General features: G+C 61.6%; 52 protein-coding genes (2 of these 52 running past the window's edge). 35 read left to right on the forward strand and 17 right to left on the reverse strand.

Translation table 11 applies throughout. The annotated features are described in order from the left end of the window. Positions 1 to 177, forward strand: the final stretch of a protein-coding gene (locus BUE21_RS03045; protein ID WP_073354560.1) for an ABC transporter permease. It extends 2,373 nt beyond the left edge of the window; the window shows 177 of its 2,550 coding nt (coding positions 2,374-2,550); the start codon falls outside the window, past its left edge; the stop codon is at positions 175 to 177. 44 nt (positions 178 to 221) lie between these two features. Here the strand turns inward: BUE21_RS03045 and BUE21_RS03050 are convergent, their stop codons facing one another. Together BUE21_RS03050 and BUE21_RS03055 are read right to left on the reverse strand one after the other, a co-directional pair. Further along, complete coding sequence (locus BUE21_RS03050) at positions 222 to 1,523, reverse strand: replication-associated recombination protein A (RefSeq protein WP_073354562.1); 1,302 nt, start codon at positions 1,521 to 1,523, stop codon at positions 222 to 224. A 2-nt stretch (positions 1,524 to 1,525) separates the two neighbouring features. Continuing rightward, a complete protein-coding gene (locus tag BUE21_RS03055; RefSeq protein WP_073354564.1) occupies positions 1,526 to 1,975 on the reverse strand; it encodes an OsmC family protein in 450 nt (149 codons plus the stop codon). Positions 1,976 to 2,314: 339 nt separating this feature from the next. Here BUE21_RS03055 and ilvA point away from each other — a divergent pair, with 339 nt between their 5' ends. Further along, positions 2,315 to 3,910: a threonine ammonia-lyase, biosynthetic gene (gene ilvA, locus BUE21_RS03060; protein WP_073354566.1), complete on the forward strand. Its 1,596-nt coding sequence runs from the start codon at positions 2,315 to 2,317 to the stop codon at positions 3,908 to 3,910. Between the two features lie 56 nt (positions 3,911 to 3,966). Here ilvA and greA read toward each other — a convergent pair whose 3' ends face one another. Continuing rightward, complete coding sequence (gene greA, locus BUE21_RS03065; protein WP_073354567.1) at positions 3,967 to 4,443, reverse strand: transcription elongation factor GreA; 477 nt, start codon at positions 4,441 to 4,443, stop codon at positions 3,967 to 3,969. A 359-nt stretch (positions 4,444 to 4,802) separates the two neighbouring features. Between greA and bktB the strand changes: the two genes are divergently transcribed. Continuing rightward, on the forward strand, positions 4,803 to 5,987 hold the full coding sequence (gene bktB, locus BUE21_RS03070; RefSeq protein ID WP_073354569.1) for a beta-ketothiolase BktB: 1,185 nt from the start codon (positions 4,803 to 4,805) through the stop codon (positions 5,985 to 5,987). An 89-nt stretch (positions 5,988 to 6,076) separates the two neighbouring features. On the opposite strand, the gene cls is transcribed toward bktB, so the two are convergent. Both cls and BUE21_RS03080 read right to left on the reverse strand, forming a co-directional pair. After that, complete coding sequence (cls, locus tag BUE21_RS03075) at positions 6,077 to 7,531, reverse strand: cardiolipin synthase (RefSeq protein WP_073354571.1); 1,455 nt, start codon at positions 7,529 to 7,531, stop codon at positions 6,077 to 6,079. 47 nt (positions 7,532 to 7,578) lie between these two features. Then, positions 7,579 to 8,562 (reverse strand): NAD-dependent epimerase/dehydratase family protein, encoded by a 984-nt coding sequence (locus tag BUE21_RS03080; protein WP_084522756.1) that lies wholly within the window; start codon positions 8,560 to 8,562, stop codon positions 7,579 to 7,581. Between the two features lie 105 nt (positions 8,563 to 8,667). Between BUE21_RS03080 and BUE21_RS03085 the strand changes: the two genes are divergently transcribed. Continuing rightward, the gene (locus BUE21_RS03085) at positions 8,668 to 9,726 is read left to right on the forward strand and encodes a CDP-6-deoxy-delta-3,4-glucoseen reductase (protein ID WP_073354572.1); all 1,059 of its coding nucleotides are present in this window, start codon (positions 8,668 to 8,670) and stop codon (positions 9,724 to 9,726) included. A gap of 81 nt (positions 9,727 to 9,807) precedes the next feature. Here the strand turns inward: BUE21_RS03085 and BUE21_RS14360 are convergent, their stop codons facing one another. After that, entirely contained in the window at positions 9,808 to 9,996 is a 189-nt protein-coding gene (locus BUE21_RS14360) for a hypothetical protein (RefSeq protein WP_143164392.1), read from the reverse strand. 2 nt (positions 9,997 to 9,998) lie between these two features. Here BUE21_RS14360 and BUE21_RS03090 point away from each other — a divergent pair, with 2 nt between their 5' ends. The 5 genes from BUE21_RS03090 (at position 9,999) to trpA (ending at position 16,794) form a co-directional block, all read left to right on the forward strand. Further along, positions 9,999 to 13,046 (forward strand): FimV/HubP family polar landmark protein, encoded by a 3,048-nt coding sequence (locus BUE21_RS03090; RefSeq protein WP_073354574.1) that lies wholly within the window; start codon positions 9,999 to 10,001, stop codon positions 13,044 to 13,046. Positions 13,047 to 13,148: 102 nt separating this feature from the next. Beyond that, positions 13,149 to 13,994 (forward strand): tRNA pseudouridine(38-40) synthase TruA, encoded by an 846-nt coding sequence (truA, locus tag BUE21_RS03095; RefSeq protein WP_073354576.1) that lies wholly within the window; start codon positions 13,149 to 13,151, stop codon positions 13,992 to 13,994. Beyond that, complete coding sequence (locus BUE21_RS03100; protein ID WP_073354578.1) at positions 13,991 to 14,701, forward strand: phosphoribosylanthranilate isomerase; 711 nt, start codon at positions 13,991 to 13,993, stop codon at positions 14,699 to 14,701. The genes truA and BUE21_RS03100 overlap by 4 nt, the downstream gene beginning before the upstream one ends. Then, positions 14,702 to 15,979: a tryptophan synthase subunit beta gene (gene trpB, locus BUE21_RS03105; protein WP_073354580.1), complete on the forward strand. Its 1,278-nt coding sequence runs from the start codon at positions 14,702 to 14,704 to the stop codon at positions 15,977 to 15,979. Continuing rightward, a complete protein-coding gene (gene trpA / locus BUE21_RS03110) occupies positions 15,976 to 16,794 on the forward strand; it encodes a tryptophan synthase subunit alpha (protein ID WP_073354581.1) in 819 nt (272 codons plus the stop codon). Before trpB ends, trpA begins: the two co-directional genes overlap by 4 nt. Before the next feature lie 105 nt (positions 16,795 to 16,899). On the opposite strand, the gene bamC is transcribed toward trpA, so the two are convergent. The 3 genes from bamC to ygiD form a co-directional block, all read right to left on the reverse strand. Then, the gene (gene bamC, locus BUE21_RS03115) at positions 16,900 to 18,039 is read right to left on the reverse strand and encodes an outer membrane protein assembly factor BamC (RefSeq protein WP_073354582.1); all 1,140 of its coding nucleotides are present in this window, start codon (positions 18,037 to 18,039) and stop codon (positions 16,900 to 16,902) included. Between the two features lie 65 nt (positions 18,040 to 18,104). Next, a complete protein-coding gene (gene dapA, locus BUE21_RS03120; RefSeq protein WP_073354584.1) occupies positions 18,105 to 19,001 on the reverse strand; it encodes a 4-hydroxy-tetrahydrodipicolinate synthase in 897 nt (298 codons plus the stop codon). 149 nt (positions 19,002 to 19,150) lie between these two features. Next, a complete protein-coding gene (gene ygiD, locus BUE21_RS03125) occupies positions 19,151 to 20,092 on the reverse strand; it encodes a 4,5-DOPA-extradiol-dioxygenase (protein ID WP_456152026.1) in 942 nt (313 codons plus the stop codon). Positions 20,093 to 20,274: 182 nt separating this feature from the next. Here ygiD and BUE21_RS03130 point away from each other — a divergent pair, with 182 nt between their 5' ends. Continuing rightward, a complete protein-coding gene (locus BUE21_RS03130; RefSeq protein ID WP_073354686.1) occupies positions 20,275 to 21,165 on the forward strand; it encodes a CoA transferase in 891 nt (296 codons plus the stop codon). 18 nt (positions 21,166 to 21,183) lie between these two features. Here the strand turns inward: BUE21_RS03130 and BUE21_RS03135 are convergent, their stop codons facing one another. After that, positions 21,184 to 21,465, reverse strand: coding sequence for a hypothetical protein (locus BUE21_RS03135; RefSeq protein WP_073354688.1), 282 nt, complete (start codon positions 21,463 to 21,465; stop codon positions 21,184 to 21,186). A gap of 456 nt (positions 21,466 to 21,921) precedes the next feature. Between BUE21_RS03135 and hemA the strand changes: the two genes are divergently transcribed. From hemA to BUE21_RS03165, 6 genes are all read left to right on the forward strand, one after another. Continuing rightward, positions 21,922 to 23,217, forward strand: coding sequence for a glutamyl-tRNA reductase (gene hemA, locus BUE21_RS03140; RefSeq protein ID WP_073354587.1), 1,296 nt, complete (start codon positions 21,922 to 21,924; stop codon positions 23,215 to 23,217). 122 nt (positions 23,218 to 23,339) lie between these two features. Next, positions 23,340 to 24,440, forward strand: coding sequence for a peptide chain release factor 1 (gene prfA, locus BUE21_RS03145; RefSeq protein WP_073354589.1), 1,101 nt, complete (start codon positions 23,340 to 23,342; stop codon positions 24,438 to 24,440). Then, a complete protein-coding gene (gene prmC, locus BUE21_RS03150; protein WP_073354591.1) occupies positions 24,437 to 25,297 on the forward strand; it encodes a peptide chain release factor N(5)-glutamine methyltransferase in 861 nt (286 codons plus the stop codon). Before prfA ends, prmC begins: the two co-directional genes overlap by 4 nt. Before the next feature lie 91 nt (positions 25,298 to 25,388). Next, the gene (locus BUE21_RS03155; RefSeq protein WP_073354593.1) at positions 25,389 to 25,985 is read left to right on the forward strand and encodes a peptidylprolyl isomerase; all 597 of its coding nucleotides are present in this window, start codon (positions 25,389 to 25,391) and stop codon (positions 25,983 to 25,985) included. Positions 25,986 to 26,021: 36 nt separating this feature from the next. After that, positions 26,022 to 26,531 (forward strand): peptidylprolyl isomerase, encoded by a 510-nt coding sequence (locus tag BUE21_RS03160; protein ID WP_073354595.1) that lies wholly within the window; start codon positions 26,022 to 26,024, stop codon positions 26,529 to 26,531. Between the two features lie 11 nt (positions 26,532 to 26,542). After that, positions 26,543 to 27,349, forward strand: a complete 807-nt coding sequence (locus BUE21_RS03165) for a UDP-2,3-diacylglucosamine diphosphatase (protein WP_073354597.1) — start codon at positions 26,543 to 26,545, stop codon at positions 27,347 to 27,349. A 43-nt stretch (positions 27,350 to 27,392) separates the two neighbouring features. Here BUE21_RS03165 and infC read toward each other — a convergent pair whose 3' ends face one another. Together infC and thrS are read right to left on the reverse strand one after the other, a co-directional pair. Next, a complete protein-coding gene (gene infC, locus BUE21_RS03170) occupies positions 27,393 to 28,031 on the reverse strand; it encodes a translation initiation factor IF-3 (RefSeq protein WP_073354690.1) in 639 nt (212 codons plus the stop codon). Between the two features lie 89 nt (positions 28,032 to 28,120). Further along, a complete protein-coding gene (gene thrS, locus BUE21_RS03175) occupies positions 28,121 to 30,040 on the reverse strand; it encodes a threonine--tRNA ligase (protein WP_073354599.1) in 1,920 nt (639 codons plus the stop codon). A 338-nt stretch (positions 30,041 to 30,378) separates the two neighbouring features. On the opposite strand from thrS, the gene coaBC reads away from it, so the two are divergent. The 12 genes from coaBC to BUE21_RS03235 all read left to right on the forward strand — a co-directional run bounded on the left by coaBC (position 30,379) and on the right by BUE21_RS03235 (position 44,867). Further along, positions 30,379 to 31,698, forward strand: a complete 1,320-nt coding sequence (gene coaBC / locus BUE21_RS03180) for a bifunctional phosphopantothenoylcysteine decarboxylase/phosphopantothenate--cysteine ligase CoaBC (RefSeq protein ID WP_084522768.1) — start codon at positions 30,379 to 30,381, stop codon at positions 31,696 to 31,698. Positions 31,699 to 32,169: 471 nt separating this feature from the next. Next, positions 32,170 to 33,267 carry a Flp pilus assembly protein CpaB gene (cpaB, locus tag BUE21_RS03185; RefSeq protein ID WP_073354601.1) on the forward strand — a complete coding sequence of 366 codons (1,098 nt, stop codon included), beginning with the start codon at positions 32,170 to 32,172 and terminating at the stop codon, positions 33,265 to 33,267. A 92-nt stretch (positions 33,268 to 33,359) separates the two neighbouring features. Continuing rightward, complete coding sequence (locus BUE21_RS03190) at positions 33,360 to 34,748, forward strand: type II and III secretion system protein family protein (RefSeq protein ID WP_073354603.1); 1,389 nt, start codon at positions 33,360 to 33,362, stop codon at positions 34,746 to 34,748. A 22-nt stretch (positions 34,749 to 34,770) separates the two neighbouring features. Further along, positions 34,771 to 36,489 (forward strand): CpaE/TadZ family protein, encoded by a 1,719-nt coding sequence (locus BUE21_RS03195; RefSeq protein WP_073354605.1) that lies wholly within the window; start codon positions 34,771 to 34,773, stop codon positions 36,487 to 36,489. A 6-nt stretch (positions 36,490 to 36,495) separates the two neighbouring features. Continuing rightward, on the forward strand, positions 36,496 to 37,830 hold the full coding sequence (locus BUE21_RS03200; RefSeq protein WP_073354607.1) for a TadA family conjugal transfer-associated ATPase: 1,335 nt from the start codon (positions 36,496 to 36,498) through the stop codon (positions 37,828 to 37,830). 168 nt (positions 37,831 to 37,998) lie between these two features. Next, positions 37,999 to 38,976: a type II secretion system F family protein gene (locus BUE21_RS03205; RefSeq protein ID WP_073354609.1), complete on the forward strand. Its 978-nt coding sequence runs from the start codon at positions 37,999 to 38,001 to the stop codon at positions 38,974 to 38,976. Between the two features lie 91 nt (positions 38,977 to 39,067). Then, the gene (locus BUE21_RS03210) at positions 39,068 to 40,084 is read left to right on the forward strand and encodes a type II secretion system F family protein (protein WP_073354611.1); all 1,017 of its coding nucleotides are present in this window, start codon (positions 39,068 to 39,070) and stop codon (positions 40,082 to 40,084) included. Positions 40,085 to 40,133: 49 nt separating this feature from the next. After that, the gene (locus tag BUE21_RS03215; RefSeq protein WP_234971032.1) at positions 40,134 to 41,198 is read left to right on the forward strand and encodes a tetratricopeptide repeat protein; all 1,065 of its coding nucleotides are present in this window, start codon (positions 40,134 to 40,136) and stop codon (positions 41,196 to 41,198) included. Positions 41,199 to 41,209: 11 nt separating this feature from the next. After that, positions 41,210 to 41,647 carry a DUF3613 domain-containing protein gene (locus BUE21_RS03220; protein WP_073354616.1) on the forward strand — a complete coding sequence of 146 codons (438 nt, stop codon included), beginning with the start codon at positions 41,210 to 41,212 and terminating at the stop codon, positions 41,645 to 41,647. A gap of 276 nt (positions 41,648 to 41,923) precedes the next feature. Continuing rightward, positions 41,924 to 42,472, forward strand: coding sequence for a TadE/TadG family type IV pilus assembly protein (locus BUE21_RS03225; RefSeq protein ID WP_073354618.1), 549 nt, complete (start codon positions 41,924 to 41,926; stop codon positions 42,470 to 42,472). A gap of 50 nt (positions 42,473 to 42,522) precedes the next feature. Further along, entirely contained in the window at positions 42,523 to 42,972 is a 450-nt protein-coding gene (locus BUE21_RS03230; RefSeq protein WP_073354620.1) for a TadE/TadG family type IV pilus assembly protein, read from the forward strand. 26 nt (positions 42,973 to 42,998) lie between these two features. Next, positions 42,999 to 44,867 (forward strand): pilus assembly protein TadG-related protein, encoded by a 1,869-nt coding sequence (locus BUE21_RS03235; RefSeq protein WP_073354622.1) that lies wholly within the window; start codon positions 42,999 to 43,001, stop codon positions 44,865 to 44,867. Positions 44,868 to 44,949: 82 nt separating this feature from the next. Here BUE21_RS03235 and BUE21_RS03240 read toward each other — a convergent pair whose 3' ends face one another. Next, positions 44,950 to 46,605 carry a M48 family metalloprotease gene (locus BUE21_RS03240; RefSeq protein ID WP_073354624.1) on the reverse strand — a complete coding sequence of 552 codons (1,656 nt, stop codon included), beginning with the start codon at positions 46,603 to 46,605 and terminating at the stop codon, positions 44,950 to 44,952. Between the two features lie 219 nt (positions 46,606 to 46,824). On the opposite strand from BUE21_RS03240, the gene BUE21_RS03245 reads away from it, so the two are divergent. Together BUE21_RS03245 and thiC are read left to right on the forward strand one after the other, a co-directional pair. Further along, complete coding sequence (locus BUE21_RS03245) at positions 46,825 to 47,610, forward strand: MetQ/NlpA family ABC transporter substrate-binding protein (RefSeq protein WP_073354626.1); 786 nt, start codon at positions 46,825 to 46,827, stop codon at positions 47,608 to 47,610. Positions 47,611 to 47,886: 276 nt separating this feature from the next. Further along, positions 47,887 to 49,821 carry a phosphomethylpyrimidine synthase ThiC gene (gene thiC / locus BUE21_RS03250; protein WP_073354628.1) on the forward strand — a complete coding sequence of 645 codons (1,935 nt, stop codon included), beginning with the start codon at positions 47,887 to 47,889 and terminating at the stop codon, positions 49,819 to 49,821. Between the two features lie 26 nt (positions 49,822 to 49,847). On the opposite strand, the gene BUE21_RS03255 is transcribed toward thiC, so the two are convergent. From BUE21_RS03255 to lspA, 3 genes are all read right to left on the reverse strand, one after another. Then, entirely contained in the window at positions 49,848 to 51,131 is a 1,284-nt protein-coding gene (locus BUE21_RS03255) for a solute carrier family 23 protein (protein ID WP_073354630.1), read from the reverse strand. A gap of 34 nt (positions 51,132 to 51,165) precedes the next feature. Next, on the reverse strand, positions 51,166 to 52,380 hold the full coding sequence (locus tag BUE21_RS03260; protein WP_073354632.1) for a M20 aminoacylase family protein: 1,215 nt from the start codon (positions 52,378 to 52,380) through the stop codon (positions 51,166 to 51,168). 80 nt (positions 52,381 to 52,460) lie between these two features. Further along, complete coding sequence (lspA, locus tag BUE21_RS03265; protein ID WP_073354634.1) at positions 52,461 to 52,979, reverse strand: signal peptidase II; 519 nt, start codon at positions 52,977 to 52,979, stop codon at positions 52,461 to 52,463. Between the two features lie 136 nt (positions 52,980 to 53,115). On the opposite strand from lspA, the gene msrA reads away from it, so the two are divergent. From msrA to BUE21_RS03290, 5 genes are all read left to right on the forward strand, one after another. Beyond that, positions 53,116 to 53,652, forward strand: coding sequence for a peptide-methionine (S)-S-oxide reductase MsrA (gene msrA, locus BUE21_RS03270; RefSeq protein ID WP_073354636.1), 537 nt, complete (start codon positions 53,116 to 53,118; stop codon positions 53,650 to 53,652). 181 nt (positions 53,653 to 53,833) lie between these two features. Next, entirely contained in the window at positions 53,834 to 55,090 is a 1,257-nt protein-coding gene (gene icd, locus BUE21_RS03275) for an NADP-dependent isocitrate dehydrogenase (RefSeq protein ID WP_073354638.1), read from the forward strand. Between the two features lie 144 nt (positions 55,091 to 55,234). Next, entirely contained in the window at positions 55,235 to 56,767 is a 1,533-nt protein-coding gene (locus BUE21_RS03280) for an MFS transporter (RefSeq protein ID WP_073354641.1), read from the forward strand. Positions 56,768 to 56,826: 59 nt separating this feature from the next. Then, positions 56,827 to 57,198 carry an arsenate reductase (glutaredoxin) gene (gene arsC / locus BUE21_RS03285; RefSeq protein ID WP_073354692.1) on the forward strand — a complete coding sequence of 124 codons (372 nt, stop codon included), beginning with the start codon at positions 56,827 to 56,829 and terminating at the stop codon, positions 57,196 to 57,198. Positions 57,199 to 57,286: 88 nt separating this feature from the next. Beyond that, positions 57,287 to 57,535 (forward strand): hypothetical protein, encoded by a 249-nt coding sequence (locus BUE21_RS03290; protein ID WP_073354642.1) that lies wholly within the window; start codon positions 57,287 to 57,289, stop codon positions 57,533 to 57,535. Between the two features lie 128 nt (positions 57,536 to 57,663). Here the strand turns inward: BUE21_RS03290 and BUE21_RS14110 are convergent, their stop codons facing one another. Then, a protein-coding gene (locus tag BUE21_RS14110) for a hypothetical protein (protein WP_143164396.1) crosses the window boundary here: on the reverse strand, positions 57,664 to 57,671 show its 3' end. It continues 661 nt past the right edge of the window; the window shows 8 of its 669 coding nt (coding positions 662-669); its start codon lies beyond the right edge, outside the window — the gene reads right to left on this strand; it ends in the stop codon at positions 57,664 to 57,666.

Below are 57,671 nucleotides of genomic sequence, written 5' to 3' on the forward strand. Positions count from 1 at the left end.
CTGATCGGCTGGGCACTGGCCCACTATGTCTTCGACTTCCCCTGGACTGCCGCCTGGTGGACACCCATGGCCGGAGCCAGCGCAGGCGCGCTGCTGGCCCTGGCCGCAGGCTGGTGGGGACTGCGCGAAGTGCTGCACCGCCCGGTGAACGAAACACTGCGCCGCGCGGCGGCGTAAAGCATGTCCTCGCTTGGGTTTTTCGCCTGGATTTGCCCTGCGACCTATTTTTTCCGCGCCTCGGCATTGCGCACCTGCAACTGGGCGAGTTTTTCACCTATGCGTATTTCCAGACCGCGCGGCACGGGCTGGTAGAAGCCGGGGGGCGACATGCCATCGGGCAGGTAATTCTCGCCTGCCGCAAAGGCATCCGGCTCATCGTGGGCATAGCGGTAATCGCGCCCGTAATCCAGCGATTTCATCAAAGCCGTAGGGGCGTTGCGCAGATGCAGTGGCACCGGACGGCTGCGGTCTTTCTTCACCCAGGCACGGGCCGCCTTGTAGGCCTGATACACCGCATTCGATTTGGGTGCGACGGCCAGATACAGCACGCACTCTGCCAGAGCCAGTTCGCCTTCGGGCGACCCCAGCCGCTCATAAACCTCCACGGCATCCAGGGCCAGTCGCAGGGCGCGCGGGTCGGCCAGGCCAATGTCTTCGTTGGCCATGCGCACCAGTCTGCGCCCCAGATACAACGGGTCAGCCCCGCCATCGAGCATGCGCACCAGCCAGTACAGCGCGGCATCGGGGTCAGAGCCACGCACCGATTTGTGCAGGGCACTGATGGTGTCGTAGAACTGTTCGCCGCCCTTGTCGTAACGGCGCAACTGTTCGCCCAGCACCCGCAACAGCCACGCGGCATCCACCTCGGTGCGCTGCTCCTGGGTGGCAGCCATGGACAGGGTTTCGAGGGTATTGAGCAACCGGCGGGCATCGCCATCGGCATAGGCCAGCAATTGCTGCGCGGCATCGCCTGCCAGTGCCGGCACCGCCCCCAATGCCTGCGCCCGGGCCAGCAACTGCGCCAGATCGGCATCGGCCAGCGGGTGCAGCACATACACGGTGGCACGCGAGAGCAACGCCGCATTCACCTCGAAGGAAGGGTTCTCGGTGGTCGCGCCCACGAAGGTGAACAGCCCACTTTCAACGTGCGGCAGGAACGCATCCTGCTGGCTTTTGTTGAAGCGGTGCACTTCATCAACAAACACGATGGTCGCACGCGGCAGCAAGCCACTGCGTGCCTGCTCGGCACGCTCCACCGCCTCGCGGATCTCCTTCACGCCGCCCAGCACGGCACTGATGCTGAGAAACTGCGCATCGAAGGCTCCGGCCATCAGTCGCGCAATCGTGGTTTTGCCCACACCCGGCGGCCCCCAGAAGATGCAGCTGTGGGGCCGTCCCGATTCAAAGGCCAGCCGCAGAGGCATGCCCTCGCCCAGCAGGTGTTGCTGCCCCACCACATCGGCAAGGCTGTGCGGGCGCAGACGCTCGGCCAGCGGCTGGTGCAGGGATGCGGCAGCGGCCACCTTTACACCTCGTTCAGTTCAAAGCTGGTGGTGATTTCGGCAGTTTTGCCCAGCATGATGCTGGCAGAGCAGTATTTGTTGTGGCTCAAGGCCACGGCACGCTCCACGGCACTGGCGGGCACGCCTTTGCCCTGCACGACGAAGTGCATGTGGATGCGGGTGAAGACCTTCGGGTCCTGTTCAGCGCGCTCGGAGCTGATCTTGACACTGCATCCGCGCACATCGTGGCGGCCACGCTTGAGAATCAGCACCACGTCATAGGCGGTGCATCCGCCGGTGCCTGCCAGCAGCAGCTCCATCGGGCGCGGGGCCAGGTTCTGGCCCCCATTCTCTGGCTTGGCTGCATCGGGTGCGCCATCCATCACCACCACATGCCCGCTGCCAGTTTCTGCCACAAACCCCATGGCAGAACGTCCGCCACTGGCTCCCGTCCAACTGACCGTACATTCCATACAACCTCCTGAATACCCAAAAAACTTTTTTTGTTGCAATGCAACACAAAAAACCAAAAATTCAGTACAATGACCTCACACCAGTTCAATGCAACTGTGACCAGTTTGTGAAAAGTTGAAAATATCTTGCAATGGATTGATCCCGTTTGTCTCCTCCACCTTCTCTGACTGGTGGATTCGCCCCGAAGCAGTCACTGCTTCGGGGCTTTTTTCTGGTCACTCGCGATAGCGGGTCTGCGCATTATGCGACCAGAACCCGGAATTTGCTGCCAGTGGCGGGTGTGCAGGCATATCATGGTGGGTTTTCCAGGGTGCGCTGCTTTGCGCCATCGACAGACCATGAACGACCCCAAGCCCCATTTCCTCAGCCCTTCCGATTATCTGAAGAAAATCCTGACCGCGCGCGTGTACGACGTGGCCATCGAATCCGCGCTGGAGCCTGCCAAGCTGCTGGGCAAACGCCTGAACAACACGGTGCTGCTCAAGCGCGAAGACCAGCAACCGGTGTTCAGCTTCAAGCTGCGCGGCGCGTACAACAAGATGGCACAGCTCAGCCCGGCAGAACTGCACCGGGGCGTGATCTGTGCCTCGGCAGGCAACCACGCACAGGGCGTGGCCCTCAGTGCAGGCAAGCTGGGCGTGCGGGCCGTGATTGTCATGCCCACGTCCACGCCCCAGCTCAAGGTCGATGCCGTGCGCAACCTGGGCGGCGAGGTGGTGCTGTCGGGCGACAGCTTCAGCGACTCTTATCAGTACGCACTGCAACTGCAACGCGAACGCGGGCTGACCTTCGTGCATCCGTTCGATGATCCGGATGTGATTGCAGGTCAGGGCACGATTGCGATGGAAATACTCTGGCAGTTGCAGCGGCTGGGCAGCAGTCGGCTGGATGCGGTGTTCGTGGCCATTGGCGGCGGTGGTCTGATTGCGGGCGTGGCCAACTACATCAAGGCCGTGCGCCCCGAGATCAAGGTGATTGGCGTGGTGATGAACGACTCGGATGCCATGCTGCAATCGGTAGAGGCCGGACACCGCGTGGAACTGGCCGACGTGGGGCTGTTCTCGGATGGCACAGCCGTGAAGCTGGTGGGCGAGGAAACCTTCCGCATCAGCCAAGAGCTGGTGGATGGCTTTGTCACGGTATCGACCGATGAGGTCTGCGCCGCCATCAAGGATATTTTTGTCGATACCCGCAGCGTGGTGGAACCGGCCGGTGCGCTGGCGGTGGCCGCCATCAAACAGTATGTGGCCCAGCACCAGACGCAGGGCGAGACCTACGCGGCCATTCTGTGCGGGGCGAACATGAATTTCGACCGCCTGCGCTTCGTGGCCGAACGTGCGCTGGTGGGCGAGCAGCGCGAAGCCCTGTTTGCCGTGACCATGCGCGAGGAGCGTGGCAGCTTCCGCCAGTTCTGCGAGATGATCGAGCAATTGCCGGGCACTGTGCGCAGTGTCACGGAGTTCAACTACCGCATCAGCAGCACCACGCAGGCACATGTGTTCGTGGGGCTATCCACCAACGGGCCGGGGGAATCGGCGCAGATCGCGGCGCATTTCAACGCCCACGGCTTCACCACGCTGGACCTGACCCACGACGAACTCGGCAAGGAACACCTGCGCCATCTGGTCGGCGGTGCATCGGCACTGGCAGGCAACGAACGGCTGCTGCGCTTTGTCTTCCCGGAAAAACCCGGTGCCTTGCTGAAGTTCCTCAGCCTGATGCAGCCGAGCTGGAACATCAGCCTGTTCCACTACCGCAACCAGGGCGCGGACTATGGCCGCATTCTGGTGGGCATTCAGGTGCCCGATTGCGACAGTGCGGCGTTTGGCGAATTCCTGCAAACGCTGGGCTACCCGTTCGTGGACGAAACCGATAATCCGGCCTACCAGTTGTTCCTGAAAGACCACAGCGCGTCGGCCACCGCTGGCTCCTGAAGGCGAGATATTTCAGCAGTGCGCACCTTGCGCCTGCCGAAATATCCGCTGACGGCTCATTCGTAGCGAACTTCGATGATCTCGTAACTCTTCACGCCACCGGGGGTCTGCACATTGACCACGTCGCCTTCCGTCTTGCCAATGAGGGCACGGGCAATCGGGGTGGAGACGTTCAGCAGCCCCTGCTTGATATCGGCCTCGTCCTCGCCCACGATCTGGTAGGTCACCTGGTTGCCGGTGTCTTCGTCTTCCAGCACGACCGTGGAGCCGAACACCACCTTGCCGTCAAGGTGCAGGGTGCTGGGGTCGATGATCTGCGCTGCCGAGAGCTTGCCCTCGATGTCCTTGATTCGCCCTTCGATGAAGCCCTGGCGATCCTTGGCGGCATCGTATTCGGCGTTTTCGCTCAGGTCGCCCTGGGCGCGCGCTTCGGCAATGGCGTTGATGACGGCCGGACGATCGACGGTTTTGAGGCGGTGCAGTTCTTCTTTGAGTTTCTCTGCGCCGCGTTTGGTGATGGGAAGTACCGACATTTTTCGTGTCTCCAAAAAAACGGAACCGCCGGATGTTGCCATCCAGCGGCAGGGTGTTTCTGATAATGATTGCGCACCCGTGTTGGGGTGCGCTGCTGGTTGCCATTCTAGCCAGTTTCAGAGGGAATGGATGCAAGAGCCGCACTGCGTGGCTGCGCCTTTGCAGAAAACAGACCTGGGTTTTCCCCGGCACGATTGTGGAAAAACGCAGGCGATCTTGGTTTTGTGCCCAGAGTCTGCGTTGTATATTCCCATATGCGCCCATGCACGCCATGGATTGCGGCTGCGGCCTAGTGCGCCGCCTGTGATCGGCACTGCATTCTGCGTTTTTTGTCATTTTTTCATCAAGGAGTCATTCCATGAGTCGTGAAGTCGTTGTCGTCAGTGCCGTCCGTACCGCCATTGGCACTTTCGGAGGCAGCCTGAAGGACGTGCCCCCCACCGAACTGGGCGCATTGGTCGTGCGTGAGTCGCTGGCGCGTGCCAATGTCGAAGGCAAGGATGTCGGCCATGTGGTATTCGGCCATGTGGTGAACACCGAACCGCGCGACATGTACCTCTCGCGCGTGGCCACCATCGATGGCGGCCTTCCCATTGAAACACCTGCCTACAACGTGAACCGCCTGTGCGGCTCTGGCTTGCAGGCCATTGTGTCGGCCAGCCAGGCCGTGCTGCTGGGTGATGCCGACATCGCCATCGGCGGTGGCGCAGAAAACATGAGCCGCGCTCCCTATGCCAGCCTGAACACCCGCTGGGGTGCACGCATGGGCGACACCAAGATGGTCGATATGGTGGTCGGTGCCCTGCACGATCCCTTCAAGACCGTGCACATGGGCGTAACGGCCGAGAACATTGCCGCCAAATGGGGCATCAGCCGCGAAGACCAGGACGCACTGGCCCTAGAAAGCCACCGCCGTGCCGAAAAAGCCACCCAGGAAGGCTACTTCAAGGATCAGATCGTGCCGGTGGTCATCAAGTCGCGCAAGGGCGACATCACCTTCGACACCGATGAGCATTTCCGCAAGGCCGCCAAGATCGAGGACTTCAGCAAACTGAAGCCCGTTTTCGTGAAGGAAAACGGCACCGTCACAGCCGGCAACGCATCGGGCATCAACGATGCCGCCGCCGCCGTGGTGCTGGCCGAGCGCAAGGCCGCCGAGGCCCGTGGCCTCAAGCCCCTGGCACGCCTGGTGGCCTACGCCCACGCCGGCGTGGATCCACAGTACATGGGCATCGGCCCTGTGCCCGCTTCCAAGCTGGCCCTGCAAAAAGCCGGTCTGAGCATCAACGACATCGACGTGATCGAAGCCAACGAAGCCTTTGCCGCCCAGGCCTGCGCCGTCAGCCGCGATCTGGGCCTCGACCCGGCCAAGCTGAATCCGAACGGTTCCGGCATTTCGCTGGGCCACCCCATTGGTGCCACCGGCGCACTGATTACCGTCAAGGCCATTCACGAGCTGCACCGCATCCAGGGTCGTTACGCACTGGTGACCATGTGTATCGGCGGCGGCCAGGGCATTGCCGCCATCTTTGAACGCCTGTAAGCCTGTAATGGCTTGAACGCCTGAGAAGGTGCAAAGGCCAAGGGCTGCATTCCCGACAGGGAATGCAGCCCTTTTCAATTCCACACCACTCACAGCATGGGCGATGCCAGTCGGGCAGCGGCTTCCAGCAACCGTTGCCCGAATGGGAGCAGACGCTGCTGGGGCACGGGGCGGCACAATTGCTTCTCGCGTTCAAACTGCTGCGCCAGCACCTCGGCAAAGCCGGTGTCATACACCCCCACGGCCACTTCATAATTCAGACGGAAACTGCGAATGTCGAAATTGGCCGTACCGATGTAGCCAAAACGCTCATCCACCACCATCGTTTTGGCATGCAGCATCCGCGCCTCGAACTCCCAGATCTGCACGCCGGCTCCGCGCAGTTCATCGAAATAGGAGCGCGCCGCCAGCGTGACCAGCCGGGAGTCGGACTGCCGGGGCACCATGATCTGCACATCCACGCCACGCAGGGCGGCATTCGTCAGAGCCATCATGGCAGCTTCGGTGGGCACGAAATACGGCGTGGTGAGCAGCACCCGCTTGCGGGCGGCGTGAATGGCCTCGACCAGAATGCGGTGAATCGGCTCATCCGGGTTGTTGGGGCCGGAAGCGAACAGTTGCACATCGTAGCGACCCACATCCGCCACCTTCAGGTATTGCCGCCACTCGGGCAGGCAGTCGCCGATCTTCATGTCGCGGGCATAGCACCAGTCTTCCAGAAACACGAACTGCAACCAGAACACCAGGTTGCCCTGCACGCGCAGATGCAGGTCGTGATAGGCATCGGAGCGCACGCGCCGATCCTGCTTGTCGGAAATATTCACCCCACCGGTGAAGGCCGTGGTGCCGTCACAGACCACGATTTTGCGGTGGGTGCGGTAGTTGATGACGGGCCGCCAGCGGCGGCCCAGCCGGGAGTCGTGGAACAGGGCCACCTCCCCCCCCGCATCCAGCAACGGTTGCAGGAACTTGCGGCGAACCTTCTTCGACCCCAGCGCGTCCAGCAGCAGGCGCACCTGTACGCCTTCGCGGGCCTTCTGCACCAACAGATCGCGCAGGCGGGTGCCGGTGCGGTCGGGATGGTAGATGTAATACTCCAGATGGACATGGTGCTGTGCAGCGGCAATCGCCGCCATGATGGCATCGAAGGTTTCGGCACCCCCTACCAGCAGATCCACATGGTGCGCCGTGCTGGGGAAAATGCCGGTGGTGCCCAGCCCGAGACGGGCAATCTGCAACAGGTCGGCCGGGGCATGGCTGGTACGGTTTTTCAGGGTCTGAAGCTCGTCGCTGACATAGGGCATCACGCCGTTGCGCAAACGCCGGAACACCTGCTTGCGCAGACGCTGCGGCCCCAGGAAATAAAAGATCAGAAATCCCACATAGGGCAGCAGCCCCAGCACCAGAATCCAGCTGATGGTCGCCACCGGTGCGCGTTTTTGCAGAATCACCCAGCCGATCAGGGCAACCACATACATGAACCAGGCCGTCAGCAAAATGCCCCACAGCAGTGGCGAAGGTTGCAGGTTCGCGAAGATTTCCATGCGGATTTTTGTGTCAGGAGTGAACGGCAGTTTTTCCAGGCCGATTCTCAGGCCACAGCATCACCGCCACAAGACAGCAGCCCATCTGCCACCGTCGGGTAGCGAAAACGCAACTTCAGCTCCTGCTGCACACGCCGGTTCACCAAGCGGCGCGATTCCGTCCAGAAACCCAGCATGGCAGGTGACAGCACCTTTTTGGCCTGCTCCAGGCTCAGGCTCGGCGGTGGCGGCAGGCCGTACAGCGCGGCCGCCCAGGTGAAGTACGCGCCCATTTTCAGCTGGGTATCGTCGTTCAGATTGAAGACCCGTCCCGGTCTGGCACGCCACAGGGCCAGCCAGCAGGCACGCGCCAGATCATCGGCATGGATGTGGTTGGTGTACACATCGTCTGCCTCGCACAGAATCGGTGTGCCGCGCAGCAGGCGTTCCTTGGGCGTGCCCTGTGGGCGGTCGGCGGCATAAATGCCGGGCGCGCGCAGAACCGACACACGCACCCCCTGATGGCGCAGTCCCCGCACCACCCGCTCGGCCGCCACGCGCCGCCGGGCACGCAGGGTCTGGGGCCGGGGCATGCGCCGCTCATCCACCCACTGCCCCTGGCAGTCGCCATACACGCCACTGGTCGATACATAGGCCAGCGCACGCGGCAAACGCCCTCGCCGCAAGGCACGCACCAAGGCCAGCGTGCGCGCATCCCCCCCATCGGCGGCCGTGGCCAGAGGAGGAGCCAGATGCACACAATGCGTCGCCAGCCCAACCAGCCGCCGCAGCGATGCGGGCCGATCCAGATCACCCCGCAAGGGCACGACACCAACCTCGCGCAAGGACTGGGCCTGGGCCTCGTTGCGAATCAGTGCATAGAACTGCACGGCAGGGCGTGTGCGCCGTGCCGTATCGCCCACCTTGCCCGGCGCAGCGGCCACGCGCTGGCGCAGCAGCCGCGTGCCGACATCCCCACAGCCGATGACCAGCACCCGTTGCCGACGAAAACGCGCGGGTAATGCCACAAAACGGGCGGTGAAAGGGGGCACAATGAAACCCTTGTTCGTTTGATTGGAATACTTCGCCCACGCTTCAGGAACACCGCCGGATGGCAGGCACTGCCCCTGCGGGAAGCCCCGGCACAATAACACACCATGCCCACGACCGTTTCCTCCCACTCTGTCAGCGTCTTACCCAGCCACCGCACTTTCACCACCCACGCCAACGAAACCATTCTGGCAGCGGCCATCCGCCAGAACATCACCCTGCCCTACGGCTGCAAGGATGGAGCCTGTGGTTCGTGCAAATGCAAAATGCTGCAAGGCACGGTGTCCATGCAGTCGCATTCATCCCACGCGCTCAGTGATGCGGAAAAAGCCCAGAACTACATCCTCACCTGCCGAGCCACCCCGCAGTCGGACATCGCCATCGAATCGCGCCAGGTCACGCACCAGGATGCCTTTCCAATCCGCAAGATGCCTGTGCGCGTCACCACACTGGAGCCACTCTCGCACGATGTCATGCGTGTGCAACTGCAACTGCCCGCACAGCAGAGCAACTTCCGCTACCACGCCGGGCAGTACCTCGAATTCGTGCTCAAGGACGGCTCACGCCGCGCCTACTCGATGGCCACCGCGCCCCATGCCGTCCAGGAAATGCCCACGCCCGGACTGGAACTGCACATCCGCCACCTGCCCGGCGGACTGTTCACCGACCATGTATTCCAGGACATGAAGCCGCGCGACATCCTGCGCATCGAAGGCCCGTTCGGCAGCTTCTACCTGCGCGAGGATTCGGAACGCCCCATCGTGCTGCTGGCATCGGGAACCGGCTTCGCCCCCATCAAGGCCATGCTGGAACACATGCAGCATCGCTGCATCCAGCGGCCCGTCTCGCTGTACTGGGGTAGCCGCCGCCCTGCCGACCTGTACCTGCACGACTGGGTGCTGGAGCAAGCCGAGGCCATGCCGCAGTTGCGCTATATTCCCGTCATCTCCGATGCCCAGCCCGAAGATGCCTGGCAAGGGCGCACCGGTTACGTCCACCAGGCCGTGCTGCAAGACACCCCCAGCCTTGCCGGACACGAAGTCTATGCCTGCGGCGCACCCACCATGGTAGAGGCAGCCCGGCAAGGCTACTGCCAGCATGGGCAACTCTGCCCGGATGACTTTCACGCCGACGCATTCACCAGCGCGGCCGACAAGGCGGCATAATCCCCTTGCTGCCTCGCCACGGCAGCCGCACGTTGCCTCTGGACAACAGAGCAGAAACTGTTTTCAATCGTAACCATACCGTCATCCTGTTTCCAGGCCTTGACACTTGTCAGCATTTTTCTTTGCTGCTATCGTGCCGTCACGCAATAATGCGCAAGGAAAGGTCTGCCGGGTCGGGTGAATCGCCTCTTGTGAGGAGAAGTGATTGCCGCACACACGACCCGTCCCCTGCCCTCGCCACACAATAAATTCAATTGCAAACAATGTCATACATGCACCGTTGGAAACACTCAGCCCTGGCGGCTGCCATTCTGGTATCGACCGCCCTGCCTCTGACCGGAGCGTCGGCCCTGACCCTTGGACAGCTTCGCGTTCAGTCCGCCTTGGGTGAGCCACTGCGTGCCCAGATTGCCATCACCAGCCTGTCAGCCAACGAAGCCGAGTCGCTGCGGGCCAATGCCGCATCGCCAGACGCATTCAACCGGCACGGTGTCGGCTATTCACCCCTCATGGCGCAGTTGCAAATCAATCTGCAACGGCGTGCGGATGGCACGGCCTTTCTGCAACTGAGCACCCGTGCTCCCGTCAATGAGCCGTTCCTGGACCTTGTGCTCAATGCAGCCTGGAACGGTGGGGAGATCGTGCGCAGCTATACCGTGCTGCTGGACCCGGCTCCCACCGCTGCGGCCGATACCCCCCGCACCATCGATCGCCCAGTCATCCCAAGCCCGAATGTGCCCGCCGTGGCCGCAGACACTGGTGTCCCTGCTCCTGCGGCCACCACCGAGACCACGGCCTCCAGCCCATCACCGGCTCCTGTACCCGCTGAAGCCGCACCGGTTGAGGCAACACCTGCCACTGCCAGCGCGCCCCACAGCAACGACACTTACGCGCGTGCCTACGCCTGGCTGCAATCGCAAAGTGCCGAAGAAAACCCCCGATCTGCTGCCCCTGCCGTGACCGGCATCACCCGCGCCAGCGACGCCAGTGGTGCAACCCCAGCGGCTTCTGCCACCACCGGCACCCCTGCGACCGCCCCATCTCCCACTGCCTCCAGCACCCGTGCCAGCAGCCAGGCAGCAGGCTACACGGCCGGGGCCACCATCACGACCCGCCGAGGCGACAATGCCAGCCGCATTGCCCGCCGCCATCTGCCTGCCAACGTCTCGCTGGACCAAATGCTGGTGGCACTGCAACGCACCAACCCCGAGGCATTCATCCAGGGCAACATCAACCTGTTGCGGGCCGGCGTGGCCCTGGCGATGCCAGAACTGGCAACCATCCAGTCCGTCTCTGCCCAGGAAGCCCGCAGCATCGTGGCCGCCCAAACCCAGGACTTCCGCCGCTACCAGGCCAAGGTCGCACAGGCAGCTCCACGCATCAGTGCAGACAGCAGCGGCCAGCGCACCCTCAGTGGCGTGGTCACGCGCGTCACCGATGGCGCAGTCAGTGGCAGGCCCGAGCTGGTGGTGGGTTCGCCCTCCTCCGATGATGTGCGCCGTGCAGAAGAAGAACGCCTGGCACAGCAGCGACAGCAGCAGGAAAACACCGAGCGCGAACAGGCGTTGCAGGCCAATATTCGCCGCCTGGAAGAGTTGCAGAAACAGGCCGCGGACATCTCCCAGAAACCCGCCAGCGACCCAGCGGATGCCAGCGACAGTGGTGGGGCCGCCGCTGCCACAGGATCGCCCTCGAGCAGCGACAGCACGGGTGCGGGCATTGAGGTAACACCGCCTGTACCATTGCCTTCCACCGCAAGTGAGCCCCAGCCGGACACTGCCACCACACCAGATGCACCAGCACCCGATGGCAGTGCAAGCGAAGGCACGACTGCCCCTGCTGCTGCCACGCAAACCCCCGGTACCCCCACGCCAGACACGCCCAGCAGCAATACCGAGCCTGCCCCAGCTCCAGTGCCGCCTGCGGCGCAGCCCGTGGCCAGTGCCGCAGGTGTTCAGGACAATCCCTCTCTGCTCTGGGGAGCCGCGGCCATTGTCCTGCTGCTGGCAGGATATGGTGCCTATCGCTGGCGCAAAAACCGGGTGCAATCTGAAGAAGACCAAGACCCAGACGAAGATGCACCCGCTCCCAACAACAACCTGCGCCGCACCTTCTTCGGGGACGACACCACCGAGCAAGACGACCAGGAAAAAGCTGGCGAGAACACAGCACCTGGAGAGGCCTCCTCCGCCGGCTATTCGACTGGCGTGTCGTCCATGTCCTACTCCCCCAGCCAGATCGATGCCAGCGGTGAGGGCGACCCCGTCCTCGAAGCCGATGTGCTGCTGGCCTACGGGCGCGACCAGCAGGCCGAGGAAGTGCTCAAGGAGGCTCTCCAGAACAACCCGGAGCGCACCGCCATCCATGTGCGCCTGGCCGAAATCCACGCCACCCGCCAGGATCGTCAGGCATTTGCTGCCACCGCCAGAACCCTGCAAACACTCACGCAGGCACAGGGCAGCGACTGGCTGAAAGTGGCAGAGCTGGGACGCAACCTCGACCCGAGCAACCCGCTCTATCAGGCTGGAGCACCGCTCCAGAGCCCGGATCACAGCAGCCAGGCCCCATCCCCGATACCCCCGGTTCTCACTGCAACGGCCTCGGTGGAGGCGGCTGCAGGCACGGAATCCGGGCTGGACTTCGACCTTCAGGCATCCTCGCCTGCCAGCCCACAGGCCCATGCCCGCCAGGAAATGGCCGACCTGGATGCCGGACTGGACTTCCAGACCGATGCCGAGGTGGAGAAGGCCGCGCTGGCACCCACAGTCGGCACCGCATCGGCGGCTGCGGGGAGCCAGAGCGATAGCCGTTTCCATGGTCTGGATCTCGACCTGGATTTGAGCCTTGGTGATGTGGCCACGCCCACCACGAAGCCTGCCGAAGACCCCCTGCCCAAGGCTGCCACGGAAAAAACCCTGGATCTGCCGGAACTGTCCTTCTCGGATTCCACTGCTCCAGACCTGCAACCCGGTAAAGAGCGCGACGACGATCCATTGACCAGCACACTGGAATTCGACCTGGCGGCCTTGTCCCTTGACCTTGACACCCCGAGCAGTGACAAGCCACAGAGTCCTACCCCAGCCCAGGAAAACGCTCCATCCACCCCATCGGAATTCGACCTGGATATGGGACTGGAGTTGGACGAGGCCAGCAGCAGCCCAGCCACCGACGACCCGCTCAGCACCAAGCTGGCCTTGGCGCGGGAATTCCACGCACTGGGTGATGACGAAGGTGCGCGCGCTCTGGCCCAGGAAGTGCTGGACGATGCCAGTGGCAGCCTGAAGCAACAGGCGCAAGCACTGCTGAAAGAATTGGGCTGACCTGGGGACGGTACATCCATCCCATACGCCCTCACTTCCCCCCGCCAACGCCGAACACTGCTTCGGCGTTGGCGTTTGGAGCCACCACACCTTAGCCACCACATGCGCATTGCCCTGGGAATCAGCTACAACGGCCAGTCCTACCACGGCTGGCAAAGTCAGCCGAACGGCCACACCGTGCAGGATCATCTGCAAAAAGCCCTGACGCAGATTGCCGGGCATCCCGTCACCGTGCTGTGCGCAGGCCGCACCGATGCGGGGGTTCACGCGCTGCAACAGGTGGTGCATTTCGACACGCCCGTGGTACGCCCGCACATGTCCTGGGTGCGTGGTGTGAATGCACTGCTGCCCGGTGATATTGCCGTGCAGTGGGCACGCGAAGTCCCCACCCGCTTCCATGCCCGCAACTGCGCCACCAGCCGACGCTACGCCTATGTGCTGCTGCAATCGCCCGTGCGCCCCAGCCTGGAACAGGGGCGTGTGGGCTGGACTTTCCTGCCACTGGAGCAGCAGGCCATGCAGCAGGCTACCGCGTATCTGCTGGGCGAGCACGACTTCAGCTCCTTTCGCGCATCGGGCTGCCAGTCCATCACGCCTGTCAAGACCATTGCCGACATCCGCATCCAGCGCACCCTGCTGCAACACGGCCACCCGCCTTCCATACAGGAACACCGGGGCGTGCCCAGTTGCTACTGGCGGTTCGAGTTTCAGGCCAACGCCTTTCTGCACCACATGATCCGCAACATTATGGGCTGCCTGCTCGCCGTGGGACAGGGCCGCCAGCCTCCGCAATGGATGCAGCAGGTGCTGCTGGCACGCTCGCGCACCGTGGCCGCGCCCACCTTCGCCCCCGATGGCCTGTATTTTCTCGGCCCCCAGTACGATGCCATCTGGAACCTGCCCGATGCCAACGCCCTGTTCGACTACCTGCCCGGCAACCCCTTATGACTTCCATCTCTGCGCCCTTTCGCACCCGCGTCAAGTTCTGCGGCCTCACCCGCGAACAGGACGTGCAGACGGCCATCCATGCCGGAGCCGATGCCATCGGCTTCGTGCTCTATCCGCCCAGTCCGCGCCACGTCAGCCTGGCGCGGGCCGCCGAACTGGCACGGCTGCTGCCCGCCTTCATCACCCCGGTGCTGCTGTTCGTCAATGCCAGCGAAACGCAAGTGGCACAAGCCATGCAGGCCATTCCTCAGGCACTGCTGCAATTCCACGGCGACGAAAGCCCGCAGCAATGCCATGCCCTGAGCCAGCAGGGCCGCTACCGCTATCTGCGCGCGGCACGCATTCCACTGGATGGCCCCGCACCGGGGTTTGATCTCGTAGAATATGCCCATTCGTTTTCAGAGGCTCAGGCCATCCTGCTCGATGCCCACGTCACGGGCTACGGCGGTGGCGGACACACATTCAATTGGTCACTCCTTCCAACAAGCGTCACCTCTCACCTCGTCTTGAGTGGTGGACTCACACCTGCAAACGTGGGCGATGGCATCGTCCAGGTGCGTTCGCGCGGCCTCTCGCTGGCCGTTGATGTGAGTTCCGGCATCGAACTGGACGGCCCGGACGGCAAGCCCGTCAAAGGCGTCAAGAGTGCCGAAAAAATGATGCAATTCATGGCTGCCGTGCGTGCAGCCGATGTTTCTGGAAGTTAAATGACAAACCCATCCCAACCCTACCAGCAGCCCGATGCCACAGGGCATTTCGGCATTTATGGCGGCAGTTTCATCAGCGAAACCCTGACCTATGCCATCGACGAACTGCGCCAAGCCTACGCGAAATACCAGAACGACCCAGAATTCATCGCAGAATTCCAGTATGAACTGGCGCATTATGTAGGCCGCCCTTCCCCGATTTACCATGCCAAGCGCATCAGTGACGAAGCCGGTGGTGCGCAAATCTTTCTCAAGCGTGAAGACCTGAACCACACCGGTGCGCACAAGATCAACAACGTCATCGGGCAAGCATTGCTGGCCAGACGGATGGGCAAGCCCCGCATCATTGCCGAAACCGGCGCAGGCCAGCACGGCGTGGCCACTGCCACCATCTGCGCCCGCTATGGCCTGGAGTGCGTGGTGTACATGGGCGCGGAAGATGTCAAACGCCAAAGCCCCAACGTCTATCGCATGAAGCTGCTGGGAGCCACCGTCGTTCCGGTGGAATCGGGCAGCAAGACCCTCAAAGATGCACTCAACGAAGCCATGCGCGACTGGGTCGCCAACGTGGACAGCACCTTCTACATCATCGGTACGGTGGCAGGCCCACACCCCTACCCGATGATGGTGCGCGACTTCCAGAGCGTCATCGGCAACGAGTGCCTGGAGCAAATGCCTGCCATGTTCCAGCACCTGCACATGGCCCAGCAGCAACCCGATGCCGTGGTCGCCTGCGTGGGCGGTGGCAGCAATGCCATGGGCATTTTCTACCCCTACATCCATCACACCGGTACGCGTCTGATCGGTGTGGAAGCAGCCGGACAGGGGCTGGACAGTGGCAAGCACTCCGCCAGCATCCAGCGCGGCAGCCCCGGCGTGCTGCACGGCAACCGCACCATGATCCTGCAAGACGACAACGGCCAGATCACCGAAACCCACAGCATCAGTGCCGGACTGGACTACCCCGGTGTCGGCCCCGAGCACGTCTGGCTGCATGAAATCGGCCGGGCAGAATACGTCGGCATCACCGATGCCCAAGCCCTGCACGCCTTCCATTACCTGTGCCGCGCCGAGGGTATCATCCCCGCGCTCGAATCCAGCCACGCCGTGGCCTACGCCCTCCAGCTTGCCAAGACCATGCGCAAGGATCAAGGCATTCTGGTCAATCTGTCGGGCCGGGGCGACAAGGACATCGGCACCGTGGCCGATCTGTCCGGCGCGGACTTCTACGACCGCCCGTCGGAACGCGGCCATGCCGTGAAAGGAGGCCAACAATGAACCGCATCGCCCTCACCTTTGACCGCCTGAAGGCCGAAAACCGCAAGGCACTGATTCCCTACGTCACCACCGGCTACCCCCACGCCGACATCACCCCTGCCCTCATGCACGGCATGGTGCAGGCCGGGGCCGATGTGATCGAACTGGGGGTGCCGTTTTCCGACCCGTCCGCCGATGGCTCCACCATCCAGCAGGCCGGAGAACAGGCCCTGCGTGCAGGCATCGGCCTGCCCCAGGTGCTGGCCAATGTGCATACATTCCGCCAGCAGGACACCACCACCCCCGTGGTGCTGATGGGCTATGCCAACCCGATCGAACGCTACGACCAGTTGCGCCGCCCCAACGCCTTCGTGGAAGATGCCGCCGCCGCAGGGGTTGATGGCGTGCTGGTGGTGGACTACCCGCCCGAAGAATGCGAAGCCTTCGCCGCACAACTGCGCCAGCACGGGCTGGATCTGATTTTCCTGCTCGCGCCCACCTCCACCGACGCACGCATCCAGCAGATTGCCGCCATTGCCAGCGGCTACGTCTATTACGTCTCCATCAAGGGCGTGACCGGCAGCAAGACCCTGGATGTGGCGCAGGTGCAGCAGATGCTGGAGCGCATCCGCCAGCATGTGGCCATTCCGGTCGGCGTGGGCTTCGGCATCCGGGACGCACAGACCGCACAAAGCATTGCACAGACTGCCGATGCCGTGGTGATTGGCTCCAAAATCATCGAACTGCTCAAAGACCAGCCCGCCGAAGCAGCGATTGCCGCCGCACAGGAGTTCCTGCGCGGCATCCGGGCAGCCATTGATGGCGATGCCCCGTAAATCCTGAATCCGTGCCTTGCTGGCGCAGCATGAAAAAACCGCCTTGGTTCAAAATACCAAGGCGGTTTTGCTATTTTCGTTCAGCCTCAAAGGGCTATCTAACCTTTATTGCATGTCTTCCTGCAACAGCTTCACAATCGCGCTGGCCTGCTCGGCCGGAGCGGGTTCACCGGCTTCGGTGAGGATGCGCACCACCGCGCCTTCGGCCTGGGAGGTCACCAGAATGCGGTATTTGACCAGCTCGGAAGTCTGGCCAGAGCGGCCCAGCAGGCGACCGAAGAAGCCGGGCTTCTTGTCCTGATCGGCCTTGGCGACATAGCGCACATAGTAGAGGCCCTGGCTGAGGTTGCGGTCTTCGACGGTGAAGCCGGTGCGGTCCAGTGCCGTGCCGACGCGCCGCCAGGCACGGTCGAAATTGTCTTCGGGCAACAGCAAGGCGGGCACGCCCCCTGCCTGCACGACGCGCACCTGCGATTGTGGGCTGGTTTGGGTGGCAGCCGCCGCCGTGGCAGCGGTGACATCGGCTTGCAGGATGGCGCGGGACTGTTCTTCGCTGATGCCCAGCGTCACCATCAGGCGGCGCAGAAACTCGGCTTCGAGTTCAGGATCGTTCGGGCGCGGTTGCCAGATGGTGTTTTCCTTGGAAGGCGAGCTGAATTCTTCCGACATGCCTCGGTGGGTGATGAAGATGTCGGTGCCGCCATCGCTGCGGCGTTCCAGCCGGGTGCGGAACTTGTCGCGCTCGCCGGTGGAATACAGCGAGTCCAGCACCCGCCCGAGGGTGGCGCGGATCACGTCCTGCGGCAGTTTGGCGCGGTTTTCGGCCCAGTCGGTTTCCATGATGCCCAGTTCGGGCTGGTCCATGGCCAGCACAAAGCCGTTGTCCAGCCAGAACTGGCGCACCGGATCCCAGAGAACATCGGGGCCGCGCGGGACGCTGAGCCAGCGCACGCCGTTTTCGCGCTGAATCTGCACGTCGGCCACGCTGCTGGCCGCCACGTTGCTGGCCGCACCGCGCTGGGCCTGCACGCCCAGCATGGCATTGGCAGAGACGACACCGCCGGGCACGTTGTAGCGGGCATCGGGCATGAGCTGGGTCAGGTCGGGAGGGACTTCCAGCGAAACGCCACGGCTGGCACTTTTATAGTCGATCTTGTCTTCCTGAAAGACCGAACAGCCTGACAGCACCACAGCGGTGGCCAGAAGGGTGGTCTTGAATGCAAGGGGCTGGGATTTCACGTTCATGGTTCCTTGTATGGGAATGCGCTGTCGATGGCAGGTGCAGGGCAGGCCGCTGCACGCTGCGCCAGTCAGACCAGTTGCAGGTCTTGCAGGGCCTTTTCCACGACAGCGGTGTATCCGGCCGACAATGGAGTCATGGGAAGGCGCAATGTTCCGCCGATGATGCCCATGCGATGCAGTGCCCACTTCACGGGAATGGGATTGGCCTCGACGAACAGGGATTTGTGCAGCGGCAGCAGGCGTTTCTGGATGTCCATGGCGCGGCGGGTATCGCCTGCCAGCGCGGCACGGCAAAGGTCGCTCATCAGGCGAGGGGCGACGTTGGCAGTGACGCTGACGTTGCCATGTCCACCGCAGAGCATCAGGGCCACGGCAGTGGGGTCATCACCGGAATAGATACCGAAGCCTTCGGGCACATCGCGGATGAGCCACTGGGCACGTTCGATGTTGCCGGTGGCTTCCTTGATGCCAATGATGCCGGGCACTTCGGCCAGGCGCAGCACGGTGTCGTGCGCCAGATCGGCCACGGAACGCCCCGGCACGTTGTAGAGGTAGATGGGCAGATCGCCAGTGGCTTCGGCAATGGCCTTGAAGTGCTGGAACTGGCCTTCCTGGGTGGGCTTGTTGTAGTAGGGCACGACCTGCAACTGGCTGTCCGCACCCACTTGCTGGGCATAGCGTGCCAGCGAGATGGCCTCGTGCGTGGAGTTGGCCCCGCAACCGGCCATGATGGGCACCCGGCCAGCCGCCTGTTCGACGGCCACGCGAATGACTTCGTGGTGCTCCTGCACGTCGATGGTGGGCGATTCGCCGGTGGTGCCCACCACACTGATGCAGTCCGTACCCTGATCGACATGCCAGTCCACCAGTTTTCGCAGGCTGTCGTAATCCACGCTACCGTCTTCGTTGAAGGGAGTCACCAGGGCAACAATGCTGCCGGTCAAACGTACTGTGGCTGCTGTCATAAAAATCAGGGGTTGGCCTATAAAAACAGAAATGGGCAAGAACGGCCCGACTGCCATTCTAACGATTTCATGGCTGGCATTCGCAATTGGCAGATGCCAGTACGCGACTGCTCGCTGTTTCCAAGAACCTGTTCACGATCTTCAGGCCATCACCCCCACAGCACCGACTGCATGGAAATGGAGCCATGCTGGAAGCCAGCGTTGAAGAACTGCGCATTGTCGCCTTCGTGTGCAGCACCGGCGGCATACAGCAGCGGCAGATAGTGATCGTGCGTGGGATGCGCCAGCCGCATGGTCTCGCCCAGTTGCTGCACCTGCACCAGCGCGTCGGTGTCGCCGCTGGCAATGCGTTGGTGGACGTGCTGGTCGAAGGCGTGCGCCCAGTCGAATGCCTGATCGGGCGACGCATCCCGGCTCATGCGCCGCAGGTTGTGGACGATGTTGCCACTGCCCACGATCAATACGCCACGCTCGCGCAGATGGCGCAACTGTCGCCCCAGCGCGTAATGCTCGGACAGGGGGCGTGAGTAGTCGATGCTCAACTGGATGACCGGAATGCGCGCCTGCGGGAACATGGGCAGCAGCACCGACCAGGTGCCGTGATCCAGCCCCCACTCTTCGTGGTCCAGCCCCAACGGGGTCTGCGGCTGCGCCGGGTCGTGCAGCTCCTGCGCCAGTTGCCGCGCCACCTGCGGCGCGCCAGGGGCGGGGTACTGCATCTCGTACAGCGGCTGGGGGAAACCGCCAAAATCGTGAATGGTGCGCGGGGTATCCATGCCGGTCAGGTACCAGCCTTCGCGGGTGAGCCAGTGCGCCGAGATGCACAGAATCAACTGCGGTGGCTCGGGGCGTTGCAGCAACTCCTGCCCCAGCAGTTCCCAGCGGTCGCGCCAGGCATTGCCGGGCAGCACGTTCATCGGGCTGCCGTGCCCTACAAACAGCACGGGCTGGCGGGCAGAGGGCTTGAGCGCATCCAGCCATTCGCCTGCCGGGGCCAGAGCGGATGCAGACTGCACCCAGCCGGCTCCCGCTGCACCAGCGGCCACGGTGGCAAGACCGGACAGACCGGCCATATAGGTTCTACGGTTCATCATGAAGGGCTTTCTGTATCGTTGTGCTGGGTATCATGCGCAGGTGAAACTGCTTTCCAGGCATTGTAGAGAGCCTGTTCCGTGGGAAAAATCCCCCTGTACAGGCCATACTGTTGCATCTTTGGATGCAATCCACCGCCAGAATTCGCCCCGCCGTTACCCCCAATCAGGAGACATACACCATGAGCACCCGTTTTCTGCCCCTGCAAGGCATCCGCATCCTCAGCCTGGCCCTGAACGTCCCCGGCCCGGCCGCCCTCTATCGCTGTCGGGCACTGGGTGCGAGCTGCACCAAGCTGGAAGCCCCGCCGCCGCCCGGAAAGCGCACCGGCGACCCGATGGACATCTACAGCCCCCAGGCTTACGACGAACTGCACGATGGCCTCGAAACCGTCCACGCCAACCTCAAGACCGAGGAAGGTCAGGCCATCCTGCACAGCCTGCTGGCGCAGTCGCAGGTGCTGCTGACATCGTTCCGGCTTTCGGCCACCCGCAAGCTGGGGCTGGACTGGGAGAGCCTGCACCCGCGTTACCCGAACCTGTCGCTGGTGCGCATCGTGGGCGCACCGGGCGAACGCGCCGATGAAGCCGGGCACGACCTGACCTACCAGGCCGAGGCCGGACTGCTCAACAGCCTGTCCATGCCCACCTCGCTGTATGCCGACATGTCAGGGGCGTTGATGGCCAGCGAAGCCATCTTGCAGACGCAACTGGCCCGCCTGCAAGGACAGGGCAGCCAGCAGATCGAAGTGGCACTTTCGGAAGGCGCGCGCTGGATGGCATGGCCAGTGCGCTGGCACATGGTGCAGCCCGGCAGCGAAACGGGCGGCGCACATGTGGGCTACCGCCTCTACCCCTGCGCCGATGGCCGCGTGGCACTGGCCGCACTGGAGCGGCACTTCGCGCTGTATCTGTGGCGGCAAATCCAGAACGATCCGGCACTCGACACCCCGCCCGACATGCACAGCCCGGCCACTGCCGAAGCCATTGCCGCCTTCCTGCGCACCCGCACGCGCGCCGAACTGGACACACTGGCACAGCGGTTCGACATCCCGCTCTATACCTTGCCCTGAGATACTGACTGACTTTTCTTACTTAACAGGCAGTGGCCGCAACAGCAGCCACTGCACACTGGCCAGCACCACCACCAGCAGCGCGTAGGTCAGCATGGAGCCATCCTGCCCGGTCAGCGGCAAACCCAGCAGCAGCACCAGACTGCCACTCAAACCCAGGGCAGCCCAGTTGGCCAGCAGCGCGAGGCGGCAGGCATAGCCCTTCCAAATCACTCGGGTACTGAGGGCCAGCAACAGCCCCAGCCCCCAGGCGGGCAGGCACAGGCAGAGCAGATGAAAAAGCAGGGTTGGGAGGGGCATAACACGGGTCAAAGCCGCCTGTTGCAGCCATATCGGCGAAATAACGGAATGCCAGACCGCCACGCCTTGCGATGGCGCACCAGTGGGCCATGCACAAATCCAATCGCTGCGATAGCCAGTTTGCAAAGACAAACCGGTGCAATCGGCGCGGGGCGTATCATCCATGAGATTCACCCCCGCGTTGGAGTCCAAAAAGGCTGTGAGCAAGGCGCAAAACACAGCAAGGCTTTATTGCCTTGCGAGGCTTTGCAACGCCGCGCACGGCCTTTTTGGGCCCAACCCTTCGGGCCAGCGTGCCCCGACAGGCCACTCGTCGTTGCACACCTTGCCCGTATCGACATACGGGCGGCGGCGTGCGCCTAGATTGGCCTGTCGGGGCACACTGGCGCGGGGGTGAATCTCATGGATGACACGCCCTAGGCTGGCATACATCAACCGGCATTCTATAATTCAGTCATGGCAGTATGGACATTAGGCATCAACCACACGACCGCACCGATTGATCTGCGCGGTCGTTTTGCTTACGCGCTCGACCAGATTGCGCCGGCCCTGCACGCGCTGCGCCAGAATCTGGCAGGCCAGAGCAGCAATGCCGTGGAAACCGCCATTCTCTCCACCTGCAACCGCACCGAAATCTACTGCTGCGCCCCGGCCAGCCAGATGCAGACCTCGCTGGACTGGCTGGCGCACAGCGGCGGTGTCAGCCCCGAAGCCCTGCGCCAGCATTCCTACCTGCTGGAAGACGGCCAATCGGCACGCCATGCCTTCCGTGTGGCCAGCGGGCTGGACTCGATGGTGCTGGGCGAAGCGCAGATTCTCGGTCAGATGAAAAACGCGGTGCGCGTGGCCGACAAGGCAGGCGCGCTGGGCAGTACGCTGAACCAGTTGTTCCAGCGTTCCTTCGCCGTGGCCAAGGAAGTGCGCACCAGCACCGACATCGGCGCGCACTCCATCAGCATGGCCGCTGCCGCCGTGCGCCTGGCCAATCAGTTGTTCGAGGATTTCTCGCGCCTGAAAGTGCTGTTCGTCGGCGCAGGCGAGATGATCGAACTGGTCAGCACCCACTTTGCCGCGCAACGCCCGGAATCCATTGCCATTGCCAACCGCACGCTGGAGCGCGGCCAGAAACTCGCCGACCGGCTGGGGGCACAGGCCGTGCGCATTGCCGATTTGCCGGCACGCCTGCACGAATTCGACATCATCGTCACCTCCACCGCCAGCAGTGTGCCCATCATCGGGCTGGGCGCGGTGGAACGTGCCCTGAAAAAACGCCGCAACAAGCCCATGTTCATGGTCGATCTGGCGGTGCCGCGCGACATTGAACCCGAAGTGAACGAGCACGACAACGTCTATCTCTACACCGTGGACGATCTGGCCCACGTCGTGCAATCGGGCAAGGCCAACCGGCAGGCCGCCGTGGAGCAGGCCGAAGCCATCATCGATACCGGCGTGCAAAGCTTCGTGCGCTGGCTGGAGCAGCGCAACCCACACACCGGGGTCGTGCCGCTGATCCAGCAGCTCAACACCCAGGCCGATGCCTGGAGCCAGCAGGAAATCCAGCGTGCCCGCAAAATGCTGGCCAAGGGGCAGGACGTGGATGCCGTGCTGCAAGCCCTGGCACGCGGCCTGTCGCAAAAAATGCTGCATGGCACAATGGCCGAACTGCGCAATGCCGACCAGATTGAGCGCGAGCAGACCACGCAACTCGTCTCCCGCCTGTTTCTGCGCGGTGAAGCCACCACAAGGCATTAGCGACGCGCCCTGTCGGCTCTGCCACACTCCTGCGGCATGGCATTCCACCGGTGCGCGGCCCTCTCCCGCACCATTCCCCTGTCCCGAACCGCTTCAGATGCCCTGCCCTGCGGCCCCCGTCCATGCAAACCTTTCTGATCCAGCAGCTTGAACGCTACACCGAACGCCTGCGCGAACTGGACTTCCTGCTCTCGCGCGAGGACATCATGGCCGACATGCAGCAGTACCGCCTGATCGCACGGGAGCACGCCGAAGTCACCCAGATCGCCGGACGCTACGAACGCCACCAGCAACGCAGCCGCGATCTGCAAGTGGCCCATGAGCTGCTGGACGAACCCGGTTGCGATGCGGAAACCACGCTAATGGCCGAGGAAGAAATCGCCGATGCCCGCGAGGAGCTGGACAAGCTGGAAGCCGAAATCCAGCGGCTGCTGTTGCCCAAAGACCCCGACGATGCCCGCAACGCCTTTCTGGAAATCCGTGCCGGCACGGGCGGCGACGAATCCGCGCTGTTTGCCGCCGACCTGTTGCGCATGTACACCCGCCATGCCGACAGCATGGGCTGGCGCGTGGAAATCATCAGCGCGACCGACAGCGAACTCGGCGGCTACAAGGAAGTGGTGATTCGCCTCGAAGGTGATGGCGTGTATGGCCGTCTGCGCTTCGAATCCGGCGGCCACCGCGTGCAGCGCGTGCCCGTCACCGAAACCCAGGGGCGCGTTCACACCAGTGCCTGCACGGTCGCCGTGCTGCCGGAACCCGACGAAACCCAGGCCGTGCAGATCAACCCCGCCGAACTGCGCATCGACACCTACCGTGCCAGCGGTGCGGGCGGCCAGCACATCAACAAGACCGATTCGGCCGTGCGCGTCACCCACCTGCCCACCGGCATCGTGGCCGAATGCCAGGACGACCGCAGCCAGCACCGCAACAAGGCCAAGGCCCTGCAAGTGCTGCTGGCACGCCTGCAAGAGAAAGAACGCAGCGAAAAAGCCACCAAGGATGCCGCCCTGCGCAAAGGGCTGATCGGCAGTGGCGACCGCTCCGACCGCATCCGCACCTACAACTTCCCGCAAGGGCGGCTCACCGACCACCGCATCAACCTCACGCTCTACAAACTCAGCACCATCATGGAAGGCGATCTGGGCGATGTGCTGAATGCGCTGGTCAGTGCCCGCGAAGCCGAACTACTGGCCGAGCTGGCCCCGGATGCCCTGCCATGACCCATTCACTCCCCCAGCCCCTCAACGTGGCACAGGCATTGCAACACGCCCGGCAGGCCGGACTGGAGCGGCTGGATGCGCAGATTCTGCTGCTGCACACCCTGGGCCAGAACCCCCATGACCGTGCATGGCTGATCTCGCACGACCGGGACAACCTGTCTGGTGAACAGCAACGGCATTTCGCCAGCCTGTGCCAACGCCGCCTGCAACAGGAGCCGGTGGCCTACCTGACCGGGCACAAGGCCTTCTACGGCCTGCACCTGCACATCAGCTCCGACGTACTCGACCCGCGCTCCGACACCGAAACCCTGGTGGACTGGGCCTTGCAATGCGTACAGGCCCTGCACCAGCCCCGCATTCTTGATCTGGGAACCGGCAGCGGAGCCATCGCGCTGGCCCTCCAGCAACAACGCCCCGATGCCACGGTAGTAGCCGTGGATGCCAGCGCGGCCGCCCTGTGCGTGGCACAGGCCAATGGGCAACGCCTGAACCTGCCGGTGCAATGGCTGCACGGCCACTGGTTTGCCCCGCTGCTCCAGCAGGCAGTGCCCGCATTCGATCTCATCGTGAGCAACCCGCCCTATCTGGCCGACACCGACGAGCACCTGCCCGCCCTGCTGCACGAACCCCGTACCGCCCTGGTCAGCGAAGGCCCCCAGCGCGACGGCCTGGACGATCTGCGCCACATCATCCACCACGCCCGCCCGCACCTGCGCCCTGGCGGCTGGCTGCTGCTGGAGCACGGCTGGCAACAGCACGATGCCGTGCGCACACTGTTGCAAACGGCGGACTTTGCGGCACTTGAGCATCGCCACGACCTGGCCGGACACATTCGCTGCACCGGCGGATGCCGATAGAATAGGCCGTCTTCCGTGCGGGGCGCAGGTATCGCAGTATTTCTTGCCACGCTCCATGCGCCGCCTTCACCATCCATTCGTCCGCCCCACCATGTCCCTGTTCAACTCCAAACGCCACACCCTTCACGCCTTGCTGGCCGTCACGCTGGGTGGCATGTGCCTGCCTGCCGTACAGGCCCAGAGCCGTGCTGCCGCGCCCCAAGTCAAGCTGCACACCAGCCAGGGCGACATCGTGCTGGAGCTGAACCCCGAGAAAGCCCCGCAAACCGTCGCCAACTTCCTGCAATACGTCGATGACAAGCACTACGATGGCACGGTGTTTCACCGCGTCATCGGCAACTTCATGATTCAGGGTGGCGGCTTCGATGCCAATCTCGTGCAGAAGAAAACCCGCCCGGCCATTCCACTGGAAGCCTTCAATGGCCTGAAAAATGAACGCGGCACCATTGCGATGGCCCGCACCGGTGCGCCCCACTCGGCCACCTCGCAATTCTTCATCAACGTCGAAAACAACACCAGCCTGAACGCCCGCTCGCCCCGCGACGGCTATGCGGTATTCGGCAAGGTCGTGCAAGGCATGGACGTGGTCGATGCCATCCGCAAGGTTCCCACTGGCCGACGCGGCCCGCACAGCGACGTTCCAGTGGAAGCCGTCACCATTCTCTCGGCCAGCCGCGTGCAGCCCTGAGTCCCATCTTTTTTACTTCACCCAAGGAAAAACCTTATGAGCAACCCCCAAGTCGAACTGCACATCGATGGCCACGGCACCATCACGCTGGAACTGGACGCTGAAAAAGCCCCGAAATCCACCGAGAATTTCCTGAACTACGTGAACAGCGGCCACTACGACGGCACCATTTTCCACCGCATCATCGATGGCTTCATGATTCAAGGCGGCGGCTTCATCCCCGGCCTCGACCAGAAGCCGCCCACCCAGGCCCCCATCGAAAACGAAGCCAACAACGGCCTGAAAAACAACGCCTACACGATTGCAATGGCCCGCACCAGCGACCCGCACTCGGCCTCGGCGCAGTTCTTCATCAACGTCAAGAACAACGACTTCCTGAACCACACCGCCCCCACCTCCCAGGGCTGGGGCTATGCCGTCTTTGGCAAGGTCGTTTCGGGTCAGGACGTGGTCGATGCCATCCGCAAGGTTCCCACTGGCCGTCGTGGCTACCACGACGATGTGCCCAAGACCGACGTGCTCATCAGCAAGGCCGTAGCCATCTGAAGCCCTGCCCCATGCCCGCCCTGCCGGACGAACACCTGCACTTCGGCGAAATCGCCACCCCGTTCGATGCCGATACGGTGGTCGATTTCGTCTCCGACCTGCACTTGCAGGCCGACGATCCGGCCACCTTGCTGCGCTGGGAGCACTATTTGCAGACCACCCCGGCACAGGCTCTGTTCCTGCTGGGCGACCTGTTCAAGGTCTGGATTGGGGACGATGCGATGGGCGAGCACGGCAGTTTTGAATCGCGTGCCTGTGCCAGCCTGCGCGAGGCGGCTTCGCGCAGGGCCTGCTACTTCATGCACGGCAACCGGGATTTTCTGGTGGGCGAGGGATTTTCCCGTGCCACCGGCATTGCCCTGTTGCACGACCCCACTGCCATCACACTGGGTGAACAACGCGTGTTGCTCACCCACGGCGATATTCTGTGCATTGACGACGTGGACTACCAGCAATTCCGCCAGCTCAGCCGCAGTGCCGCCTGGCAACAAGGCTTTCTGGCGCAACCGCTGGCCGCACGGCGCGCCTTTGGCCGCAAGGCACGCCAGCACAGCGAATCGCGCAAATCCGATGCCGCACAGGTGGTCGTCGATCTGGATCACCCCGCCAGCAAGGCATGGCTGCACCACACCCGCTGCACCACGCTGCTGCACGGCCACACCCATAAACCCGGCACGCACGATCTGGGCGACGGCCAGCAACGGCTGGTGCTGAGCGACTGGGACATGCAGGCCAGCCCCCCACGCGCCGAAATTCTGCGTTGGCAGCAGGGCGATCTTCGCCGCATCGATTGGACAGACGCAAAAACACCAGCCTGATGCAGATTTTCTGCATCAGGCTGGTGTTTTCTTCAGACCAGACTCAAGCGGAGGGGACGGTGTCCGTATCCGGTGTATTGCGCGGCTGCTGGGGTTTGTTGCCCTGACCGCTTGCACCGCCGGAAGCCTTCTTGCGCTGGGGCGCGAGCATCATGATCATCTGACGGCCTTCCAGCTTGGGGAATTGCTCCACCACGATGGAATCGGCCAAGTCATCGCGCAGGCGGCTGAGCAAGTCCAGACCCAGGTTCTGGTGGGTGATTTCACGCCCTCTGAAGCGCAGCGTGACCTTCACCTTGTCGCCCTCTTCAAGGAAGCGGCGGATGTTGCGCAGCTTGATGTTGTAGTCGCCATCATCCGTACCGGGACGGAATTTCACTTCCTTGATGTCGATCACGGTCTGCTTGGCCTTGGCCTCGGCAGCGCGTTTCTGTTCCTGGTACTTGAACTTTCCGTAATCAATCAGTCGTGCGACTGGCGGAGTGGCATGGGGTGCAATTTCCACCAGATCGACATCCAGATCCCCTGCCATGCGCAGGGCCTCGTTCAGGCTGATGATGCCGATGGGTTCATTTTCTGGGCCGGTCACGCGCAACTCTGGCACGTTGATTTCACGGTTCAGGCGGTGTTTGCGTTCTTCCCGGTGACGGCGGTCACGATATTCCGTAGCGATGGTTCTCACCTTCAATGGTTGGTCTATGAACAATACCGGTGCGTGGCAGGCCATTCAGGCGGCCTGCCACTGCCCCGGCGTATGGGTTGCGGGCACGGTCAGAGTCTGTCGGCAATATGCTGCGCCAGAAGCTGGGCAAACTGCTCGACGGGCATCACTCCCAGATCCTGATTGCCCCGCGCACGCACTGCAACGGTTCCCGCAGCTTTCTCCTTGTCTCCTGCAACCAGAATGAAGGGGATTTTCTGCAATGCGTTCTCGCGTATTTTATAAGTGATCTTTTCGTTGCGCAGATCGAGTTTGGGCCGCAATGGCTGATGGGGCAGGAGTTTCTGGATTTTTGCGGCAATTTCACGACAGTAATCGGCCTGTGCGTCGGTGATGTTGAGCACCACGAACTGTTCCGGGTTCAGCCAGACCGGCAGTGCTCCCGCGTAATGTTCGATCAGGATGCCGATGAAACGTTCCAGACTGCCGACAATGGCGCGGTGCAGCATGATGGGCCGGTGGCGCGCGCCATCCTCGCCGACGTATTCCGCATCCAGCCGTTCGGGCATGGAAGGATCGACCTGAATCGTGCCGCACTGCCACTCGCGCCCCAGCGCGTCGCGCAGCGTGTACTCCAGCTTGGGGCCGTAGAACGCACCGTCGCCTTCGGAAATACGGTATTCGACACCCGCAGCCTTCAGGCTATCGATCAGCGCGGCTTCGGCCTTGTCCCAGCTTTCCTCGGAACCAATGCGCTTTTCCGGGCGGGTGGCGACCTTGTAGATGATGTCGGTAAAGCCGAAGTCCTGATAAACGCTCTGCAACAGCGCGGTGAAGTGGGCGCATTCCTGCTGAATCTGGTCTTCGGTGCAGAAAATATGGCCATCATCCTGCGTGAAGGCCCGCACCCGCATGATGCCGTGCAGACCGCCCGATGGCTCGTTGCGGTGGCACTGACCAAATTCGCCATAGCGCAGCGGCAGGTCGCGGTAGCTCTTGATGCCCTGATTGAAGATCAGCAGGTGGCCGGGACAGTTCATGGGCTTGAGGGCGTAGTCGCGTTTCTCGCTCTCGGTGGTGAACATGTTCTCGCGGTACTTGTCCCAGTGGCCGGTTTTTTCCCACAGTCCCTTGTCCAGAATCTGCGGCCCCTTGACCTCCTGGTAGCCGTTTTCGCGGTACACATTGCGCATGTACTGTTCCACCTGCTGCCAGATGATCCAGCCCTTGGGATGCCAGAACACCGTGCCGGGCGAATGCTCGTCCTGGTGGAACAGGTCCAGCTCGCGCCCGAGGCGACGGTGGTCGCGCTTTTCCGCTTCCTCGATGCGCTTGATGTAGGCATCGAGTTGCTTCTTGTCCGCCCAGGCAGTGCCGTAGATGCGCTGCAACTGCTCGTTCTTCGCATCGCCGCGCCAGTAGGCTCCGGCCAACTTGGTGAGCTTGAAGGATTTCAGAAAGCGCGTATTGGGCACATGCGGGCCACGGCACATGTCCACGTATTCCTCGTGGAAGTACAGGCCCATCTGCGTTTCGTTCGGCATGTCCTCGATCAGGCGCAGCTTGTAGTCCTCGCCACGCTCCTGGAACAGGCGAATCACCTCGTCACGCGGGGTCATGCGCTTGATGACATCGTAGTCCTTGGCGATCAACTCCTTCATGCGTGCCTCAATCGCCTGCAAGTCATCCGGCGTGAAAGGCCGCTCGTAGGCAATGTCGTAGTAGAAGCCTTCATCGATCACCGGGCCGATCACCATGCGGGCGGTGGGATAGAGCTGCTTGACGGCATGCCCGACCAAGTGCGCACAGGAGTGGCGGATGATTTCCACGCCCTCGTCATCCCGGGGGGTGATGATTTGCAGGCGGGCATCGTGGTCAATGGTCTCGCAGGCATCCACCAGACGGCCATCGACCTTGCCGGCCACCGTGTTCTTGGCCAGTCCCGCGCCAATCGCGCCGGCCACCTCGGCCACGGAAACAGGATGCTCGAATTGACGCTGGGAACCGTCGGGAAGGGTAATGTGAATCATGCTGTGTGTGGAAAAAAATAAAAACGCGGCCAGAGGGGCCGCGCATCAAATTCTGGAAATGGCTCTCAAAGCCAGGCGCGCGGCCACACATCCATCTGCCTGTCAGAGGCAGCGGTACTGGAGGTGGTAGTCGTTCGCGGTGTCATAACCCATGTGCTGGAAAGCCAGAAAAAAATAAACCAGCGGGCATTTTCCCACAAAATGAACGCGGCGGCACATATCACGCCTGCCCTGCCCACACCGGAGGTGGCCGCCCGGCAAAGTCATCTTTTCCACTGGACGCCAGCCAGTGGAGCTTGTATAAAGCGGCACTGTTTCGAACCACCGTGCCGCACGCCATGCCCCATTCTGCCCCTTCCTCCTCCCACAACTACCCGGTCACCCACATTGGCGAAACTGCCAGCCTGGGGCAGGTAGAGCCACCGGCACTGCCACTGGATGAGCTGGTTCCACGGGAACTGGCAGGCAAGCGCATCGTGCTGGGGCTGAGCGGCGGCATCGCCTGCTACAAATCGGCCGAACTGTGTCGGCTGCTCGTCAAGGCCGGGGCCAGCGTCCATGTGGTCATGACCGAGGCAGCCACCCAGTTCATCAGCACCATCACCATGCAGGCCCTGTCGGGCAACCCCGTGTATCTTTCGCAATGGGATGCGCGCGATGCCAACAACATGCCCCATATCAACCTGGGGCGCGACACCGATGCCATCCTGATCGCTCCTTGCAGTGCCGACTTTCTGGCCCAGTTGGTACAGGGCCGGGCCGACGAGCTGCTGAGCCTGATGTGCCTGGCACGCCCGATTGGTCGCACCCCGTTGCTGATCGCCCCCGCCATGAACCGTGAAATGTGGGCGCATCCCGCCACCCAGCGCAATCTGCAACAGGCAGAAAACGATGGCGCACACATCCTGGGCGTGGGTCAGGGCGAGCAGGCATGTGGCGAAACGGGCGACGGGCGGATGCTGGAGCCAGATGAAATCCTGCATGACCTCATCTCTTTCTTCACCCCGAATGTACTGGCAGGCCACCACATGCTGGTGACCGCTGGCCCAACCTTCGAAGCCATCGACCCGGTGCGTGGCATCACAAACCGCTCCAGCGGCAAGATGGGCTTTGCGATTGCGAGGGCCGCACAGGAGGCCGGAGCCAAGGTCACGCTCATCAGCGGCCCGGTGGCCCTGGAAACCCCGCGCAATGTGCAGCGCATCAATGTGCAATCCGCCCAGCAAATGCTCGATGCCGCCCAGGAGCACATCACCAGTGCCAATATCCTGGTGGCCACCGCAGCGGTGGCCGACTGGCGACCCGCCACCACAGCCACCGAAAAAATCAAGAAGAATCCGCAAGAAGCAGTGCCAGCCCTGCACTTCGTTGAAAACCCGGATATTCTGGCCACACTGGCCCAGTCACCCCGTGCCCAGAGCGGACAACTCTACTGCGTCGGCTTTGCGGCCGAAAGCCAGAATCTGGTGGAATTTGCCACCGCCAAGCGTGTGCGCAAAGGCGTGCCGCTGCTGGTGGGCAACATCGGCCCAAGCACCTTCGGTCAGGATGACAACGTACTGGTACTGTTCGACGAACACGGCCACCACACCCTGCCGCGCGCCAGCAAGCGCACCCTCGCCAAACAGCTCATCCGGGAAATCGCTCAGCGGCTTTGAGCAGCTCACGACATACCAGCGTGAAGCGGCATCGTCGCTCCGCTCACCAAGGCGTAACGCCTGCGCAACCAGACTGAGCGTACCGAGGGCACAGCACATGCTGGTGCCAGCAAAAAATATCCAGCGTGGTGCATCCAAAGCTCTCAAGCCATAGGATCGCAGCGGCCATCCCAAGAGATTCACAGACTATTTTTTGCTCTTTGTAACAAAAAAGAGGGGAACTCCTCTATCACCATCCCTGCGGTATATACGATACGAAATTTTCCCTAGATCAATATCGCATTACAATTGCCACCAAAAGTTGCTTTTAAGCAACATTTTGGCACCATCACAGTGCGCGGCCTCCCCTTTGAGGGGATAACAATCTTCATAAAATGTAGCAGTACGCAACACTGGACCACATGCACCGTGGCCCAAGCATTAAACTGTCACACCATTACCACTACGTCTTTCGCGCGGGAGAAACATTCCATGAATTTCACAAAACTGATTGCTGGCATTCTGGTAGTGCTGGCCTTGGCCCTGGGTTTGCTGGCCTGGCAAATTGGCAGCCGCCCTGAACCTGCTTCAGTTGCCTCTACCGACCCCAGTCTCTCGGTACAAGTTCCCGCTACGGAGCAAAATCCCGCCGAAGCGTTGCACGACATGGTGATTCTGACCCAGTCTGTTCCGGCAGGCCACAAACTCACGATGGCAGATCTCAAGGTCATTCAGGTTGCCACTCCCGTGCCCGGCAGTTTCGACAATCTGGAAGACGTACTGGGCAAGGTCACGGTACAGCCCATGTACGCTGACAGTCCGATTTTCGAGCCCAACCTGCTGCAAGGCCTGTCGCTGCAACTGGAGCAAGGCGAGCGGGCCGTCTCGATTGCCGTCAATGAAACCATGGCCGCAGGCCACCGCGTGCGCCCTGGTGACTTTGTGGACGTATTCTTCACACTCAACGGCCAAGACGAACAAACCCCGGTGGACACCCAGACCCGCCTGCTGATGGCACGCACCCGGGTGCTGGCCTACGGCGGTGCCAGTGTCGAAACACCTCCACCCACCGAAGCCCAGCTGCGTGAAGAGCAAGCCCAAAACGCATCGGGCAGCGGTCGCAACAATAACGCCGCCGACACCAACCACTTGCGCCCGGAGAATGCCCGCACCGCCGTGCTGGCCGTGCCACTGGAAGAGGTGCACCGCCTGACCCTGGCCGAAAAATATGGCCAACTGACCCTGGCCCTGCGTCACCCGGATGATCTGGGCATCCCCGACGAGTCCCTGTTTGCCAATCTGCCCCCCGCCTTGCGTCCTGCATCGGGCCGCCTGGCTCCTGGACAGCAACTCGAGAGCATCGACCGCGCCTATGCAGGCCTGCGCTTCAATGATCTGGCACGCGGAGCCGATCCACAGAACCGCAAGAGCACGCCTCCTCCCTCGGCCCTGAATCCCAGCTTGCTGGCGCAGCAGGCCCCTGTCGCTGCCAGCCCTGCGGCAGCAGCCGAAGCCACACAACCCAAGCGTCCACGCCAACACGAGGTGGAGCTTTACACCGGCAGCACCGTACAAACGGTGCGGTACTGAGCCAGGCGGCATACGCCTTGCAAGTTCCCAGTCGTTTTGATGTTTCGCCAAGCATTTGCCTTCGCCCCGGTAACCTTCAACACTACGCGCCAATGTCCACCAATACCCCTCCCTCCCAGCTCTCCCTCCTGTCTCAGGCTGCACACACGCCTTGGCGTACCATGCTGGCAAGCACCCTGCTGTGCGCCATGACCACCGCCGTCGGCACGGCACATGCAGAAGAAAACGACACTGCCAGCTACGATGCCACCGGTGCCAATACCGCCATCGGAGAACTGCTGCAAATGACGGTAGGCACGCAGCAGCGCATCAATCCAGGCTACGGCGTGAGCCGCATTGCCATTGCCAATCCTGCCGTGCTGGATGTCAAGGTATTGCGCCAGGACCCCGGCAGCAGCTCTGACCTCGCCGAGCTGCTGCTGACGCCGCAGGCGGCTGGAACCACCACCTTGCTGGTCTGGCCCCGCCAGTCCGGCACGCCACAGACCTGGACCGTGCAAGTGAAGGGACAGCGACTGGAGCTGGATCGCCAACTCAAGTCCCTGCCAGAACATGCCCAGGCAGTGGAGAACCTGCGCCTGGGCGCAGCAGCCGAAACACCGCTTCAGGATCGTTCGCAAATCGCCGTCAAGAGCAATACGGTGCAGGTGGATGTGCAGGTGGTGGAGTTCAGGAAATCCGCCATGAAGCGCGCTGGCATCAATATTTTCAGCCAAGGGGCCAATGACCACGGCTTCAACTTTGGGCTGTACAACCCGGCCACTGGAACCGGTCAGACCCCCTTTGCCGAAGCCATGAATCTGGTCATGGGCTTTGGCAAAGCGTTCAGCGGTGCCGGACTCGACGTGCGCCTGAGCGTGCTGGAAGGCAATGGACTGGCCCGGGTGCTGGCCAAACCCACCCTGCTGGCCCATTCCGGCCAGACTGCCAGTTTCCTCGCCGGTGGAGAGTTGCCGATTCCCATCTCCAACCGAGATGGCAACATCACCATCGAATACAAGGAATTCGGTATCAGCCTGCAACTGACTCCCACGATCCTGTCCAATGAACGCATTGCCCTGAAAGTCGCTCCGGAAGCCAGCGATCTGGACTACAGCAACTCCGTGTCGGTAGGTGGGGTATCGGTTCCTGCCATCACCACCCGCCGCGCCGACACCATGGTGGAACTGGCCGATGGCGAGAGCTTCGTCATTGGGGGTCTGGTCAGCCGCAACACCGCATCGAATGTAAACAAGGTGCCTTTGCTGGGCGACCTTCCCATCATTGGCTCCTTCTTCAAGAACCTGAGCTACACCCAGGATGAAACCGAACTGGCCATCGTCGTCACGCCACGTCTGGTTCAGCCCCTGCCAGCCAACACCGATCTGGATCGCCTGCTGCCCGGTGCCAGTTCGGAGCGGCCCAACGCTTCCCAGGTCTGGGAACCGTTCTTTGCCGGTGGCCTCAAGCCCGATGCAGCCCTGCCAGGATTCTCGTACTGATGATGAATGCCATTGAGACTGTATGAGCAAGCCCACCTTTCCACCCAGGTCCACCCCTGACGCGGCTTCCGCCGCGGGCTCTGCCACGCCTGCCGACACAGCGGCGACATCGCCTGCGGCTGTGCGGGTGACACTGGATGCCATGTTGGCCGCCCTGCCAGCCACACGTCAGACTGCCACAGAGCAACCGCCGCCCGCTGGCACCGCCAGTCCTCTGCACACAAGTACAGGCGGGGTGGAAAACAATGGGTTCGGTACATCCTCTCTGTCCCAGCATGCCGATACTGGCGCAGACGCAGAGAGCCAGCGACTGCTGGCCCTGCACCGCCCGCTGGAAATACTGCAAGCCCAGCCCGCACGCCCCACGCCAGCGGCCGTGGAACTGGATGTCGATCTGTTGTTCGTTCACAGCGGCAACAGCAATGCACTGGCACAAACCTGGGTGCGCCGGGTATTCGACGGCACACGCCTGCACACCGCACAGCTACAGGCCAACGTGGCAGAGCAGATTCTGCTGCTGCGTCCCCAGATTGTGCTGATTCACTTCGAGCAACCATTGCTCAGCCTTTCCAGCCAGGTTGTCGAGCAGTTGCGGATATCGCATCCCCATATGCCCCTTGTGGCAGTGGGCCACCAAAAAGACCCGCAAGCCACCCTGACCGCTCTGCGCGCAGGGGTACAGGATTTCCTGGATATGGATGCCTCGGCACAGGCAGCACAGGAAACCATTCGCAATCTGCTCCAACGTCAGCCCAAAATGGTGCAGTTGGCCGAAGCATCCTGCCCCATGACTGCCATCCTGTCGGCCCGGGCAGGCATCGGCACATCGCTGCTCGCCTCCCATCTGGCCTGGTATCTGCAAACCCAGTTGCACCAGCAGTCTCCCGAGCAGATTGCCCACGAGCAGTCTGCCATGCGCCACGGGCCTGAACTCGACGCACACGGCGGCACGCCGATGCCCATCGGCGACACTGCCGAAGAATCCCTGCACACCCTGCTGCTGGATCTGGGAACGCCCAATGGCGACACGGCCATGTACCTGAATGCCCAGGGCGGTCTCAACTTTGCCGATGCCGTGCGCAACCTGCGTCGGTTCGATCGCAAGATGGCCAGTTCGGGCCTGGGACAGGCGGCCAGCGGCCTGCGCATGCTGACACTGGCCAACAATGCCAGCGTGGACGGGGCAGTCTCTGCCATGGCCCAGGCCCCCACCCCATCGCAAGCCGATGCCGACATGCTGCTCATGCGTCTGCGGCAGTACTTCCGCCACGTCATTGCCGATCTTGGCCCCGCCCTGCCCAACAGCATCGCCATGCGTGCGGCCCTGCGGGCCAATGAAATCTGGCTGATGTGCGACCAGAGCGTGCTGGGTGTGGTCTCCACCGCCGAATTGCTGCGCCAGTTGGAGCGGCAGAAGGTGGACCGCAGCCGCATACACCTCATCATCACCCAGCACGACAGCCGCCTGGAACTCGATGCACAGCACATAGCCCAGCAATTGCAATTGCCGCTCATTGCCATCATTGCAGAGCGTCGGCTGCAACTGATGCAGGCCGTAAACCAAGGGCAATTGCTGCCCCCCAAGGCCCGCAGCGAGCCCTATGTGCAGGCGGTGGAAAAGCTCACCACCACCTTGATGAACGCCTACCACAGCGACTCCCCCCTGAAAAACAGCACCAGTGCCAGTGCGCACAGCGGCACAGGGCTGTTGAACAAACTCATTCACCGCATCAGGAGCTGATGTCCCATGTCCCACGAGGTATCCCCCTTCCCCCTGCGCGAAAGCGGCAGCAGCGAGTTCGAGAGAAGCGCGCTGTTTGCCGAACTCAAGGAGCGCGTCCATGAGCACCTGCTTCAGCGCATCGAAGAACTGGGGGCCGAATTCGCTCGCTGGAACCATGCCGCCATTGCCCAGTTTGTCCTGATCGAACTGGACGGCTACACCCGCCAGAACTCCATCGCCATCAACGAGCAGGAAGCCCTGCTGATTGCCCGCGCCCTCACCCGCGAACTCACCGGCATGGGCCCCTTGCAGGACCTGCTGGAAGACCCGGCAGTGGAAGACATCCTCATCAACGGCCACGACAACGTCTATGTGTCGCGCCGGGGGGTGCTTGTGCGCGAAATCGTGCGCTTCAAGGACAATGAACACATCATGCGCATCGTGCGGCGCATTCTGGCCCCTCTTGGCAGACGCCTGGACGAATCCAGTCCCATGGTCGATGCCCGCCTGCCCGACGGTGGGCGCATCAACGTGGTCATCGAGCCGCTGGCCATTGATGGCCCTTCCGTCTCCATCCGGAAATTTCGCAAAGACCCCCTCATGCCAGCCGACCTGGTCAAGCTCGGGGCCTTCAACGAAGACATCTGCCGCATCCTGGAAATGGCTGTGCAATCGCGCTGCAACATCCTGGTCAGTGGCGGCACCAGCTCCGGCAAGACCTCCTTGCTGAACGCCCTCACCAGCTTCATCCCCAGCACCGAACGCATCGTCACCATTGAAGACACGGCTGAACTCTCGCTCAACCACGAGCATGTGGTACGCCTGGAAAGCCGCCCCGGCAGCTACGACGGCACAGGGCTGGTCTCCATCCGCGACCTGCTGCGCAACAGCCTGCGGATGCGCCCCGACCGCATCATCGTCGGTGAAGTGCGTGGCGGCGAAGTGCTGGAACTGCTGCAAGCCATGAACACCGGCCACGATGGCTCCATGGGAACCATCCACGCCAGCTCTGCCCGCGAATGCCTGTACCGTGCGGAAATGCTCGCCGGGTTCGCCGGTTTTCAGGGCAGTGAAATCAGCCTGCGCCGCCAAATCGCCAATGCCGTGGACTTCATCGTCCAGATTGGCCGCCTGCCCAACGGACGGCGACGCCTGATCTCGCTGACCGAAATCACCGGCATGACCGACAACGTCATCGCCACCCAGGAACTGTTTCGCTATGAATCCTATGTGGATGGCAATGGGCAGGAGCAGGACCGCTGGGTGTCGCTGGGCATCGCTCCGCACTCCAGCAAACTGCAAAACTGGTGGCGGCTCCAGCAGCAGCACGCAGCCACGGGAGGCCACCATGGCGCATGACTCCCGCCCTAGGGAAGGTCTGCAAAACTCTTTCGGTAAGCCCGCGCCCAGTGGCGGGATGCGGGCGGCGCAACGGGTTTTGCAGACCTTCCCTAGCCATCGCATACCACAATGGAATCACCCCCCCATGCCTGGGGTGCACCAGACTCAAAGACAGGGAGGCTCTCAATGACATCCATGGTTCCGCTCGTGCTCATCATGATTGCCGTGGCCAGCCTGTTCATAGCCATGGCACTGTGGCTGTTCAGCCATGCACACCAGCGAGAAAAAGAACAATCTGCGGCAGAACACCTCAAGCGCAGCGTCAAGCAACGGCTCAGCCCCAGCCTGATGCAAACGCGCGATGCGGCCCTGGGCGAAGAGAGCATCAACGTCATCGGTGCGCTGGAAGCTTCCGCGCAGGAAGAAGGCTGGCAAGGCTGGCTCAACCAGCACCTGGGACTGCGCGCCTGGGGCATCACCCCCGTGGCATTCGCCATTCTGGCAGGCATTGGCCTGGTGCTGTCGCTGTTGGCCCTGGCCCAGATAGGCCCGGTCGCGGCCGCGCTGGTACTGGCGGTCTATGGCCTGCTCGCCGCCTTTGGCGTATGGCAACGGATGAACAAACGCCGCCGCCAATTGCTGGAGCAACTGCCCGGCTTTCTCGACAACATGGTGCGGCTGCTGTCCATCGGCAATTCACCCCATGCCTCCTTCCAGATGGCAGTGGGCAGCGTACCAGCCCCCCTGGGCGATGCCCTTCAGGAAGCATCCGGCCTGCTGCGCGTCAATCCCGACATTGGCGAATCCATGGAGCAACTCGAACGCACCTGGGGCCTGCATGAATTTGGCCTGCTCGCCGCTGTCTTTCGCATGAGCACCCGCTATGGTGGCCGTGCCGACCTGGTACTGGAGCGGGTGGCCGCCTACATCCGCGACCGGCAATCGGCCGAGCGCGAACTGCGTGCCCTCTCTGCGGAAATCCGGCTTTCGGCCTGGATTCTGGCCCTGCTGCCGATTGTGGTCGGCGCGCTCATCATGGTGCTCAACTCAGGCTACTTCATGCGCATGTGGGAAGACGAAAGCGGCAAGAACATGATACTGCTGGCCGCCGGGCTGCAAGCTGGCGGCTCCTTCATCCTCTACCGCCTTGCCCGCCTGAAATAGACCCCAGGCCCGACTCCAAACGATTTTCAAGGGGCGCACATCCAAAAACCACCAACCGGTTTCACGAACAAGCCCACACAAGGAATGTGACATGACTGCTCAAAAGCTATTCATCATCAGTCTGTGCATCGGTGCCCTGGGTCTGGCACTGTGGGCAGGTGCCCTGCTGTGGCAATTGCGACGCAGTGCCAAGGCATCTGGACGTGTCGAAGAAGTGCTGCAAACACGCAAGGACAACGCCCAGCAAGCCAGCAACAACGCACTGGCGGGCATCATGGGAGCAGACCGCAACCCATTCTCCAGTGGCTTTCGCCCCATCCAGACCGGCAGCGACCCCCTGGCCGACGAACTGACCGCCAACCTCAAGCCTCCTGCATGGCTGGAAACCGGCTGGGCACGCGCACTGCTGGCCGACGAAGACCGCCAACTGCTCGATCAGGCCGGTGTCTCGCTGCGCAAGGGCAGCCCCATCTACATTGCCACGCGCGCCATACTCGCCATCGCCCTGCCGCTGCTGGGCCTGCTGCTGGTGGCACCGCAAGGTCTGATGAAAGTCGTGCTTACCGTCTTCTTCGGCTTTGCGCTGGGAGTCATGTTGCCCAAGTGGTACATGCGCATCCGTGCCAACCAACGCCGCGAGCAAATGATCGAGGAAATGCCCCTGTTCATCGACCTGCTGCGCCTGCTGCAAGGCGTGGGCCTGAGCATCGACCAAAGCCTGCACATCATGGTCAATGAATTCAGCAACGTACTGCGCATCATCAGCGGCGAACTGGCCCTGGCCAACCAACTCTACGCCACCGGCAGAAGCCGTGAAAGCTCCTTCCAGCGCATGATAAACCTCAGTGCCGACGAAGACATGGCCGCCATCGTCAGCCTGCTGGTACAGGTGGACAAACACGGTGGAGCCGTTCAGGAGCCTCTCAAGCAGTTCGGCATTCGATTGCGCGAAAAACGCCAGGCCAGCTTCAAGGAAAAAATCGGCCAGATCACCGTCAAAATGACGGCCGTCATGGTGCTCACCCTGCTGCCAGCCCTCATGGTCATCACCGCTGGCCCCGGCTTCATGGCCGTCATCCGCTCCCTTGGCAAAATGAGTGGAGGTTAAAGTGCGCCCCACTCACGCCTCCACAGCCACAATGGCCACAATGGCCACAATGGCCACAATGGCCCGTGCCACACTGCTGGCCAGCAGCACCCTGTTGCTGCTGGCTGCATGCGGCACCTCGCCCCAGGGCTACGGCCTGATGGCCGAACGCAACACCGCCGCCCAGGCCCAGGAACAACTACAGGCAGCCGAACAGGCCACCCAGGTGGATACCGCACAGACCTACCTCGATCTGATCGCCCAAATGCAGCAGGCAGGCCAATGGTATGCCTCGCTGGCGCACACCGACGCCTTCGACCAGGAACATGGCGCGCGCCCCGAATCGCAAATCCTGCGTGCCGATGCCCTGCGCAGCACCGGCCAATTTGCCGCCGCGCAACTGCACTACCTCAGCCTGCTGGGCACAGCCAACACCAGCACCCGCCTGCAAGCGCGGGCACGGCATGGCCTGGGTCTGCTGCACGCCAGCCAAGGGCAATACACACAGGCACTCGAGCAGCTTGAACAAGCCCGCCGCCTGCACCCCATCGACCCCAATATCCTCAGTGATATCGCCTACGCCTACATGCTCAACGGCTACCTGGAAACGGCGCGCATCCCCGTTCAGCAGGCCGCCCAACTCGCTCCAGGCAATGCCCGCGTGCAACTGAACCTCGCACTGTACTGGCTGGCTGCCGGCGAACCGGCGCAGGCCCACCGCCTGCTGCAACGCCTGGCACAACCGGCTGCGCCCAACACCCCACCGCTGGTTCCGAATGCCTCTGCCGCCATGCTGCAACCGCAGTTGGCCCTCATCCAGAAAGCCGTAGCCGACCGCCTTTACGCCCAAAGCCTGGCCACCAGTCTGCGCACCCGTGCGCAGACTGCACCCGCACCGGCGGCGTCCGCACCTTCTGTACAGTCCACCTCAGCCACACCGGCTGCCGCTCGGCCCACCACTTCAGAAGACACAGGCACGGGCACCAACCCCGCCACCTCCGCACCACCTCCTGCCCCCCCACCGGCACCCACCGTGGAAACGCCACCCAGTGTCACCCGTTCATCCATGCCATCGCACCCGCCAGCCCAAGCTGTGCGGGCCGATGCGGATGACAGCAACCATTACAGAAACTAGGAGTTCTTGCCATGCACGCAACCAACATGCCACACCTGATCCCTGCGCACCAAGCCGCACCACGCACCCGCCGTCCACTCACTCTGGCACTGTGCACCGCAGCCCTGCTGGGCCTGGGCTTCACCCAGGCCGTACAGGCACAATCGGAAGACCCCGCACACCCATCCACCACACCAGCGGAAGCCGCCCTCACCCACTGGCCAGCCGCAGGCAATGCCAACTACCCCGAAGGCGAAGCCTCTCCCATTGCACGCCGCGCCCCATCGCAGCGCACCGAAATCGGCCTGGCGACCGACACGCTGCTCGACCTGCAACGCAACAGCGAAGGCCAACACCTGCGCTACATCGATGGCGAACAGGCCAGCCGCAGCTATGCCCGCTACCTCAAGAGCTTTGAGACCACCATTCCTGAGCAATTTGACACTGGCATCGACACCGGAGTCGATTGATCCACGCTCGGCAGCATTTCCACCCACCCACTGGCACACCACCAGTGGGCCAGTAGTTCCAAACCCGCATCTCCCATCCCGCCAGCGAAGCACCTGACTGCACGGCATACACCACAAACCAAGGGGTATCCATGTTGAAGCCCCGTGCAAAACAAGGTTCAGCCTCGCAGAAAGCACACTGGCACACAAACCCTCACGCACTTCACAGCTTTCTGCAACACCTTGACACGCCTGAAACAAAGCACTAAAACGATTGCCAGCACAAGGAGCATTGCCATGCGTTCCCCCTCCACACCGCCTCCTCCCACCAGACGCCCGCAACGCGGCATATATGCGCTGGAATGGGCCATCATTTTTCCGGTTTTCTTTGCTCTGCTCTACGGCATCATCTCCTATGGCCTGACTTTTTTGGTGCGCGAATCCATGCAATTCGCCGTGGAAGAAGGTGCGCGTGCGGCTCTGCGGTATCCCAGCACGGCCACCCTCGCCGGAGCCAGCCAACCCACCTGGCTGCACCGCCAGACCGAAGCGAGAGCCGCTGTCATCGACAAGCTCAATTGGCTGCCCACTGCCTTGCGCCCCAGCAATGCCAGCGTGAACTTCAACGTCTGCCATCTCGACGACACCGCCTGCCAGACCGAAACATCGCTGCAAAACAGCAATATTCTGTGCTCTGCCGCACAACCCTGCCTGGTGCTGGTCTCATACGAAATTGAGGACTATGCGAGCAACGCCATCGCCCCACCATTGCCGGGCTTCAGCATCCTGCTGCCCGATTCCCTCAATGCCCGCGCCAGCATACTGGCAGACCGGAGGATGCTGTAATGATGCCTGCGCACCCCCTACCAGCTTTGCATAAAAATCGCCAGCGTGGCATGGCATCGATTGAATTTGCCCTGATTGCCATGTTCATGGTAGTTCTCCTGATGGGCCTGTTCGTGTATTGGCGGGCCTTCCAGGCCCAGCAATCGCTGACCCGTGCCACCGGCGACGGTGCCCGCATGGTGCTCAGCCTCATCAATACTGGCACGCGCTACCCCTGCGCCCCCCATGCCAATGCCGCCAACAACCAGAGTTTCATCGCAGGCCGACTGACAGAAGTGGTCAAGCAGAGCCTGAAACAAAGTGGCATGCCTGGCGCAGTGGACAGCGATCTGACAGTCAAAAATTTTGCGTTGAACTGCACCCAAGGAACAAACTACGGCAGTGTCAGTTTCACCGTGGAATACCAACTCCCATCCTTGTTGGGCAACAGCACCATCCTCAGCACAGAACCCAAACTGCTGTTCGAGAACAGCACCGTCCATTTTCAGCACCTGCTGTAACCCGACTGCACAGGAGCCTTAGCCTTATGTCCACTCAACCCCGTAACCGCCCAGCCCATAGCGGCAGATTGGCCCAGCGTCACCAGTCCGGCTCGATTCTGGTGCAATTTGCCTTGCTTTCCACCGTGATCCTCGCCATTCTTGCCACGGTGCAGGTTGGCTATATGTACTATGCCAAGCGCGACCTGCAACGCATTGCCGATCTGGCCGCACTGGAAGCCGTCAATGCCCTCACTTATGGCGACTCCAGCACCTGCAACCGCGCTGAAACAGCCGGCAACCGCAGTGTGACCGAGCAGTTGCACATTGCCTTGGATGGCCCTGCACCCCGGATCGAATGCGGTAACTGGAATGCCAGCCGTGCCGATGCACAGCGATTTCTCGGCCATGGTGGAGCCAATCCACTGAATGCCGCCCGAGTGACTCTGGAAGGGCAAACCCTGCAACTTTTCCCTGGACTGGGGGACCGCACCATTTCGGCGCAGGCGACTGCATCCAAGAACAGCGAACCTATTGCGGCTTTCTCGGTGGGTTCCCAGCTATTGCAATTCAATAACGATCGTTTATTAGGAAAAATTACGGAAGCAGTAGGTTTGGATATCACCCGTTTAACCGTTCTAGACAAAAATGGTATAGCCAACGCAAAGATTACTCCGTCTGGCCTGTTGCAGTTCCTCGGATTACCGGTAGGAGTGAGTGACCTTGCATTGCTCACACCGAATGATGTAGCCAATGTAGAAGCATCACTACTCGACTTAATCGATGCAGCAGTCAATGCAGCGGGCAACGACGTTCTCAATGCTGGCGTCGATATTGGAGCACTTCAGGCATTACGTGCTTATGTGGCTGCATTCCCACTGGCTAATATTAAAGTACCTTTAGCTGGAGATAATGGAATTTTTGCCTTCATCAACGCAGGCAGCAACTCCTCACCTCTTGGCAATGGCCTGGATGTCATACTTGATGTAGCAGATTTGGTGCGCACACAGATCGCTATTGCCAACGGCGAGAACACTATCGCTCTGAATCTCGGTGTCCTCAATTTGATTAATATTGATTTGACAGTAGTGGAGCCTCCCACTATTGCCATTGGCCCGGCCAATGGCAATATCAAGGCACGAAGTGCTCAAGTAAGGCTTGCATTGCACATTGGTGGCGATCAAAGTAAAAATGTTGCACTTGGATTATTTGGTTTACTTGGAACCTTGGGGGTAAACATCAATCTTGACCTCCCCATACAGCTTGATGTGGTTCGCAGCACCGGTACTCTGGAAAAAATCCAATGCACCGCATCACAAAGTGGACAAACCGTGAACATCTCCGTCAATTCGGCAGTCGGTGACGTTTGCATTGGAAAACTTGATGAATCTTGGAATTGCCAAGATGCAGACTTAGTCCATGTTGAACTTCTACATAATTCAATCTTGAATATGACTTTACGCGGTCATTTGACAGAATCCATCCTACAATCGTCAGGAAGTTCTTTGTCACACCCTCCGAATCCAGTCGCATGTCCATTCGAGAGTAGCGATGAATGTTTGGTTGATTTAAAAGTAGGCGATAAAGTTTGGAGTGGTCCAAACGGACTAAGACTAGGTGACACTGTGATTGGATTATTGGACAGCATTCTCGATCTCGTCAAAGACCTGGCCAAAAACTCTCAACTTGAAGGACTTCTAGGATCGTTACTTGGTATAGTGCTTGGCCTTCTCGGGATTCTCGGCTCCGTATTGGACGCAATTGTTGATTTGGTCAGTATCATCTTGACTCCAGTATTGAATGCTGTTGGCTCCATACTTGATGGAGTATTGACCGGAATTCTCGGAGTAGAAGTAGGCCGGGCAGAAGTAGAAGTGCTCGCGATTGAATGCGACACCGCCCAACTGGTGCAATAACGGTAGCAATCTTCTCAACTAACAAGCCCCACAGAATTGCTTCCTGTGGGGCTTTTTTGATCGATGATTCAGCCTCTATCGCTCACGGGCTTTCCCGCCCCCGCTCCTTGTCGGTCTTCTCGCGCTCACGTTGCAGGCCTTGTACCGCCTGCAAACGGCTGGTGAGGATGGCAGTTTCCACGGCATCGGCTCCCTGGCCCTGAGAGGCTTGGGCATCCTGTTGCCGCGCCAGAGCCAATCCGGCCTTGAAGCGGTCGATGGCCGCGCTGTAGTCCAGCCGTGCCACATGGGCTTCGGCTTCGGCCCGCACGGCGCGCAGGGCATGACCGGATGCGGCCCATAACTGGGCCAGTGCCTGCCATGCGGCTGCATCCTGCGGGTGATCCAGTACCCAGGTTTGCAAAGGCTCAATGATGTGGGAGCGGGCCAATACAGGCTCGGCATTCTGGTGGGTGGCAGTGGCCAAGGCCTGCGCCCGCAGCAGCAATTCCGGGCGTTTGCGGGCCTGCGCATCCACGGCAGCCAGTGCCGTGGCAATCCAGGCGGGGTCGGCAGCGGCAATGGCGGCCTCCAGTTCCAGCAAGTCGGCCAATCGGCTGGCACGCGCATCGTGTGCCACGCTGACCCGGAGGCTGGGCAGCCACTGCCGGGCCTGTGCGTAGTCTCGGGAATGCACGGCGGACAGGATGCCCGCATACCATTGCCCGGCCTGCTCTGCCAATGTGTTGCCATCGACAGGCGACGTATCGGACGATTGCACCAGTGCCGCCCGCTGACTGGCCACCTGCATGGCCTGGCGCAATACATCGACTTCACTGCGCGACAGAATGCGTGAGCGCGCCACGATCAGGGCGTGCTCCAGCGTCAGCGGCAGGGCCTGGGCATGTTCACGCACGTCGGGCATGCGTGCCTGCATGTCGGAGATGCGCTGCGCTGTCAGCGGGTGGGTGCGCAGATAGGGGTAGGCTCCCGTATCGTTGATGCGGTTGGCCTGGTAGAGCTTGTCGAACATCAGCACAAAGCCACGCTGTTCAAAACCAGCCGGCTCCATCAGCCCCAGCCCCACGCGGTCGGCCTCCTGCTCCATGCTGCGCGAAAAGTTCAGGCTGTTCTGTGCCGCCAGTGCATGGCCGCCGACCATGAGTGCCTGCGCGGCTTCGGGGCTTTTGCTGGCAGCCAACGCGCCCAGAATCATGCTGGCAATCAGGATGGGGGTCTGGCGGGTGTTCTGTAGCACCATGCGCGAAATGTGCCGCTGGGAAACGTGCGAGAGTTCATGCGCCATGACGGAAGCCAGTTCGTCGCGGCTGCCCACCACATTGATAAGCCCCAGGTGCAGGCCAAAGTAGCCCCCAGGCAAGGCAAAGGCATTGACGGAGCGATCCTTGCTGAGCAGCACCTTCCAGGCAAACTGCTCGCGCAGGGAATCGCCCAACGCGCCTTTTTGCTGGGCGGCGGCCATCAGGGCCGCCCAGATGTTGTCCACATACTCCTGCAAGATGGGGTCGTCGAGGTAATCGGGGTCGCGGTAGAGATGCTGAATGATCTGGTCTCCAATGCGCCGCTCCTGCCCCACACCCAGGCCATCGGACTCCCCCAGGGAAGGCAGGGACTGGCCTTGCGCCTGTACCGGTGGTTGCCACAGCAGGGCACTGCCGGACACAAGCAACGCGGCCAGAGCCGCCATGCGCAGCGCACGCAGGCGTGAAGGAATAAAAGGGAGTTTGACAATACGCATAAGAAATCTCGTCTCCAGAAAACACCCGCCGATGCCGGTTTTCCTTGGGAATCGGCCAGCGGCAGATGGTTCAAGAAACATACCAGCAAGCCATGCAACAAAAACCATTTGAGCGTGGCATATACACCATATCGTATGGACAAATAACAAATAATTGTTTGACGCTATATGCGCCATCCCTAGAATCAACAGGTTTTCATTCCGCACCAAAGGATTGCCATGATTCGCAAACTGCTTCCCGCACTGGCTCTGGCCACCCTGACGCTGAGTGCCCATGCCCAGGAGAAACTCAGCATTGCCGCCACTCCCGTGCCACACGCGGAGATTCTGGAATTCGTGGTACCGGCCCTGAAGAAACAAGGCATCGACCTGGAGGTGCGCGAGTTCACTGACTATGTGCTGCCCAATACCGCTGTGGAAGAAAAGCAGATCGATGCCAATTACTTCCAGCACCTGCCCTACCTGACCAGCTTCAATGCCGACCGCAAGACCAGCATTGTGGCCGTGCCGCAAGGAGGCATTCATGTGGAGCCATTCGGTGCCTATTCCAAGAAAGTGAAATCCATCGAGGAATTGCGCCCTGGTGCGATCGTCGCCATTCCGAACGACCCGACCAATTCAGGCCGCGCATTGCTGCTGCTGCAACACTTCGGGGTCATCCGCCTGAAAGATCCCACCAATATCAGTGCCACAGCCGGAGAAATTGCCGACAACCCGCGCAAGCTCCAGTTCCGCGAACTGGAAGCGGCCATGCTGCCGCGCGTGCTCGATGATGTGGACCTGGCCCTCATCAACACCAACTATGCGCTGGAAGCCAACCTCAGCCCCACGCGCGATGCCATCCTGATCGAAGGGGCAGACTCGGTGTATGTGAACTTCATTGCCACCCGCTCCGACCAGGTGAACGACCCACGCATCCAGAAACTGGTGCAGGCGCTGCGCACCGAGGAAGTGCGCCAGTTCATCCTCACCAGGTACAAGGGGGCAGTGTTCCCGGTATTCTGAAAACAGACCAGCACCCAACCGCCATCCGATGGAACACCGTTGCAGTGCTCCATCGGATTTTTTGCGCCCGCGCTCTGCCTTATACTTCGTGCTCACGCAGGGGTACTTGCCTGTGGGTTTCGCACCCACGGTGCAGGTTGAGAGAGTCCCTTTGCACCAGTCCGGATAATGCCGACGCTGGGAGCGCGTACCAGCACGCACGGGACGAATGCGCCCGGCGCGGTCGTTGGTATTGGTCCCCGTATCGGCTCCAAACCCTTTCACTTTGGAGCTTTCATGAACCAACCTTCCCCATCTCCTTCCTCGCGTACGGCTTTTGAAGCCGCTTCGGCTACCGTGGACAGTGCCGCCATCGCGCCGCTGCCCGCCTCCCGCAAGATATACGAAACCGGCTCACGCCCGGACATCCGCGTGCCGTTTCGGGAAATCACGCTGAATGCCACACCCACGTCATTCGGCGGCGAAACGAATCCGCCCATCACGGTGTACGACACCAGCGGCCCCTACACCGACCCAGATGCCACCATCGACATTCGCCACGGTCTGCCCGCATTGCGTACGGCCTGGATTGCCGAGCGCGGCGACACCGAAATGCTCCCAGGCCCCAGCAGCCTCCATGGGCAGGAGCGGCTGCAAAACCCCGCGCTGGCTGCCATGCGCTTTGGCCTGCAACGCCCGCCACGTCGTGCGAAGGCAGGCCACAACGTCACGCAGATGCACTATGCGAGGCGCGGCATCGTCACGCCGGAGATGGAATTCGTCGCCATCCGCGAAAACCTGCGCCGCGCACAATACATCGAATCCCTGAAAAGCAACGGCCCGCAAGGCGCGAAGATGGCCGAGCGCATGACACGCCAGCATCCCGGCCAGTCGTTTGGCGCGGCCATTCCTGCGATCATCACGCCCGAATTCGTGCGCAACGAAGTGGCGCGGGGCCGTGCCATCATTCCGGCCAACATCAACCACCCGGAAAGCGAGCCGATGGCCATTGGCCGCAACTTCCTCACCAAGGTCAATGCCAACATCGGCAATTCTGCGGTCAGCTCGGGCATCAACGAAGAAGTCGAGAAGATGACCTGGGCGATTCGTTGGGGTGGCGACACGGTGATGGACCTGTCCACCGGCAGGCACATCCACGAAACGCGCGAATGGATCGTGCGCAATTCGCCCGTGCCGATTGGCACCGTGCCGCTGTACCAGGCTCTGGAAAAAGTGCATGGCAAGGCCGAAGAATTGACCTGGGAAATCTTCCGCGACACGCTGATCGAGCAGGCCGAACAAGGCGTGGACTACTTCACCATCCACGCAGGCGTGCGCCTGCCCTATGTGCCGCTGACGGCCGATCGCATGACGGGCATCGTCTCGCGTGGCGGCTCCATCATCGCCAAGTGGTGTCTGGCGCACCACCGCGAGAGCTTCATCTACGAGCACTTTGAAGACATCTGCGAGATCATGGCCGCTTACGACGTGGCCTTCTCACTGGGCGACGGCCTGCGCCCCGGTTCCATCTGGGATGCCAATGACGAAGCGCAGTTTGCCGAGCTGAAGACGCTGGGAGAACTCACGCAAGTGGCCTGGAAGCATGATGTACAGGTCATGATCGAAGGCCCCGGCCATGTGCCCATGCAGATGATTAAAGAGAACATGGACTTGCAGTTGGAGCACTGCCATGAGGCCCCGTTCTACACGCTAGGCCCGCTGACCACCGACATTGCCCCCGGCTACGACCACATTACCAGCGGCATTGGCGCAGCGCAGATCGGCTGGTACGGCACGGCCATGCTGTGCTACGTCACGCCCAAGGAGCATCTGGGGCTGCCGAACAAGGACGATGTGAAAACCGGCATCATCACCTACAAGATCGCCGCGCACGCAGCCGACCTGGCCAAGGGCTTTCCCGGTGCGGCCATCCGCGACCATGCCATGTCGAAGGCACGCTTCGAGTTCCGCTGGGAAGACCAGTTCAACATCGGGCTGGACCCGGACACGGCCCGCGCATTCCACGACGAGACTCTGCCCAAGGATTCCATGAAGGTCGCGCATTTCTGCTCCATGTGCGGCCCCCATTTTTGCAGCATGAAGATCACGCAGGACGTGCGCGAATACGCCCAAAAGCATGGCCTGAACACCCAAAGCGCGTTGCAGCAGGGCATGCAGGAAAAAGCGGTGGAGTTTGTGAAGAAAGGCGCGAAGCTCTACCACACCGCCTGATCCGATCCTCGCCCCCCTAATGGAACTCAACCGCTGCGGCGGTTGAGCAGTGCGTAGAGGATGATGGCTCCGAATGTGGCTGTGCCGATGCCGGACATGGCAAAGCCGCCAAAGTGCAGGGTGAAGTCACCCGTGCCCAGAATCAGCGTGATGGCAGCCACCAGCAGGTTCTTGCTTTTGGAGAAATCCACCTGGTTGTCCACCCAGATTTTCGCGCCCGCCACGGCAATCAGGCCAAACACCACAATGGAGACCCCGCCCATCACCGGTAGCGGAATGGTCTGGATGACGGCCCCGAACTTGGGCGAGAAACCCAGCAGCACGGCCACCACCGCAGCCACCAGAAACACGGCCGTGGAGTAGATGCGGGTGGCCGCCATGACCCCGATGTTCTCGGCATAGGTGGTGACACCCGGCCCACCCACGCCACCGCTGAGCATGGTGGCCAGACCGTCGCCCACGAAGGCACGGCCCATGTAGCGGTCGATATTGCGCCCGGTCATGGCAGTGACGGCCTTGATGTGCCCCAGGTTTTCAGCCACCAGAATGATGGCGACGGGCGCAATCAACCAGGCCGCCTGCATGTCGAAGCGCGGCGCAGTAAAGCTGGGCATGCCCCACCACGCCGCCTGTGACACGGCAGTGAAGTCCACCGGCTTGCCCCAGCCCAGAACATTGGTGAACAGCATGTACAGCAGGCTGGCAACAATCAGCCCCACCAGAATCAGCAGCCGCTGCACCATGCCGCGCGTGAACACGGCCACCAGCGCGACACAAAGAAAGGTCAGGGCCTGCATCCAGCTTTCAAAATGGTTGCTGGCCATGTTCTTGATGGGAACCTGCGCCAGATTCAGGCCGATCACCGCGACGATGGAGCCGGTGACCACCGGCGGTATCAGGCGTTCGATCCAGCGTGTGCCCACGGCATGCACCACCAGCCCGATCAGGGTATAGAGCAGCCCACAGGCCACGATGCCCCCCAGGGCCAGCGCGATATTCGGGTTCACACCGCCACCCTGGTGCCCCGTCACCGCCAGCACCACTGCAATGAAGGCAAAGCTCGACCCCAGATAGCTGGGCACTTTGCCACCCGTCACCACAAAGAACAGCAGCGTGCCCACGCCGCTCATCAACACCGCCACGTTCGGGTCGAAGCCCATGAGCAGTGGAGCCAGCACCGTGGAGCCAAACATGGCAATGACGTGCTGGATGCCCATCGTGCAGGTATGGGGCCAGGGCAGCCGTTCGTCGGGGGCAATCGTGCCACCGTCGGACAGGGTTTGCAGGGATTGGGGAGTCCAGTGGAACATGGCGGATGGTTTCTTTCTCAGTGAATCCAGTGGATCAAGCAGTTTCCGTTCCAGCCTGCGCGAACCAGCGTTGCACCAGCCGCACCCAGTAGGTCGCCCCCAGCGGAATCAGGTTATCGTTGAAATCGTAGCTGGGGTTGTGCAGATTGCACGGCCCCAGCCCGTGGCCTGCCTCGCGGTGTTCGCCATCGCCATTGGCAATGAACACATACGCCCCCGGCTTGGCTTGCAGCATGTAGGCGAAATCCTCGGCAGCCAGCGATGGCTCCTGCAAAAGTGCGTGCTCGGCTCCGACGATGTCGGCCATGACGGCACGCGCCAGCGCGGCTTCGGCAGTGGTGTTCACCGTGGCCGGATAGTTGCGCTGGAAGTGGAATTGCACCGTGGCTCCTGCGGCCTGGCAAATGCCGTGCACGATCTGCTCCATGCGCTGCTGCACCAGATCGAGCACCTCGACACGGAAACAGCGCACCGTGCCGCGCAGCTCCAGTGCATCGGGCACGACGTTGCTGGCTTCGCCACCGTGCATCATGGTCACAGAGACGACGGCGGAATCAATCGGCTTGACATTGCGGCTGACAATGGTCTGCAAGGCCAGCACGATCTGGCAGGCCACCGGCACGGGGTCGATCACCATGTGCGGCATGGCAGCATGGCCCCCCTTGCCCTGCACCGTGATGCGAAACTCGTTGGTGGATGCCATCACCGGCCCGGCTCCAGCCGCCATGGTTCCGGCTGCCATGCCGGGCCAGTTGTGCATGCCGAACACCGCATCCATCGGGAACCGCTCGAACAGGCCATCCTCGATCATGCGCCGCGCACCACCGCCACCCTCCTCGGCAGGCTGGAAAATCAGGTACACCGTACCGTCAAAGTCACGGTGCTGTGCCAGATGCCGGGCCGCAGCCAGCAGCATGGTGGTGTGGCCATCGTGGCCGCAGGCGTGCATCTTGCCGGGGTGCTGGCTGGCGTGGTCAAAGGTGTTGAATTCCTGCATGGGCAGCGCATCCATATCGGCACGCAGGCCAATGGCCCGCCCCGATGCACCACCGTCGCGTCCCGGCACGATGCCCACCACACCGGTACCGCCCAGCCCCCGGTGCAGCCCAATGCCCCATTCGGTGAGTTTTTGCGCCACCAGATCGGCGGTGCGGAATTCCTCATAGGCCAGCTCAGGGTGGGCATGGATGTCACGGCGCAATGCCGCCATCTCGGCAGACTGATGGACGATGGAGTCGATGAGTTTCATGGCGCGGGTTTTCCTGCAAGGCAACGGTCAATCGGAAATGCCCCATTATCGGGGCATTTGACACAGGAGCCTGGAGCGAATCACTCGCCGCGCCGCCAGCGCAGAACCTCCGCCAGCAGAATGGCAATCACGCCCACGGTGATGGCCGAATCGGCCAGATTGAAGGAAGGAAAGTGGTAGCCCGCCCAGTGAAAGTCCAGAAAATCCACCACATAGCCATGCACAAAGCGATCAACCACATTGCCGATGGCTCCCCCCAGAATGCAGGCCAGCCCGAAGGATGCCAGCTTCTGCTCCCCATGACTGCGCAACTGCCAGATGATGAAAGCCGATGCCACAAAACCGATGCCGATAAAGAACCAGCGTTGCCAGCCACTGTGCCCAGCCAGGAACGAAAAAGCCGCGCCGGTATTGTGCGCCCGCACGATGTTGAAGAAACTGGTGATGGTGGTGGAATCGCCCCACTGGTAGTTTTGCAGAATCCACCACTTGCTCCACTGGTCAAGCACCACGAGAAGCAAGGCCAGCCCCAGCCAGCGGGCAAAGGGACGGGCTGCGGGGACGGCATCGCCGGAAGGAAGAACAGAAGAAGATGGCATGAGAAGTGTGCGTGGGAATGGCAAAAACGAACCGGTGACAATAGCACAAGCCCCTGCCGCCCAAAGGCAATGTCGTGAAACGGCAAGGGCCAAGGCCACGAACCATGGCATCATGCCCTTTCGCAAAAGGAAAACCATGAACGAATCAGTGATTACCTTGGGTGGCGGCTGCTTCTGGTGCACCGAAGCCGTGTTTCAGCGGGTGCGCGGCATCGGCCATGTGGAATGCGGCTATGCCAACGGCCATCAGCCCGCCCGGCCAGACTATGAGGCCGTGTGCAGCGGCGAGACCGGCTATGCCGAAGTGGTGCGCGTGCAGTTCGATCCCGACATCATCGACCTGCCCACCGTGCTGAAGATATTCTTTGCCACCCACGACCCCACCAGCCTGAACCGCCAGGGTGCGGATGTGGGAACCCAGTACCGCAGTGGCATCTACACGCACAGTGCGCAGCAGCAGGCCATCGCCACGGCATTGGTGGAAGAATTGCAGGCCAGCGGCGTTTTTCCATACCCCATCGTGACCGAAGTGCAGGCTCTGCACCAATACTGGCCCGCAGAAGACTACCACCAGAACTATTTTGCCCAGCATCCGCACCAGCCATACTGCGCCGTGGTGATCGCTCCCAAGCTGGAAAAACTGGCGTTACACCTACCAGACTGGCTGAAATAAAGTCCATGCGCCTGCACTTGCCGCATTGCGGGAAATAGTTTCAGACAGGGTCAATACTGGGGTGAGGAAACAGGATTTGTCAGTAGAATGTGCAGGATTTTGTTCGTGCAGGGCATGACCTGCACATTGATTGCCGCTTGCACTGGGCACGGTGCAGCACAGCCCAAGGAGACTCCATAAAATGACCTACCAGCACATCAAGGTTCCCGCAGCAGGCCAGAAAATCACCGTCAATGCCGACAACAGCCTGAATGTGCCAGACCATCCCATCATCCCGTTCATCGAAGGCGACGGCACTGGCCAGGACATCACTCCAGTGATGATTAAAGTGGTGGATGCCGCTGTCGAGAAGACCTATGGTGGCAAGCGCAAGATTCACTGGATGGAAGTCTATGCCGGTGAGAAATCCACCAACGTCTACGGCCCCGATGTCTGGCTGCCCGAAGAAACCCTGGATGCCGTGCGTGACTATGTGGTGTCCATCAAAGGCCCGCTGACCACACCCGTCGGTGGCGGCATCCGTTCGTTGAACGTGGCCCTGCGCCAGCAACTGGATCTGTACGTCTGTCTGCGCCCCATTCAGTACTTTGACGGTGTGCCTTCCCCCGTGAAGGAACCGCAAAAAACCAATATGGTGATCTTCCGCGAAAACTCCGAAGACATCTATGCAGGCATCGAATTCGAAGCCGAGTCCGACAAGGCCAAGAAGCTGATCGAGTTCCTGCAAAAAGAACTGGGCGTCACCAAGATTCGCTTCCCTGAGACTTCCGGCATTGGTGTCAAGCCTGTCTCGCGCGAAGGCACCGAGCGTCTGGTGCGCAAGGCCATTCAGTACGCCATCGACAATGACAAGCCCAGCGTGACCCTGGTTCACAAGGGCAACATCATGAAGTTCACCGAAGGCGGCTTCCGTGACTGGGGTTATGCCCTGGCGCAGAATGAATTCGGCGGTGTGGAAATCGACGGCGGCCCCTGGCTCAACGTCAAGAACCCCAAGACCGGCAAGGACATCATCATCAAGGACAGCATCGCCGATGCGTTCCTGCAACAGATCCTGCTGCGCCCTGCCGAATACAGCGTCATTGCCACACTGAACCTGAACGGTGACTATGTCTCCGACGCGCTGGCCGCACAGGTTGGCGGTATCGGCATTGCCCCCGGTGCGAACCTGTCCGACACCGTCGCCATGTTCGAGGCCACCCACGGCACGGCCCCCAAGTACGCCGGCAAGGATTATGTGAACCCCGGTTCTGAAATTCTGTCCGCAGAAATGATGCTGCGCCACCTCGGCTGGACGGAAGCGGCCGACACCATCATCAGCGCAGTGGGCAAGGCCATCCAGAGCAAGAAAGTCACCTATGACTTCGCCCGCCTGATGGAAGGTGCAACCCAGGTGAGCTGCTCGGGCTTCGGTGACGTGCTGATCGAAAACATGTAATCATCCCCCACAGAGACAGTCCGCTTGCTTGTGCAAGACGGAGGTGTCGTTTGTGTCAAACGCCTGCATGGTCTTGTGCCATGCAGGCGTTTTCATTTTGGTGCACGGCAGAACAGTGCGGAATCTGTTCCAATTCCCAAACTTATGAAGACTTACCCCTCGTCCACTCCCCCCACCCCATCCGAAACACCGCTCCAAGGCCCTGTCCACCGCTGGCTGGTGCTGGCCCTGGTGTCCGTGGCCCTGTCGATGATCGTGGTGGATGTGACCGTGCTCTACACCGCACTGCCGACCTTGACCCACGCGCTGTCGGCATCGGCCAAGGAAAAACTCTGGATCGTGAACATGTACCCGCTGGTGGTGGCCGGGCTGTTGCCTGGAGCCGGTGCATTGGGAGACCGCTATGGCCACCGGCGCGTCTTCATGCGCGGACTCGTGGTGTTTGGCGTGGCATCGCTGTGGGCCGCCTATTCGCCCACAGCCACTTCGTTGATTGCCGCCCGCGCCATGCTGGCCGTGGGGGCAGCCTTGATGATGCCTGCAACGCTGGCCATCATTCGCCACAGTTTCCCGGATCAAAAAGAGCGCGGCTTTGCGATTGGCGTATGGGCTGCCGTCGCTTCGGGCGGAGCCGCTCTGGGGCCGGTGGTCGGGGGTTTTCTGCTGGAATATTTCTGGTGGGGCGCGGTGTTTCTCATCAATGTGCCGGTGGTGGTGCTCGCCCTGCCGCTGGTGGCCTGGTTCATTGCCAACGATGCCGGTAACGCCCAGCGCGACTGGGATCGCATCGGCTCGGTGCTGGTGCTGCTCGGCCTGTTGGGAAGCACCTATGCCATCAAGGCGGCGGCACAGAACCAGCCTGCGTGGCTGGAAGTGCTGGGCACCGCTTTGCTGGGCGTGGCCTTTCTGGCGGCATTCGCATGGCGGCAAGTGCACATTCACAACCCGTTGATTGATTTCAGTCTGTTTCGCCAGCGCGATTTTTCTTCTGGCGTGCTGGCAGCCGTGACCGTGGCTCTGGCCTTGGTGGGCTTCCAACTGGTATTCAGCCAATGGCTGCAACTGGTGCTGGGGCTGTCGCCACTGACCGCCGCCTACTACATGCTGCCAATGCCGGTGGCGGCTTTTCTGGCTGGGCCGGTGGCCGGGTTGTGGCTGCCCCGTGCAGGCTCCAAGACGATTCTGGTAGCGGGAATGACAATGGCAGGGCTGGGGCTTCTGGCGGCTGTGTGGCACTATGAAGCCGCCTCCTGGCCCCTGCTGATCGGTCTGGCCGTCTTTGGCCTGGGGGCGGGCACGGCCATTACGGGTGCATCCAGTGCCATCATGTTCACGGCACCGCCGCACAAGGCGGGCATGGCGGCCTCCATCGAAGAAGTCTCCTACGAGTTGGGCGGCTCGCTGGGTGTGGCCCTGATGGGCAGCCTGATGACCGCCAGCTATGCTGCCGCACTGTACCTGCCAGAGGCACAGAACTTCAGCCCCGTGGTGTTCGACAGCCTGGACGAAGCCCTGCTGGTCGCAGCTTCCCTGCCCCCTGCCACGGCCAATGCCCTGGTCACGGCGGCACATGCCGCATTCGCACACGCCTTTGTCGTGGTGGCGGGCAGCATCGGGGGCCTGCTGTTGTTGGCCGCGCTGGTGGTAGGGTTGAGGCGCAGGGATGGGCACGCATGACTCTTGTTTTGCGCCAGAATCTGTCATCCATTCCATGACTTTTGCATGCGAGCATCACCATGAGCCACACCCCCATCACTCCCGGCCATGCCACCATCTACCACAATGGCCGTTGCGCAACCTCCCGTCAGGCCCTTCAGTTGCTACAGGAGCATGACTACGCGATCACCATCGTGGACTACCTTGCCACGCCGCCCGACCGTGCCACCCTGCAACGGCTCATCCACGACAGCGGCCTGAGCGTGAGAGAAGTGGTGCGCAGCAAGGAAGCCCTCTTCACGGAACTGAGACTGGACTCCAGCGACACCACCGATGAACAGTTGCTGGATGCCATGTCGCAACACCCGATACTCATCAACCGCCCACTGGTGGTCACACCCAAAGGCACACGGCTGGCGCGCCCGCCGGAAGTCTTGCAGGAGATTATTTGACAGAGCCAGTGGCCACCCCAACGGCTGCCCGATGATTTGTCACACAAAGCCCATAGCATGGTCGTTCCACCAACCACTGGAGCGCACCATGTCCGACGAGAAGTACCAATCTGCCGCCATCCTGGCCGACAACTACATTGAAGTCATCCTCTCCACCAGCCCGGAACTGCTGGTGGCCGACATCACCGAAAGCGACGAAGAAGGCGTACAGGATGCTGCCCGCCGTCTGGCGATTTTCCGTGCCAGCCTCGTCGAGGAATTGCTGGATCAGCCTCTGGTCGAATACGGCTCCAGCGACGATGACGAAGAGGAAGAAGAAGACGACGAGCAGAACTGAATGCAGGCGGGCCGTTCAGGCCAGCACGGCATGAATCCGGCCCACGCATTCTGAGAACGCAAACACGCTCTGAAGACGTGAGCCACCACCCAAAGCGGGCGTGCTACCTGGCACCCCCGCTTTTGCTTTTACCGGT

It is taken from the genome of Lampropedia hyalina DSM 16112 (assembly GCF_900129055.1).
Taxonomy (GTDB): Bacteria; Pseudomonadota; Gammaproteobacteria; order Burkholderiales; family Burkholderiaceae_C; genus Lampropedia; species Lampropedia hyalina.

Bases quoted from the DNA above. Each gene is read 5' to 3' on its own strand.
- BUE21_RS03055 (WP_073354564.1), bottom strand. From the start codon at position 1,975: ATGGAATGTACGGTCAGTTGGACGGGAGCCAGTGGCGGACGTTCTGCC.
- ilvA (WP_073354566.1), top strand. From the start codon at position 2,315: ATGAACGACCCCAAGCCCCATTTCCTCAGCCCTTCCGATTATCTGAAG.
- greA (WP_073354567.1), bottom strand. From the start codon at position 4,443: ATGTCGGTACTTCCCATCACCAAACGCGGCGCAGAGAAACTCAAAGAA.
- bktB (WP_073354569.1), top strand. From the start codon at position 4,803: ATGAGTCGTGAAGTCGTTGTCGTCAGTGCCGTCCGTACCGCCATTGGC.
- cls (WP_073354571.1), bottom strand. From the start codon at position 7,531: ATGGAAATCTTCGCGAACCTGCAACCTTCGCCACTGCTGTGGGGCATT.
- BUE21_RS03085 (WP_073354572.1), top strand. From the start codon at position 8,668: ATGCCCACGACCGTTTCCTCCCACTCTGTCAGCGTCTTACCCAGCCAC.
- BUE21_RS14360 (WP_143164392.1), bottom strand. From the start codon at position 9,996: ATGACATTGTTTGCAATTGAATTTATTGTGTGGCGAGGGCAGGGGACG.
- BUE21_RS03090 (WP_073354574.1), top strand. From the start codon at position 9,999: ATGCACCGTTGGAAACACTCAGCCCTGGCGGCTGCCATTCTGGTATCG.
- truA (WP_073354576.1), top strand. From the start codon at position 13,149: ATGCGCATTGCCCTGGGAATCAGCTACAACGGCCAGTCCTACCACGGC.
- BUE21_RS03100 (WP_073354578.1), top strand. From the start codon at position 13,991: ATGACTTCCATCTCTGCGCCCTTTCGCACCCGCGTCAAGTTCTGCGGC.
- trpB (WP_073354580.1), top strand. From the start codon at position 14,702: ATGACAAACCCATCCCAACCCTACCAGCAGCCCGATGCCACAGGGCAT.
- trpA (WP_073354581.1), top strand. From the start codon at position 15,976: ATGAACCGCATCGCCCTCACCTTTGACCGCCTGAAGGCCGAAAACCGC.
- bamC (WP_073354582.1), bottom strand. From the start codon at position 18,039: ATGAACGTGAAATCCCAGCCCCTTGCATTCAAGACCACCCTTCTGGCC.
- dapA (WP_073354584.1), bottom strand. From the start codon at position 19,001: ATGACAGCAGCCACAGTACGTTTGACCGGCAGCATTGTTGCCCTGGTG.
- ygiD (WP_456152026.1), bottom strand. From the start codon at position 20,092: ATGAACCGTAGAACCTATATGGCCGGTCTGTCCGGTCTTGCCACCGTG.
- BUE21_RS03130 (WP_073354686.1), top strand. From the start codon at position 20,275: ATGAGCACCCGTTTTCTGCCCCTGCAAGGCATCCGCATCCTCAGCCTG.
- BUE21_RS03135 (WP_073354688.1), bottom strand. From the start codon at position 21,465: ATGCCCCTCCCAACCCTGCTTTTTCATCTGCTCTGCCTGTGCCTGCCC.
- hemA (WP_073354587.1), top strand. From the start codon at position 21,922: ATGGCAGTATGGACATTAGGCATCAACCACACGACCGCACCGATTGAT.
- prfA (WP_073354589.1), top strand. From the start codon at position 23,340: ATGCAAACCTTTCTGATCCAGCAGCTTGAACGCTACACCGAACGCCTG.
- prmC (WP_073354591.1), top strand. From the start codon at position 24,437: ATGACCCATTCACTCCCCCAGCCCCTCAACGTGGCACAGGCATTGCAA.
- BUE21_RS03155 (WP_073354593.1), top strand. From the start codon at position 25,389: ATGTCCCTGTTCAACTCCAAACGCCACACCCTTCACGCCTTGCTGGCC.
- BUE21_RS03160 (WP_073354595.1), top strand. From the start codon at position 26,022: ATGAGCAACCCCCAAGTCGAACTGCACATCGATGGCCACGGCACCATC.
- BUE21_RS03165 (WP_073354597.1), top strand. From the start codon at position 26,543: ATGCCCGCCCTGCCGGACGAACACCTGCACTTCGGCGAAATCGCCACC.
- thrS (WP_073354599.1), bottom strand. From the start codon at position 30,040: ATGATTCACATTACCCTTCCCGACGGTTCCCAGCGTCAATTCGAGCAT.
- coaBC (WP_084522768.1), top strand. From the start codon at position 30,379: ATGCCCCATTCTGCCCCTTCCTCCTCCCACAACTACCCGGTCACCCAC.
- cpaB (WP_073354601.1), top strand. From the start codon at position 32,170: ATGAATTTCACAAAACTGATTGCTGGCATTCTGGTAGTGCTGGCCTTG.
- BUE21_RS03190 (WP_073354603.1), top strand. From the start codon at position 33,360: ATGTCCACCAATACCCCTCCCTCCCAGCTCTCCCTCCTGTCTCAGGCT.
- BUE21_RS03195 (WP_073354605.1), top strand. From the start codon at position 34,771: ATGAGCAAGCCCACCTTTCCACCCAGGTCCACCCCTGACGCGGCTTCC.
- BUE21_RS03200 (WP_073354607.1), top strand. From the start codon at position 36,496: ATGTCCCACGAGGTATCCCCCTTCCCCCTGCGCGAAAGCGGCAGCAGC.
- BUE21_RS03205 (WP_073354609.1), top strand. From the start codon at position 37,999: ATGACATCCATGGTTCCGCTCGTGCTCATCATGATTGCCGTGGCCAGC.
- BUE21_RS03210 (WP_073354611.1), top strand. From the start codon at position 39,068: ATGACTGCTCAAAAGCTATTCATCATCAGTCTGTGCATCGGTGCCCTG.
- BUE21_RS03215 (WP_234971032.1), top strand. From the start codon at position 40,134: ATGGCCACAATGGCCCGTGCCACACTGCTGGCCAGCAGCACCCTGTTG.
- BUE21_RS03220 (WP_073354616.1), top strand. From the start codon at position 41,210: ATGCACGCAACCAACATGCCACACCTGATCCCTGCGCACCAAGCCGCA.
- BUE21_RS03225 (WP_073354618.1), top strand. From the start codon at position 41,924: ATGCGTTCCCCCTCCACACCGCCTCCTCCCACCAGACGCCCGCAACGC.
- BUE21_RS03230 (WP_073354620.1), top strand. From the start codon at position 42,523: ATGGCATCGATTGAATTTGCCCTGATTGCCATGTTCATGGTAGTTCTC.
- BUE21_RS03235 (WP_073354622.1), top strand. From the start codon at position 42,999: ATGTCCACTCAACCCCGTAACCGCCCAGCCCATAGCGGCAGATTGGCC.
- BUE21_RS03240 (WP_073354624.1), bottom strand. From the start codon at position 46,605: ATGCGTATTGTCAAACTCCCTTTTATTCCTTCACGCCTGCGTGCGCTG.
- BUE21_RS03245 (WP_073354626.1), top strand. From the start codon at position 46,825: ATGATTCGCAAACTGCTTCCCGCACTGGCTCTGGCCACCCTGACGCTG.
- thiC (WP_073354628.1), top strand. From the start codon at position 47,887: ATGAACCAACCTTCCCCATCTCCTTCCTCGCGTACGGCTTTTGAAGCC.
- BUE21_RS03255 (WP_073354630.1), bottom strand. From the start codon at position 51,131: ATGTTCCACTGGACTCCCCAATCCCTGCAAACCCTGTCCGACGGTGGC.
- BUE21_RS03260 (WP_073354632.1), bottom strand. From the start codon at position 52,380: ATGAAACTCATCGACTCCATCGTCCATCAGTCTGCCGAGATGGCGGCA.
- lspA (WP_073354634.1), bottom strand. From the start codon at position 52,979: ATGCCATCTTCTTCTGTTCTTCCTTCCGGCGATGCCGTCCCCGCAGCC.
- msrA (WP_073354636.1), top strand. From the start codon at position 53,116: ATGAACGAATCAGTGATTACCTTGGGTGGCGGCTGCTTCTGGTGCACC.
- icd (WP_073354638.1), top strand. From the start codon at position 53,834: ATGACCTACCAGCACATCAAGGTTCCCGCAGCAGGCCAGAAAATCACC.
- BUE21_RS03280 (WP_073354641.1), top strand. From the start codon at position 55,235: ATGAAGACTTACCCCTCGTCCACTCCCCCCACCCCATCCGAAACACCG.
- arsC (WP_073354692.1), top strand. From the start codon at position 56,827: ATGAGCCACACCCCCATCACTCCCGGCCATGCCACCATCTACCACAAT.
- BUE21_RS03290 (WP_073354642.1), top strand. From the start codon at position 57,287: ATGTCCGACGAGAAGTACCAATCTGCCGCCATCCTGGCCGACAACTAC.